Annotated in this window: 33 protein-coding genes (1 of these 33 running past the window's edge); 6 read left to right on the top strand and 27 right to left on the bottom strand. The window is 41.1% G+C overall.

The features are described from left to right. The 3 genes from BLQ87_RS15080 to BLQ87_RS15070 all read left to right on the top strand — a co-directional run. Positions 1-909 (top strand): T9SS type B sorting domain-containing protein (locus tag BLQ87_RS15080; protein ID WP_176832995.1); only part of this gene is annotated, 909 nt, incomplete at its 5' end. Between the two features lie 35 nt (positions 910-944). Beyond that, positions 945-1,835: a PorP/SprF family type IX secretion system membrane protein gene (locus tag BLQ87_RS15075; protein WP_074608234.1), complete on the top strand. Its 891-nt coding sequence runs from the start codon at positions 945-947 to the stop codon at positions 1,833-1,835. 389 nt (positions 1,836-2,224) lie between these two features. After that, positions 2,225-4,000 (top strand): aminopeptidase P family protein, encoded by a 1,776-nt coding sequence (locus tag BLQ87_RS15070; protein WP_074608232.1) that lies wholly within the window; start codon positions 2,225-2,227, stop codon positions 3,998-4,000. A gap of 343 nt (positions 4,001-4,343) precedes the next feature. On the opposite strand, the gene BLQ87_RS15065 is transcribed toward BLQ87_RS15070, so the two are convergent. The 8 genes from BLQ87_RS15065 to BLQ87_RS15030 form a co-directional block, all read right to left on the bottom strand. Beyond that, positions 4,344-5,132, bottom strand: a complete 789-nt coding sequence (locus BLQ87_RS15065) for an SDR family oxidoreductase (RefSeq protein WP_074608229.1) — start codon at positions 5,130-5,132, stop codon at positions 4,344-4,346. A 7-nt stretch (positions 5,133-5,139) separates the two neighbouring features. Further along, positions 5,140-5,973 (bottom strand): amidohydrolase family protein, encoded by an 834-nt coding sequence (locus BLQ87_RS15060; RefSeq protein ID WP_074608227.1) that lies wholly within the window; start codon positions 5,971-5,973, stop codon positions 5,140-5,142. Then, a complete protein-coding gene (locus BLQ87_RS15055; protein WP_074608225.1) occupies positions 5,960-6,817 on the bottom strand; it encodes a fumarylacetoacetate hydrolase family protein in 858 nt (285 codons plus the stop codon). Before BLQ87_RS15055 ends, BLQ87_RS15060 begins: the two co-directional genes overlap by 14 nt. A gap of 10 nt (positions 6,818-6,827) precedes the next feature. After that, entirely contained in the window at positions 6,828-7,592 is a 765-nt protein-coding gene (locus tag BLQ87_RS15050) for an SDR family NAD(P)-dependent oxidoreductase (RefSeq protein ID WP_074608223.1), read from the bottom strand. A 9-nt stretch (positions 7,593-7,601) separates the two neighbouring features. Beyond that, positions 7,602-9,260 (bottom strand): UxaA family hydrolase, encoded by a 1,659-nt coding sequence (locus BLQ87_RS15045; RefSeq protein ID WP_074608221.1) that lies wholly within the window; start codon positions 9,258-9,260, stop codon positions 7,602-7,604. A gap of 6 nt (positions 9,261-9,266) precedes the next feature. Further along, positions 9,267-9,599, bottom strand: coding sequence for an L-rhamnose mutarotase (locus tag BLQ87_RS15040; protein ID WP_074608955.1), 333 nt, complete (start codon positions 9,597-9,599; stop codon positions 9,267-9,269). Continuing rightward, the gene (fucP, locus tag BLQ87_RS15035) at positions 9,592-10,848 is read right to left on the bottom strand and encodes an L-fucose:H+ symporter permease (RefSeq protein WP_074608219.1); all 1,257 of its coding nucleotides are present in this window, start codon (positions 10,846-10,848) and stop codon (positions 9,592-9,594) included. The genes BLQ87_RS15040 and fucP overlap by 8 nt, the downstream gene beginning before the upstream one ends. Positions 10,849-10,932: 84 nt before the next feature. After that, the gene (locus tag BLQ87_RS15030) at positions 10,933-13,077 is read right to left on the bottom strand and encodes an alpha-L-fucosidase (RefSeq protein WP_083361891.1); all 2,145 of its coding nucleotides are present in this window, start codon (positions 13,075-13,077) and stop codon (positions 10,933-10,935) included. Between the two features lie 256 nt (positions 13,078-13,333). On the opposite strand from BLQ87_RS15030, the gene BLQ87_RS15025 reads away from it, so the two are divergent. Together BLQ87_RS15025 and BLQ87_RS15020 are read left to right on the top strand one after the other, a co-directional pair. Further along, positions 13,334-14,353, top strand: a complete 1,020-nt coding sequence (locus tag BLQ87_RS15025; protein WP_074608216.1) for an SDR family NAD(P)-dependent oxidoreductase — start codon at positions 13,334-13,336, stop codon at positions 14,351-14,353. Between the two features lie 106 nt (positions 14,354-14,459). Beyond that, positions 14,460-15,281, top strand: a complete 822-nt coding sequence (locus BLQ87_RS15020) for a helix-turn-helix domain-containing protein (RefSeq protein ID WP_074608214.1) — start codon at positions 14,460-14,462, stop codon at positions 15,279-15,281. 55 nt (positions 15,282-15,336) lie between these two features. Here BLQ87_RS15020 and BLQ87_RS15015 read toward each other — a convergent pair whose 3' ends face one another. The 17 genes from BLQ87_RS15015 to BLQ87_RS14935 form a co-directional block, all read right to left on the bottom strand. Beyond that, positions 15,337-16,281, bottom strand: a complete 945-nt coding sequence (locus BLQ87_RS15015) for a hypothetical protein (RefSeq protein ID WP_143010455.1) — start codon at positions 16,279-16,281, stop codon at positions 15,337-15,339. Between the two features lie 85 nt (positions 16,282-16,366). Further along, positions 16,367-17,227, bottom strand: a complete 861-nt coding sequence (gene rfbA / locus BLQ87_RS15010) for a glucose-1-phosphate thymidylyltransferase RfbA (RefSeq protein ID WP_074608208.1) — start codon at positions 17,225-17,227, stop codon at positions 16,367-16,369. 27 nt (positions 17,228-17,254) lie between these two features. Then, positions 17,255-17,830, bottom strand: a complete 576-nt coding sequence (locus tag BLQ87_RS15005) for a DUF3109 family protein (protein WP_074608206.1) — start codon at positions 17,828-17,830, stop codon at positions 17,255-17,257. Positions 17,831-17,835: 5 nt separating this feature from the next. After that, complete coding sequence (locus BLQ87_RS15000; RefSeq protein WP_074608203.1) at positions 17,836-18,612, bottom strand: DUF3108 domain-containing protein; 777 nt, start codon at positions 18,610-18,612, stop codon at positions 17,836-17,838. A gap of 30 nt (positions 18,613-18,642) precedes the next feature. Beyond that, positions 18,643-19,158, bottom strand: coding sequence for a DUF2480 family protein (locus tag BLQ87_RS14995; protein ID WP_074608201.1), 516 nt, complete (start codon positions 19,156-19,158; stop codon positions 18,643-18,645). 64 nt (positions 19,159-19,222) lie between these two features. Further along, complete coding sequence (locus tag BLQ87_RS14990) at positions 19,223-21,319, bottom strand: peptidylprolyl isomerase (RefSeq protein WP_074608199.1); 2,097 nt, start codon at positions 21,317-21,319, stop codon at positions 19,223-19,225. Between the two features lie 128 nt (positions 21,320-21,447). Next, entirely contained in the window at positions 21,448-22,026 is a 579-nt protein-coding gene (locus BLQ87_RS14985) for a hypothetical protein (RefSeq protein ID WP_074608197.1), read from the bottom strand. A 46-nt stretch (positions 22,027-22,072) separates the two neighbouring features. Beyond that, a complete protein-coding gene (locus BLQ87_RS14980) occupies positions 22,073-23,383 on the bottom strand; it encodes a BamG family beta-barrel-assembly machinery protein (RefSeq protein ID WP_074608194.1) in 1,311 nt (436 codons plus the stop codon). Further along, positions 23,346-24,101: a type III pantothenate kinase gene (locus BLQ87_RS14975; protein ID WP_074608192.1), complete on the bottom strand. Its 756-nt coding sequence runs from the start codon at positions 24,099-24,101 to the stop codon at positions 23,346-23,348. The genes BLQ87_RS14980 and BLQ87_RS14975 overlap by 38 nt, the downstream gene beginning before the upstream one ends. 89 nt (positions 24,102-24,190) lie before the next feature. Next, positions 24,191-25,099: a DUF6427 family protein gene (locus BLQ87_RS14970; RefSeq protein ID WP_245723861.1), complete on the bottom strand. Its 909-nt coding sequence runs from the start codon at positions 25,097-25,099 to the stop codon at positions 24,191-24,193. A 101-nt stretch (positions 25,100-25,200) separates the two neighbouring features. Continuing rightward, positions 25,201-26,187: a glycosyltransferase family protein gene (locus BLQ87_RS14965; RefSeq protein WP_074608187.1), complete on the bottom strand. Its 987-nt coding sequence runs from the start codon at positions 26,185-26,187 to the stop codon at positions 25,201-25,203. A 29-nt stretch (positions 26,188-26,216) separates the two neighbouring features. Next, positions 26,217-27,068 (bottom strand): UDP-2,3-diacylglucosamine diphosphatase, encoded by an 852-nt coding sequence (locus tag BLQ87_RS14960; RefSeq protein WP_074608185.1) that lies wholly within the window; start codon positions 27,066-27,068, stop codon positions 26,217-26,219. Positions 27,069-27,345: 277 nt separating this feature from the next. Further along, positions 27,346-30,987, bottom strand: a complete 3,642-nt coding sequence (locus BLQ87_RS14955) for a hypothetical protein (RefSeq protein WP_074608182.1) — start codon at positions 30,985-30,987, stop codon at positions 27,346-27,348. Positions 30,988-31,027: 40 nt separating this feature from the next. Continuing rightward, positions 31,028-31,663, bottom strand: coding sequence for a hypothetical protein (locus BLQ87_RS14950; protein ID WP_074608180.1), 636 nt, complete (start codon positions 31,661-31,663; stop codon positions 31,028-31,030). Beyond that, complete coding sequence (locus BLQ87_RS14945) at positions 31,648-35,310, bottom strand: DUF6443 domain-containing protein (protein ID WP_074608178.1); 3,663 nt, start codon at positions 35,308-35,310, stop codon at positions 31,648-31,650. Before BLQ87_RS14945 ends, BLQ87_RS14950 begins: the two co-directional genes overlap by 16 nt. 55 nt (positions 35,311-35,365) lie before the next feature. Then, positions 35,366-36,181, bottom strand: a complete 816-nt coding sequence (locus tag BLQ87_RS14940) for a hypothetical protein (RefSeq protein ID WP_074608176.1) — start codon at positions 36,179-36,181, stop codon at positions 35,366-35,368. 222 nt (positions 36,182-36,403) lie between these two features. Continuing rightward, complete coding sequence (locus BLQ87_RS14935; protein WP_074608174.1) at positions 36,404-36,616, bottom strand: hypothetical protein; 213 nt, start codon at positions 36,614-36,616, stop codon at positions 36,404-36,406. A 212-nt stretch (positions 36,617-36,828) separates the two neighbouring features. Here BLQ87_RS14935 and BLQ87_RS14930 point away from each other — a divergent pair, with 212 nt between their 5' ends. Further along, positions 36,829-39,222 carry a TonB-dependent receptor gene (locus BLQ87_RS14930; protein ID WP_074608171.1) on the top strand — a complete coding sequence of 798 codons (2,394 nt, stop codon included), beginning with the start codon at positions 36,829-36,831 and terminating at the stop codon, positions 39,220-39,222. Positions 39,223-39,366: 144 nt separating this feature from the next. On the opposite strand, the gene BLQ87_RS14925 is transcribed toward BLQ87_RS14930, so the two are convergent. Both BLQ87_RS14925 and BLQ87_RS14920 read right to left on the bottom strand, forming a co-directional pair. Next, positions 39,367-40,383: a zinc-binding alcohol dehydrogenase family protein gene (locus BLQ87_RS14925; protein WP_074608169.1), complete on the bottom strand. Its 1,017-nt coding sequence runs from the start codon at positions 40,381-40,383 to the stop codon at positions 39,367-39,369. Next, on the bottom strand, positions 40,380-40,981 hold the 3' portion of the coding sequence (locus tag BLQ87_RS14920; RefSeq protein WP_245723860.1) for an aldo/keto reductase. It continues 430 nt past the right edge of the window; only the last 602 of its 1,032 coding nucleotides appear in the window; its start codon lies off the right edge, out of view — the gene reads right to left on this strand; it ends in the stop codon at positions 40,380-40,382. Before BLQ87_RS14920 ends, BLQ87_RS14925 begins: the two co-directional genes overlap by 4 nt.

Genomic DNA, 40,981 nt, shown 5'->3' with positions numbered 1-40,981 from the left:
ACCCAATATGGTTTCAGTCTGGAAAAAAGCTTTAACATCAGCATCAGCGATGTCAATGAAATCCCAACCCTGGATCCAATCAACAGCCAGACCATCTGTTATACCACGGCTGCCCAGAATGTAGCTTTAACAGGAATCTCTGCCGGTCCGGAAACGGCCCAAACCACCACCATTACCGCAACAAGCAGTAACAATAACCTGTTCCAGAACATCACTGCGACTAAAACCGGCAGCAGCGGAAACATCAGCTACCGTGTAAGAAGCGGCGCTTCAGGAACAGCAACCATTACCGTAACGGTAAAAGATAATGGCGGAACAGACAACACAGGTGTGGATACGTACAGCAGAACTTTTGTCATCACGGTGAACCCTCTACCTGTCATCACCATTGCAGCAAACATAGGAACCAATACCACAGCTTCAGGCACAGAAGTGAGTAAGGGAGAAACCCTGCAACTGACAGCAACAGGTGGCGTATCTTATGTATGGGCTGCCCATAGCAGCATCATCAGCGGACAAAACACGGCCACGCTAACGGTAAGACCAAGGGAAACCACGACTTACACGGTAACGGCAACAAATGGCAGCGGATGTACAGATACCCAAACCTTTACCGTAACGGTAGTGGAGGACTATGCGAAAGTGAAAGCCACCAATATTTTATCCCCTAACGGAGACGGATACAATGACAAATGGATGATTGACAACATCGATTTCTATCCGAACAATGAGGTGAAAATATTTGACAAGTCGGGCAGACCAATCTACAGCAAAAAAGGATATGACAACAGCTGGGATGGTACCCTGAACGGAACCGCACTGTCTGAAGGCACCTACTATTTTGTGCTGGACTTCGGTACAGCCCGTCCGAAATTCAAAGGCTTTATCACTGTAGTCAGAGAGAATTAAGATTAATCCGCTATTTAAAATAAAACATCATTAAGATGAAAACAAAATATAAATTCTTAGCATTAGTACTTATGGGTTTCACCATAAGTACTAAAAGCCAGGCACAGTTAAACCCGCTGGCAGCACAATATTACAGCAACCAGTACCTCATTAACCCGGCCTTTGCCGGCAGCACTGAAGGGATGAAAATCAACGCTGCCTATCGGAAACTATGGAGCAATGTTCCCGGTTCTCCACTTACCCAAAGCATCACCGGCGATTATGGGTTCAACAAAGTCGGAATAGGACTAAACGTTTATCACGAAAGTGCAGGTCTGCAAAGACAGACCAGAGTAGTGGGAAGTTATGCCTATCACCTGAAGCTCAGTGAAAAAAATGACCAGTTGCATTTTGGTGTATCCCTGGGTTTCATGAACCAGCGCCTGGAAACCAGCGATATCTATGGCAATCCAAATGATCCCATGGTAGGTCAGTACAACGACAGAAAGACCTATCTGGATGGCGATTTCGGAATCGCCTATACTTCCGACAAGCTAAGCGTGCAGGCATCCATCCCGAACCTGAAAAGCGTGCTTAAAAAGGATGTGATCAAACTTGCCGATGTGACGACCTTTTATGCCGCAGCAAGTTATAAACTGCACATCAGCGAAGGATTAGACGGACTGGACCTGGAGCCTAAAGTAGCTTACAGAGGTGTTAAAGGCTTTGACAACATCTGGGATGCAGGTGCACAACTGGAAATCGCCAATAAACAGGTGTTCATAATGGGCTTATACCACAGCACCGAAAGTGCCACCTTCGGACTGGGAATGGATTTCAGAAAGAAATACCTGGTTAGCGGAATGTATACCACACAAACATCTGCCTTGAGCGGATATACCAATGGCAGTTTTGAACTCAACCTAAGATTAAGTTTAGGTAAATAATCAATTTCCTTTTTAGGAAAACAACCCATTACCGGGGGAGGATTCAACAGGAATTCCTCCCCCGTTTTATTTAGCCCTAAAGCCATCCCTAATTGTAATTTCCTGTCTACGGGTAAATACTCCCTTTAAATCTCATTCCCCATTTTAGTTTCCTGACCGGCTTTACAAGGACGAGTTACAGGACCGTTATCCACAAAGAAAATATCCCACATTCAAATGACTACCTGCCACTTACATCGCAAACAAACAAAGTTATTCACAATTACTGTGGATAACTTTAACCCCATATCACAATCCTGAATTGTCCGAAAAAAAGATACCTGCCCATTTATACAGGAATTAAATTCCATAGATTTGCGTTAACGCGATTAGCTATTAAAAATTAAACCATGACATATCAGGAAAAATTAAGCGAGATACGTAAACAAATGAAGGCCGACAATGTACAGGCTTATATTATCCCTTCAGCAGATCCACATATCAGTGAATACTTACCCAACCATTACAAGTGTATTCCTTTTGCTTCCGGCTTTACAGGATCAGCAGGAACTTTAGTCATTACTCATGATTTTGCGGGCCTGTGGGCAGACTTCCGTTATTTTGAGCAGGCAACAGAACAATTGGAAAACAGCGGTTTTGAGCTGGTTAAACAAAAAATACAACATGCTCCGGAGTACCTTCAGTGGCTGGTTGAGAAGCTGGATAAAGGCGCTGTTGTTGCGACAAATGAAAAACTCCTTTCCATCCTTTTAGGAGATCTCTTTACGCAGCAATTCTCCATCAAAGATATCCAGCTAAGCGATAAAGATTACCTTAGTCCTATTTGGGAAAACAGACCTGCCCTACCTGCAGAAAAAGCCTTTCTGATTGAAGAACAACACATCGGACAATCTGTAGCATCAAAACTCTCTGAAGTAAGAGCGGAGCTTCAGAGAAAAGGCGCAGCCTATCACCTGATTTCTTCTCTTGACGATATGGCCTGGTTATTCAACATCCGTGGAAAAGATGTGAGCTACAACCCTGTTGTGCTTAGCTTTGCCTTAATAGGCCAGGATAAAGCCACCATCTTCATTAACCCTGATAAACTCAGTGCAGTTGAAAAAGAACAACTTGCGTCCAGTGGTGTTCAGGTGATGCCTTACGAAGACATCGAATCTGCGTTATCCACAATTCCTGAAAACACTTCTATATTCATTGATCCTAAGCGCAACTGCCTGGCCTTTGCAAAACTTCTGCCTGCCTCCGTAAAAGTGATCAAAGACACCAATCCTTCTACCAATCTAAAGGCCATTAAGAATGAAACAGAGCTGGCCAATACCCGTACCGCAATGGCGAAAGATGGAGTTGCCATCACCCGTTTCTTAAAATGGTTGTCAGAAAACATAGGTAAAATCACCATTACCGAACTTTCCGCCGCTGCTGAACTGCGTAAGTTCAGAGCTGCACAGGAAGGGTTTGTGGGCGACAGCTTCAATACCATCAGTGCCTATAAAGCGCATGGTGCCCTACCTCATTACGGCCCATCTGAAGAAAGCGATGTAGAAATAAAAGAAGAAGGTTTATTCCTGCTGGATTCCGGAGGTCAGTATTTTTACGGTACAACGGATATCACCCGCACCATTCCAATGGGAAACAATACTGAAGAAGAAAAAACAGATTATACCCTGGTATTAAAAGGAATGATTGACGGCTGTAAATTGCGTTTCCCTAAAGGAACCTGTGGTTATCAGATTGATGCCATCACCCGCAAGCCATTATGGGATTATGCCATCAATTACGGACATGGAACAGGTCATGGGGTTGGCTATTTCCTGAATGTTCATGAAGGACCTCATACTTTTAACCCAACTGCTGTTCCTGTAGCCATAGAGCTTGGAATGATCACGTCTATCGAACCCGGAGTATACCGACCAGGAAAACACGGTGTCCGCATAGAAAACCTCGTAAACACGATTAAAGACATCAGCAATGAGTTTAACGAATTCTATGCTTTTGAATCTTTAACCATTGCTCCGATCAGTACCGCTATTGTGCAAAAGGATTTATTGGAACAAGGTCAGTTAGATTGGCTGAATAGTTACAATGCGTTGGTATTTGAACGTCTAAGTCCACTTTTAAATACAGAAGAGGTGGCTTGGTTGAAAACATATACTGCCGCAATTTAGTTCCGGAGTATTGCCCGGAGAGATTAAATCATAAAAAGGTGTATATTATTCGAAGGCTGGAATCTTTTGTCCTGAAAAGGACAAAACTTCCTAAGGCCTTCTCACAACATACACCTTTTTATTTTTAATACTTTATAAAGCGTTACTGATTAAAGATAACCATCAATTATTTACCTGATCTGCTTAGCCAAACGCCCTTCCCCTTTCCTTCCCTCCATTACGAGAACCGCAATACAGGTTCTGCGTTTTGCAAAAAAAATCAAATGTGCTTAGACGACATCCAAATGTTTTGCCCTTCAGCGAAACATTTGGATGTCGTCTAAGCACATTTGATTTTTTTAAATTAAAGCGGGCTGATAGAGCGGTCGAGATGCACATACCCACCATCGACGTATACCAATTGCCCTGTCGTATGACTCGACGCCTCAGAAAGCAAAAACACTGTTGTATTTGCAATCTCTTCTGCCGTCGTCATTCTGTTCCCAAAAGGAATCTTAGCTTTTATAGAAGCCAGTTTCTCTTCAGGGTTAGGAATAGAATTGATCCAGGTCTGATACAATGGCGTATAACATTCTGCAACGATCACCGAGTTCACACGAATGCCATAAGGCAGGAGTTCAACCGCCCACTCTCTGGTTAACGCATTTCTACCCCCATTAGATGCCGCATACGCAGAAGTCCCACCTTGCCCGGTATCTGCTACTTTTGAACCGATGTTAACAATCGCTCCTTTAGATTTTTTAAGTGCCGGTAGTGCATGGTGTGCCATCAGGTAATAATGGATTACATTTTTGTGCAGGCTTTCCACAAAACTTTCATAGTTTCCGCTTTCCAGTCCTACACCATCATTGACACCTGCATTATTTACCAATCCATCAATTCGGCCATATTTCTCCAGAACAATTTTAATGGCTTCTTCACTGGCAGATGGATGAGTTAATTCGGCAACCAACTGAAAGACATTTCCACCTTCTGCGATAATATCATCTGCAAGGCGCTGGTTATCCGCTTCATTTCTTCCTACGATTACAGGTGTAGCCCCTTCTTTTGCCAGTAACCTTACAATAGCTTCACCAATACCTTTGGCTCCACCGGTTACGATGACTACTTTATCTTTTAATTGCAGATCCATTGATTGCTTATTTTAAGTTATAAAAGTGAGTTGCGTTTTCTCCCCAGAACAGGTTCTGTTCATTTTCAGAGAGTTTTGCAATATAATTTTCCATGACACTCAGCACCCTTCCATAATCCCCTGCAAGCAGGCAAACCGGCCAATCTGAACCATACATCACCCTTTTGGGACCAAAAGCTTCGAAGACTACGTCCAGATAAGGATTAAAATCCTTCGCTTTCCATCGTTTCCAATCTGCTTCTGTTACCATTCCGGAGACTTTACAGCTTACATTTTCATGTTTCGCCAATCGTTTGAGATCCTCTTTCCAGGGGCTGATGCTGCCCTCTTTGATTCCGGGTTTAGCGATATGGTCCAGCACGAAAGCCTGATCAGGAAATCTGCCTGCCAGTTCTGTTGCATATTTCAATTGGTGTGGATAGATCAGGATATCGTAGGTAAATCCGAATTCTTTCAGTTTACTGATTCCGTTTACAAATTCCGGCTTCAACATTAAGGCAGGATCAGCAGCTCCCTGAAGGATCTCTCTGAAGCCCTTTAGCTTTTCATGCCGGCTTAATACCGCCAGCTGATCAGAAATGTCTTTCGCCTGGAGGTCCACCCAGCCAACTACACCCTTAATAAAAGCATGTTTTGCGGCGTGGTTTAGCTGGAACTCATTTTCCTTCTGACTTTGATCTGATTGCACCACCACACATCCATCAAATTGATAATGGTCCAGGATGGGCTTCAGATGCTGGGGTAAGAAATCATCCCGGAGCACATCCATATCGTCTGTGATCCAGCTGTCTCTTACCTCGTCAAAGTTCCAGAAGTGTTGGTGGGAATCAATTTTTAACATAGTTCTTTACCTGCTGTCTGGAAGTTCCAAGTCCATCAATACCAAGCTCAACCACATCCCCTTCTTTAAGATATATTGGAGGTTTAAAACCTAAGCCTACCCCTGCCGGAGTTCCTGTAGAGATCACATCTCCAGGCAATAAAGTCATAAACTGACTTACATAAGCCACTACGAAAGGAACATTAAAGATAAAGTTGGACGTATTTCCGTCCTGCATTTTCTGACCATTTACCGTCAGCCACAGGCGAAGATTGTTCACATCAGCCAACTCATCAGCTGTGGCCATGAATGGGCCTAAGGGGGCGAAAGTATCACAACCTTTTCCTTTATCCCAGGTTCCGTTTCTTTCAATCTGGAATTCCCTTTCTGATACATCATTGTGTAACACATAACCTGCAACATAATCCAGCGCATCTGCTTCTTCCACATAGGAAGCTTTTTTACCGATGACCACTGCAAGCTCTACTTCCCAATCCGTTTTTACTGAATTTTTAGGAATGATAATGTCATCAAAAGGGCCGGTTAAAGCAGTCGTCGATTTCATGAAGATCACCGGTTCTGGTGGAAGTGGCGCATTCGTTTCCTTCGCATGATCCGCATAATTAAGACCGATACATACAATTTTTGAAGGACGTGCTACCGGAGATCCCAGGCGGGTATCCGCAGGTACTACCGGCAATTCCGTTTCATTCTCTTTCACAAAAGCAGACAATCTTTCCAGTCCGTTATTTTGAAAAAACTGCTCATTATAATCTTCGCCAAAGGCGGAAGTATCGTACCAAATATCGTTTATAATTACACCGGTCTTTTCCTGATCGGCGGCTCCCCATCTGATTAATTTCATTCTTGTGTTTTTAATTATTTAATTTAATAAATCCTCCATCAAGGGGATAATCATTTCCGGTAATAAACCCTGCTTCTTCCGAACACAGGTATAGTGCCAGTGAGGCCACTTCTTCGGGTTTCCCCATGCGTCCTACAGGCTGACTTTTCGATAATTTCTCAAAGATCTCCGCTTCCTGTCCGGCATAATTTTTAGCAATAAAGCCATCTACGAAAGGCGTATGTACCCTTGCCGGAGAAATGCTGTTGCAACGGATGCCATCAGCCATGTAATCCCGCGCCACAGAGAGTGTCATTGCAAAGATCGCCCCTTTACTCATCGAATAGGCAAAACGATCTGTGATCCCTACTACAGCCGCTATCGAAGCCATGTTTAAGATCACTCCTGATCCACTTTTCTTTAAAGCCGGAATTCCGGCATATAAACAGTTATAAGCTCCTTTTACATTCACGTTGAATACTTTTGTGAAGTCTTCCTCGCTCGTCGTATCTGCTTTACCGATATGGGCAATGCCCGCATTATTTACTAAGATATCAATTTCTCCGATCTGACTGAAAGTATTTACTACTGCTTCCTGATTGCTCACATCGCAACCATAAGCAGCAGCAACACCACCCGCGGCTTCGATCTCAGTTACCGTTTGTTGTGCCGCATCGGCATTCAATTCAATGATGTGCACTTTTGCGCCTTGCTTCGCAAAAAGCATAGAAATGGCTTTACCTATTCCACTACCTCCACCTGTAATAATTGCTGATTTTCCTTTTAAACTGAACATATTTTCTTGCTATAATGAAACGCCTCTTTTCCATGGGATAAAATCATCCTGGTTGAGCAATACTGCTTTTGGAGTAATTTCTCCGCTGGCAGCTTTGATACAATATTCCAGAATTTCTATTCCCATCTCTTCAATTGTTTTTTCTCCGCGGATGATGGCACCCGTATCGATATCAATGATGTCACTCATCCTTGTCGCCAGTTGCGTATTGGTAGCCACCTTGATTACCGGACATACCGGGTTTCCTGTTGGGGTTCCCAGACCCGTGGTAAACAAAATAAGGGTTGCACCACTTGCTGCTTTCCCTGTCGTTGCTTCTACATCATTTCCGGGTGTGCATACCAGACTTAATCCTGGTTTTGTTACCGGTTCCGTATAATCCAAAACATCCACTACTGGTGACGTTCCTGCTTTTTTTGCTGCTCCGGTACTTTTGATCGCGTCTGTAATCAGGCCATCCTTAATATTTCCCGGCGAAGGGTTCATATGAAAACCTGAGCCTACTGCATGTGCCTGCGCATCGTATTCCTGCATCAGGCGGATAAATTTATCGGCTGTGGGTTTATCCACACACCTGTCGATGATATTCTGCTCTGCCCCGCACAATTCCGGAAACTCGGCCAGCAAGACCTTAGCACCCAAAGCCACCAGCAGATCGGAAGTATAACCTACCGAAGGGTTGGCAGAGATTCCGCTAAAACCATCACTTCCACCACATTTCACCCCTACACACAATTCGCTCAGTGGCGCCGGGGCACGTTCTATTTTGTTAATTTCTGTTAGCCCTACAAAGGTTCTAAGAATAGCTTCTTTAATCAACTGTTCTTCACTCTGGCTTTGCTGCTGCTCAAAAATTAAGATGTTTTTATCGAATGCAGGATTTCTTTTCTTTACATCATTCAGCAGGTCTTGAGTCTGCAAATGCTGACAACCCAGACTTAATACTGTGATTCCGGCCACATTGGGATGATCTGCATAAGCAGCTAGCAGGTTACTCAGCAAAGCTGAGTCTTGCCTTGTGCCACCACAGCCACCCTGATGGTTCAAAAATTTGATCCCATCCACGTTTTTAAACGCCCTGTTTTTCGCAGGCTGGATTGCAGAAAGGCTATCCAGCTGGAAGGAATCAATGTTTTCTCCCTCATTAAAGGCGGTTAACAACTGATCTGTAAATGACCTGTATTTATCCGTTACCGCATAACCCAGCGTATGGTACAAAGATTCTTTGATCACATCCAGGTTTCTGTTTTCGCAAAATACTGTAGGCACAAACAACCAGTAATTAGCCGTTCCCACCCTGCCGTCTTTGCGATGATAACCATTGAAAGTACGGTTTGTCCAGGCCGAAACATCTGGTTTTTGCCATTGATAATTTACATCCCTGAAACTATAATCCTGCGAAGCATGATAGATGTTCTCGGTGGTCATCAGACCTCCTTTAAGAATCGGCGTAGTGGCTTTTCCAACCAGTACCCCATACATCAATACCTCGTCGTCTACCTTCAGGTCTGTGATAAAGAATTTATGTTTTGCACGGATATCATCCTGTAAGATGATCTGTGAATTGTTCCATTCGATGACCTGTCCTTTAGGTAAATCCTGTAAGGCTACCAGAACATTATCATCCGGATGGATTTGTAAAAAACTACTTTTAGTGCTTGCTGACATTACCCTTTATAATTGAAATATTTTATCCATCATCATCCATTTCTCACCAGGCTTAGCTCCCGGTACTGCCTGTTGATATTTCCACATTAATGTTTCCCATTCCTGTACTTTTTCATTTCCGGCATCCATTGCTGCTTTCTGCTCGAAACTAAAATCATCACTCACCACCATGATCATGAACAGGCGGTTACCTGTTCTGTAGATCTCCATATTCAGGATTCCTGAGGATTTGATGCTGTCTATAATCTCCGGCCAAACCGCCTGATGCATTTCCTCATATTCTGCGATCAGCTGATCATCCGCTTTCAAATCAAGCGTTAAATAATATTGCTTACTCATAACTTTTAATTTCATTCACCTTATGGCCTTTTATGCCAAACAGGAATACCACTACAAAACAGATTAAAGGGACAATATATCCCGCTTGAATATTGTGTGTCAAATCGCTGATATATCCCATTACCGGAGGTAATATGGCGCCACCAACGATAGACATAATGATTAAACTACTTCCAAATTTAGTATCCTTACCAAGGTCTTTAATTCCCAAAGAAAAGATCGTTGGGAACATGATCGACATAAAAAAGGCAATGCCTATTACTGCATACAACGCAATTGTTCCGCTCGATGTTATGGCTACGATACATAAAATGACATTAATAAAAGCATAGACAGACAAGAGCTTTCCTGCGCTGATGAACTTCATCAGGAAGGTTCCGAAAAACCTGCCCACCATGAAAGCCATTCCCATTCCATATCCTGCATATTTTGCCGCCTGCTGCTCATCTATTCCCGCCGCTTTGGTTGCATATAGGATGAAGAAACTGAATACACAAACCTGTGCACCCACATAGAAAAACTGTGCCGCAACAGCCCAGCTCAGGTGACGGTGTGCCAGGGCATGAAAGATCCCCGTTTTCTCTCCTTCTTTTTGTTCTGTTTCTTTAATCTCCGGAAGCTTTAAGAAAGCGAAGATGATCGCAATCACCAAAATGATACTGCCCAGAATCAGATAAGGCATTTTCACGCTAGAAGCTTCAGAAGCCAAAGCCACCTGTTTTGCAGACTCAGTCATCGCACTCAACTCCGTATCCGAATATCCTTTTGTCAGGATGATCTTCGCTCCGATAATTGGCGCAAGCGTTGCCGCCAGCCCGTTAAATGACTGTGCAAAATTCAGACGAAAAGTTGAGGTTTCCGCTGGCCCCAGTAAAGAGGCATATGGGTTTGCTGCAGTTTCCAGAATCGTCAGTCCGCAGGCAATGATAAAAAGTGCAATCAGGAAGAAAAAATATAGTTGTGTATTTGCCGCAGGGATGAATAAAAAAGACCCTATTGCAAATAACAGCAAACCAATGATGATACCTGTTTTGTATCCATACTTTTTCATGATAAATCCTGCAGGTAACGCCATCAGGAAGTAAGCAATAAATACTGCGGAGTCTACCAGTGAAGCCTGCAATGTAGAAAGGCTGAACGACTTCTTCAGGTGAGGAATAAGGATTGGATCAAGATTGTGCACGAAACCCCACATAAAAAATAGGGACGTGATCATGATGAATGGAAAAAGGTATTTATTTTTAGTCATTGGTTTAATTTTTTGGTTATCCAAAGGACGCGAATTATGTTACATTTTATTTTATGATTTTATCATATCATTAAATGATTTTGGCTACTTTCTATGCAATTTAAGGGCAACATTTGACAATCCCAGTGTAGTATGCGGAGATAAAGGACGATGCAGCTGCCAGCTAAAAGGATAATATTTTCCCTTTTCCATATTCAGCTCCGGCAACTCTTTATAGTAAACCTGCTGTTTTAAATTATTGTTGATTCCCAGGGTGATGTCTTTTTTATAGCCATTATAAAATTTAACCAGCAATTGGTTCTTACCCTTTTTCAAAGGCAGCAAGATCACATCATTCAATTTGGCTTCTTTAAAAGGATTGTTATGTTTAGCGAGGATTTCCCCGTTAAGCGTTACAATGACACCATCAGTGCTCGTTATTCCGGCCAGATAAGACTGATCTGCTTCAGAATTGATTTCCTGCATCAGATAGACGGCAGTCTCTGTTTCCGCAGCTAAGGTATACTGCTCATTATTTTTCCATTCCGTTTTCTTTGTCCAGATCTGGTCTGTATTCCGTCCCCACCCTTGCTTAGGATTTACGTTATGGATATCACCAGGAAATCCATCAATACCGGCTCCTGATGGTCCGGAAAGATAGATTGCTCCCCAGCCAATTGCTCCGGACTTTGGCAGCTCTTCTACGCTCCCATCAGAGAAAGAAACTGCAGAAACCTTTCCATTTAGCTCCAGATCGATCGTCTTCCCTTTTTCCTGATCTGAATAATAGATTCCCGGGATATACTTTCCGGTTTCCAGGGCTTGTAAGGTCCAGGATTCTTTAACAGTACTTTGGTATCTGGTATTGTAGTCAATTCCGGAATTGCTGTAATGCTTAAAAGCATTATGGGAATTAAGTACGATTTCCTCCTTGTTTAGTGCTACAATATTTGCAGGCGGAACCTGATATCCATTCACAAAGGTGATGGCAATTACTTTAAATTCTTTATTGATGTCAAGACCTGCCGGAACGGTAATCTTTACTCCCGACTGATCTTGCGAGAAAACAACTTTTTGTTTTGCTTCTCCAAGAACAGTTATACTTTTAATCTTTCCCTGAAGTTCCGGTAAGGTAATCTGTCCATTTTCAGGATTTTCCATTAGATGTAAAAAAATCTTGTTGGTTTTGCTCGTTAAGCTGCCCCATTTAAAGGAGACATGGAAAGGATCGGGATCAGCACCATAGATAGCTTCCCCGTTTTTATTGAGCCATTTTCCTATTTTCAACAGCACATCTTTTTCAAAATCTACCACGCTTCCATCTCCCTTAGGGCCAATATTCAAAAGAAAGTTTCCACCCCTGCTTACTACACGAATCAGGCTGGTTAGCTTTTCTCTTGTTTTCTCTTCTTCGCTTCCGCGATTCTGCCAGGAGCGATAGCTCCAGGTTTCATCAAAGAAAGACGCAGGAGACTGCCATGGCACGCCAATCGTATAATCCGGTTCCTGGTTATCCCCCATCACATTAAAATCGCCCATGTCATTTCCAATCCTGCTGCCGATCATACAGTCGGGCTGAAGGCGGTGAACCAAATCTCTTAATTCTCTACTTTCCGTTGCACTCTGGGAGCCCATATCAAACCAAAGCTCCGATACCGGACCATAATTACTCAACAATTCTGTAATCTGTTTTTTATTGTATTCCACATGCTCCGGAGTAATGTAATCCGAGTTGCTGCTCGAAATCGGTGAAGCCTGGGGATAATGCCAATCGATCAATGAAAAGTACAACCCGAAACGCAATCCCCCAAGTTTGCAAGCCTCAGAAAGCTCCTTTAAGACATCTCTTTTATAGGGCGTCGCATCTACTACATTAAAATCTGTGGTATTCGTTTTAAACATGCAAAAGCCATCATGGTGTTTAGAAGTGATCACAATAGATCGCATCCCTGCTTTTTTTGCCAGAGAGACAATAGAATCCGGATTCCATTTTTCAGGATTAAACCTTTTAGCGACTTTAGCATAAGTATCGCTATAGATCCCTGCATGGGCCTGAATTTGCTCACTTAATCCTTTACTTACCGGTTTTCCTTCCCAGACGCCACCCAATACGGAATAGATACCATAATGGATAAACATTGTATACTTCTGATCCTGCCAGGCTTTTAAAGCTTTAGGATCATGTTGTGAAAAACTAAAACTGCTCCAAAGCAGGAGCATGAACAGCAGGATGCCTGATTTATGTTTCATCGTCAATTCTATTTGGATTTAGGTGGTTCTTTTAAGACGTATTCAATTTAATTAAAAGCGGCTAATTCAAAGAAAGGAAATTGAAGGGTATAAAGTTTTCTGAATTTGTCAAATGATTAAGTGATTTTGGCAGGCATAAGATTGTTACCTCAATAATGCAAAAAGACCGGTCCTTAAAACAAAGCAAAATAGGTCTTTAAAACAAAGTTGAATACTTAAATCCCATCTACTTTTGTGTCAGCAAAATAATACTGACATGAAAAAGAACAACTATCAAGGCGTCTTACAGCAACCAATTGGTTCAGGATTTGACGCCACATCAACAGCGGCTGAGGTGATCAGAGGGATCAATCTCGCCGGAAAAATTGTAATCGTAACCGGTGGAAACGCCGGTATCGGCCTGGAAACAACCAAAATCCTCGCAGCGGCGGGTGCAACGGTGATTGTCCCTGCAAGGGATATGGAAAAAGCAAAGAAAAACCTCCAGGGAATACCCAACGTAGAACTGGAAAGAATGGACCTGATCAATCCGGATTCCATTGATGCCTTTGCAGAAAAGTTCCTGGCGTCAGGCAGGCCGCTTCACTTGCTCATCAATAACGCAGGTATTATGTGGGTGCCATTGCGCAGAGACAGCCGGGGCATAGAATCACAATTAGCCACCAACCATCTCGGACAGTTTCAACTTGCAGCAAAGCTATGGCCTGCGCTCAAAAACGCAAATGGAGCCAGAGTAATCAACGTTTCCTCCTTCGGTCATCAAATGTCCGCGTTCAATTTTGAAGACCCTAACTTTGAGCACCGTGAATATGACACCCTGCTCGGCTATGGCCAATCAAAAACGGCAAGCAACCTATTTGCCCTTGAACTGGACAATCGCGGTCAGGAATTCAACATCCGGGCATACTCTTTACACCCAGGTTCCGTTTATGGCACTGATCTTGGCAGAGAAGAACCCATAGCACTCTTCCAGAAGATGGGGACTTATGATGCCGATGGAATCATTAAAAAGGAAGTGGCCAGTAAATTAAAAACAATTCCACAAGGTGCAGCTACGACAGTTTGGTGTGCTGTAAGTCCTTTGCTCAACACCATTGGTGGAGTATACTGCGAAGACTCGGACATTGCAGCCCTGGACACTGGAGCAATTGAACACAAATACAATGAGCCTTCCACATTACGTGGCGTACAACCCTATGCGCTGGATGAGGATAGTGCTAAAAGGTTGTGGACATTAAGTGAAGAAATGACCGGACTTACCTTCCATACTCAATAACAATTTCCACATCAGCTTACCCGAAAGAAATCCAATTTTGGACAACGAATACAACAAAGGCAATTTTTGTTGTATTTTCAATTTAATAAATCACCACCCAGCGCATATGGAGCACACTTCAAAATACATTACTCCTGATATTAAGCTTTCCTCCTATGAGGACAAGCTTTTCAAGTCGGATGTTATATTTGACCACCATATGTTGATCTGGTTTATCTCCGGCGAAACAAAAATAATTCAGGCAGAAGAAAGTCATCATTTTAAAACAGGAGATATTTTTTTGATCCCAAGGAATCAGCCCGCTACGGTCATCAATTTTCCAAAAGACGGCTTGCCACACAAAACCGTAGTGATGTTATTATCAGCAAAAACACTTCGTAATTTTTATGCAGATATCGACATCACCACCAGCATTACCCCCATTCCAAAAATCCGAAGCTTCAACAGCCATCCCCTGCTCGAAAGTTGTCTTACCTCATTAATACCTTATTTTGAGATGCAGGAACTTCCCGAAAACATAGCCGCTTTAAAAATTAAGGAGGCAATCAGCATCCTGAGGGCTATTGATCCTGAAATTGACAGTGTATTGGGAAACTTTGAAGAACCGGGGAAAGTTGACCTGACCAGCTTTATGGAAAAGAACTATATGTTCAATATGACCATGGAGAAATTTGGATACCTCACGGGCAGAAGTATCACCACCTTTAAGCGGGATTTTAAGAAGAGCTATAACACAACACCCCAAAAATGGCTTACCCAAAGGCGCTTGGAACTCGCACATTACATGATTAGTGAACACCACAAAAAGCCAACCGAAATCATCTTTGAAGTCGGCTTTGAAAACTTATCCCATTTCTCTTTTATTTTTAAAAAGCAATTCGGCTACGCACCAACTGAATTATTGGAAGATAGCCTAAAAAGGATTTAAGCAATAAAAAAGCCCTGGCGATTATAATAAATACCAGAGCTTTTTTTGTTACCGTTTATCTTTTTTGATTCGCCTTCAAAAGGTCTATTTCTTTTTGTTGTCTTATTAAATGTAAAGTCAGCTCTTCAATCTTTTCTAAAAGTTTGCTATTGACTTCCCCCAAATTAACACCATTAGCTTTCACTTGTTCAGCAGAAGGAATTCCAGGCAGGTGCCCATGTTCTTCAATATATTTTTCGGTTTCCTGAAGCGTTGATAATGGATAAGATTTCTTAAATACGTAATCCGGCCAATTTGCATTTTCAACTTTTATCTCTTTTGCCCTGATATTCCCTTTAACTGATAATTTAGAGTCCGGAGTAGTTGTCCCAATACCGACATTACCATTTGCAATATAATGATTTCCATCACCCACAACCGTTAACAAACGGGATGAACTCAGGTCCACATCCAGGTGCTCAGGAACAACAAAAGCTTCAATCGGAGTTCCCGCAGGAGCTACATTTACCTTAATCTGATCCAGGGTAGAAACCTCCTCTACTTTATTCTGAAGATAAGTGATTTTCACTTTATAACCCGAATAAAACTGTACATCCAGATAAACCGGTAATCCTTTATTTACATACCCTCCATGAGAAGTACTAAGATCATATGGTGTACCTATTCCTATCTTAGCCGTATGCTGTACACCGTATCGCTCTACCAATCTCACCTTTGGGCTTCCATGATTAGCTCCCTGGCTATATCCGTTTTCAAGAACATATTTTTCATAGCCTGTTGCAAAGTTTTGATGAAACAATTCGATCATAATCAATCCTCCACTTTGCCAATGGAAGGAGTTGTAACCTACGGTAGCAATTTCATACCGCATCGCCGCTGTCCCATTAGCAAATAAAGTATTCGTAACTGATGTTCGCCATCCATTCTGATCAGCAGAAGACTGGGAAAAACCATAAAAAGAGACAAACACCAGAATACCTATAGCAAGAATTTTTTTCATATATTTATATAACATTTTTACATTAACACAAAATACTGCATTTAATACAAAAAGATAAAATATATTAAAAAATAAGCAATAATAATTACTTCACTATCTTCAACAGATAAGCGCCATATCCACTTTTTACCAACGGCGTTGCCACTGCTTTAAGCTGTTCTTTATCAATAAAGCCCATCCGGTAAGCCACTTCTTCAATACATCCGATTTTCAATCCCTGACGTTCTTCAATTACCTGTACAAACTGACCTGCCTGCATTAACGAAGCAAAAGTTCCGGTATCTAACCAGGCTGTTCCCCTGCTCAACACCCCAACTTTCAATTTCCCTTGCTCCAGGTAAACCTTATTCACATCTGTGATCTCATACTCTCCACGTGGGGAAGGTTTAATGTTTTTAGCAATCTCCACGACACTGTTATCATAAAAATAAAGCCCCGGAACCGCATAATCTGACTTAGGTGCTACCGGTTTTTCTTCGATAGATACCGCTTTGTTATTTTCATCAAATTCTACGACACCATAGCGTTCAGGATCAGAAACACGATAAGCGAAAACAACACCTCCATCCGGATCAGAACTCGCTTGCAACAGCCTCGCCATTCCATCACCATAGAAAATATTATCGCCCAATACCAGCGCGACTTTATCGTCACCAATAAAATCAGCACCAATCACAAAAGCCTGGGCCAGTCCATTCGGAACCGCCTGTTCCGCATAAGAAAACTCACAACCCAAAGCCTTTCCATCTCCTAAGAGTTTCTTAAAATTAGGGAGGTCATGTGGGGTAGAAATGATCAGAATTTCCCTGATTCCTGCCAGCATTAAGGTCGACAGCGGATAATAAATCATCGGCTTGTCGTACACAGGCATCATTTGCTTGCTCATTACTAGGGTTAATGGGTGCAATCTTGTACCGCTTCCCCCTGCTAAAATTATTCCTTTCAATTTATATAAGGTTTGGTTTGTATCGATCTATTGTTCTTCCTTTTTTAAGGACACGCTATTTTCCAGCTCTGCATACCATTCTGCGCCATACTTTCTGATGAGTGGCCCTTTCAGGAACTGATAAACAGGCACTTTTAATTCTCTACCAAAAGTACAGGCATCATGACAGATATGCCATCTGTCGTAATTTAAAACTTCAAACTCCGGATACTGTGTTACTCTGATCGGATACAAATGGCAGGAGATCGGCTTTTGCCATTCTACCAATCCAAGTTCATATCCTTTCTCTATTCCACATTTTGTAATTCCATTTTCAAAGGTCACATAGGCACATTCCTTATTCCCATCCACACAAGGAGTAGTCAGGTCGCCATCTGCATCTACCACAGAAGTCCCCTGCTCTTTGATTGCTTTGATCCCCTTTTCTTCCAGCAGGTGCTGGATTTTTGGATAAATATCTCTCAGGATTGCTGTTTCTGCTACATCCAATGGTGCTCCTGCATCTCCCTCCACACAGCAAATGCCTTTACACTTGTTCAGGTTACACACAAAGCTTTCGCTAATCAGGTCCTCATGTACGAGTGTATTCTGTACTTCTATCATTTTCTTTATTTTACTATTGCCAAAGGATACTTTAACCCATCAGCTGATTTAATTTCCATCGTCACTGCACCTACTAAGATTTCCACCTGGGCCTTTACAGGCACCCTGTTGCCATCATCAGTAATCCAGAGATATAATTTACTGTCTTTCTTAAAAATTCGCCCAGGCTTAATAGAAGGGCTAAATTTCAGACATTTGATTTTTCCTAATTTTGTTTTTACCGTTTCCCGGCCTACAAACTGTATTTCCAACTGATTGATCTCATCTCCAAGGAAGTAATTCACTTTCACCTCATCTCCGATATTCATTTTGGAAATGTCCAGACTTCTGGCAAAATAATAAGTGGATACCAAATCAAAAGTCTGGCTGTTTGGTGTTTTAAACGTGCCTTTTGTCGCCACTACTTTTTGCTCTCCCTGAGAAAACCTTGCTTTGTCTTCTCTTCGGTAACTTCCTTCGCGGATATTCTCCTGATAGAAATAAGGCTTAAGATTCACTTTATCAATATAAGAATCGTAATGATCCCTGATTTTATAAAAAATATCAAATGTTCCGGAAGTCGCCGCATCAACGGATAACCTGAAAGTAGGTTTTCCATCAAATTTAAGGTCAGAATCCATGACCTTCAATGTTCCTTCCGCCGCAGTGATGAAGCCATATCTTAATTTATATTTAAGCACCTCTCCAGCCTGAAAAACGGGTTCTTTAACAAAAGGAAGCTCCTGGGCCAATCCCCTGAAACTTAGTAATGCAATAGTGATGATCAATAATGATTTCTTCATATCAGGGTTAAAACAAAAAACAATCCAAACTTAATCCTTTCGCTTAAAAATCGGGACGGTAGAGCAAGGCTCACCGTACATAATGCTTTTTACGACCGGTGTCAACAGCCCTGTTATTTCCACATAAGCAGAAACCGGTACTTCAATATCTGCACATCCTTTGATCACGACTCTTTCTCCGGCAAATGTATTCAGGTCGATCTTTGCCAATGCTTTAGCAAAAAGCACTGATTCCAGCGTCTCTAAGCTACCAAAAACCACCTCATTTGCATAAGGTTTTAATTTATTGGCCAGCAGCATGTAAGCCCAGGTCGGTACAATCGCATCGGCACTACAGATGATGGCTATATTTTTACCGGTGTAAGCCGCCCAGTCGTGCGCTTTTATAAACTCCCGGAAATCTTTCTCCCGCAGCATCAATCCATGAAAAAGGTTATCCTTGATGTCATACACAACCCTTTCTCCGGTATGATAGTATTCTTCCAGATTTAACGTGATCAAGCCACTTGCAGCTACTTTATTAACGAAGTTCTCCTGAATGTCCATGGTAATTAAAATAAAAAAACCGGAAGCAATACTACTTCCGGTTACAAAATTACGTAAAATAAGATTAATAGAATTTCACCCTATTGTCTTTTATCTTGGCTTTATCCTGTAAAGCCTGGAATGCCGATCCTAAAGAACGCTGAGCAGCTGCCTGCATCATTGATTCTTTTTGTTTGTAAGTATTTGCCAGAGGAGCCGGGTTACCGAATCCATCAACAGTAAATACATACACACCACGCTCGCCATCTACAGGCTTAGAAAGTTTACCTGGCTGAGAACCGAAAACAGTTCCTACCAATTTATTTTCCTGCGCTGCACCCGGGATAATTGGGTTAGCAAATACCATGTTCTGAACTGGTGCTACCGGTTTTCCTAATTTCTGAGCTACCTGATCGATATTTCCTGCGCCTTGTAAAGCAGCATTAATTTTTTCTGTCAGCTGTTTTGCTTTCACTGCATTACGAACCATTGGTTCGATGTCTTTTTTCACTGCTTCCAATGACAATGGACCTTTAGGGTTAATACCAGTTACACGGGCAACTACGAATGAGTTCTCCATTTGATAGATTTCCTTCAGCACATCACCTTTATCTGCTGCATAAGCATCACGGATCAGCTGACGTGGGTTATCCAATCCAGGAGCAAAACCTTGTGATCCCGTTACTTTATCAGCAACACCTACAGTGTATTTATTTTTCTGAGCCAGTTCAGTAAAGTTATTGTCTTTAACCTCGCTTAAGAAGTTGCTTGCTTTTTTGTAAGCAGCATCTTTAGTTTTGCTACTTGCAGCAAGGCTTTTCTCTATGTAAGCCAGTTTAGCTACTTTAGAAGAACCGACTTGTTTTTCGATTTTAATCAGGTGAACACCAAATTGTGAAGTCACTACTTTAAGATCTCCGGCTTTACCGTCGAAAGCAGCAGTTTCAAATTCAGGAACCATTTGTCCACGGCTAAAAGTACCAAGGTCACCACCTTTGTCTTTTGATCCGTCAACGCTATATTGTTTAGCCAATGTTGCGAAGCTCGCACCACCCTGAACCAATGTTCTTAGTGAATCTGCCAGTTTTTTAGCCTTATCAACGCCACCTAATTTGGTAGGGTCAATCAGGATATGACTTGCTTTAACAGAGTCAGGAGAAAAACGGGTATCGATTACTTTAACCAATTTATAAGAGTTACCAGAGAATTTAGGACCGTAATAGCTGCCTGCAGGAAGATTAAAAACTACAGAATCAACAGCCGGATCTAATTTACCCTTGCTCATATACGTGTAAGGAACTTTAACATCAGAGTTTAAAGCAGCAAACAAAGAATCACTAGGTGCAGTTCTGAAGTCAGCAGCCAATTTATCTACCTGAGTTTTCACTGCAGCAGAATCTGCTGCCGTTGGGCTAACGCTGAAAGCTACATATTCGAATGAACGTGTTTCTGCAGGGTTCTCAAAACGTTTTTTGTTGGCATTATAATAATCAGAATAATCCGATTCAGTTGGTTTTACATTTGCATCAGGAATCGAAGCGTAATCAAGGCTTACATATTTGAAGTTTGCCAGTTTGTTACGGTTCTGATATTCGTCATTTGCTTCCAGCGTAGTTACGTATAAAGAGTTACGAACCAGGTTGGCATATTTTTGTTGTAAAGCCTGTTTAGTGATTTCAGTTTCCAATAAAGCCCACTGTTGGTTTAACTGTGGATTTTTTGCCCTTTGTTTCAGGGAAGTAATCACATCAGCGCGGTTCAACTGACCAGTCTGAGGGTTACCAAAATACTGAACGATCAGCGGACTAGGATTCTGACCCTGCATCAGGTCGAACAATTCATCACTGGAAACGTTCAAACCTAAGCGGCTGTATTCTTTACCTAAAAGAACTCCGGCCACTTCACCGTTCCAAACATTGTCTACAGCCATGGCTTGCATCTGGGCATTTCCTGAGCCACCATATTGCTGTTTAAACTGAGCTAAACTCTGGTCTACTTTAGGACCAAAAGTATCAATGCTAATTTCTTCACCATCAATTGATCCGACAACCTTTTGAGATTCGGCCCAGAAAGGCTTACCTACGTTAATTGCATCACCAACCAAAAATGCAACAATTGCAAAACCGATGGCACCGATCAAAATGTACCCTGCGCGATTCCGCAAAAATGTCATTAATCCCATAATATTCTTATTTATAAATCTTTTTTAAGAGGGCGCAAGATACAACTTTTGCGAAAAAAAGAAAATATTAAATTGTTTTTGATTAAGTATTTAAAAATTAAGGAAATATGACCTTTTGAATCCCCGGATTATTCCCCGAATTTTTTGTCCAGATAAGTCTCTCCAAATCCCTGCTCGAACTTAAAAACGCTGAAATCTTCCGTTGCACTGAAATTATTTGCGTTAACCATGGTCCCGTCTGGTTTCGTCACCACTCCGCTTGGAGCAAAAAACATCCGTTTATTCTGGTCCCAGGTCAGCTCTTCTGTATTGAAGGTAAGCCCTTCATTGACCACGATGACATTCCGTTTAAAGATCACCAGTTTTTCCGATTCCCGCTGAATCGCATAGTCGGAAGTTACCGATCCCTTGACCGCTTGTTTTTCATTCAGAAAATTGATTTTTACCCCCTCAGGCATCTCCTGATAAATCGCACCACTTTTAGGTGTAATTTTATCCAGTATCGGGGCCGTAGCTTTTGCTTTTACCAGTGCCGAATCACTATAGATGATCTCGACTCCAATGGTCCGGTCCCTGTTCAGAATGAGCTTATCCTTCGCAGAAAGCGGGGCTGCTTTTTTCAGGTCATCATCTCCACAGGAGCTTAAACAGAGCTGGAATAAGCAAAGTATCGCGATTCCAAATAATGTTGTTGCCCGGGATTTCATGATGATGATATTAAAAAAATGGTTCCGGGTCTAAACCCGGAGCTCATTAATAAAGTTTGTTCTTAATAAACCAGGTATCGTTAAGCGTAAAGCCGATATGGAAATTGATGTAATTCTCTTTAACCAGGCTGTTCGTTAATGTTCCTCTTTGTCCGATCTCCGTGGTGAAGTTCAGTTTGTAAACCGAATACCTGTTGGATGCCAAAGGTAAACCCAGTCCAAAAGTAATTGCCTGTTGTTTGATGTCCTGACCTGCAGTCTGGATATAAGTCTTGTCGTACATGAAACCCAAACGGTAGTCTACACGCTTAAAGTAGCTCCCGATAGAAGTAATGTCCGGAGTATACTGTCCGCCGGCAGAAACACCCCAGCTATCCTGTAATCCCTGATTTACACCATCAATGGCTAATTTTTTCCAGCCACCCATTCTATAATCAGCACCGAACATCCATTTATTGTCCCTTTGAATGGTAAATCCAAAGCTATGTGTCAATGGCAATTTTAATTTCGTTTCTTTACCTGGTATGGAAGAAAGCGTATCTATGACACCACCTTCAGCACCGGATGCGTCCTTAATATACTGACTGGCAAGATAAGTTCTTGTAGAGTTGAGAGAAGAACTGGCCGAGCCTGAATATCCAAGCGTAATTCTCTTCTTAGCTCCCAATGGAATCTCATATTGAGCACCATAAGAGAAACTCACACCACCAATACTATTTTTATCTGTTTCTCTGGAATATTTTGAAGCGATTCTATCCAGCTCGATAGAACTGCTTTTTTGCAGGTTTCCGAAGATGTATTCCACGTTTCCACCGATCCTGAAATGATCACCAATTTGCTGACCAAAACCCAGATAAGCTTTAGACAAACCACCTTCTCCGGTATAAATACTTGTCGAATTGCTCGTATCGACCTTTCCTGTTTTTGTATATTCATACCCGACCTGAGTATACGGCATTAAACCAAAACTAATTCCGGATTTACCATTCTTGATTGGGAAAGCAAGTGCAATATGACTCAATGAAGCATTAAAGCTTTGCTCCGACAGGCTTCCCTGTTTCAGTGTCGTGAAAGATCCCGACATTCCTATATCCACCGTAGTCAGGTTAATTCCAGAATAAGAGGCCGGATTTTGCATGTTGATATTGCTATATCCACTTGGCTTATAAACACCGGTAGAGATGCTTCCCATAGCCTTCAATTGTGGAAGGACCAACGGTTTGACATTTCCAAGTCCAAACTGAGAATATGGAGATTGAGAAGTAACCTGTGCCTGGGCAGTAATGCCGGTAAACAAGGCCAATACGGCTGCTATATAATTAATTTTTTTGTACATATTCAAATGCAATGACTTCATTTAATCCTTTTAATACCAAATACGGATCGTGAGTAATTTGAGGCGCAAAGATGCTGTTTTTTAATTGTTTCAGCAAAAATGTCGCGCTACCCCCTGTTATCAATACCGTCAGGTCGTTATTTTTATTATTTTGTTGGGTGATAAACCCTTCAACTTCATTAATTACTCCTTGTAAAACACCATTTTGAATGGCGGTAATTGTATCTGTCCCCTCGGGGATCTCTCCTTCTTCCCTATCCCAGTCTACCAAAGGCAAACGCCCCGTATAATGATTTAATGCTTTAAAACGCATTTCTATTCCCAAGCTTATGCTTCCTCCAAAATATTCACTTTGGGCATTTAGCAGGTCGTAGACAATGCAGGTTCCGGCATCGACAATAAAACAGTTTTTCGCAGGGTAATAATAATGGGCTGCAATAACTTTCGCCCAGCGGTCTAATCCCAGCGTGGACGGTGTTTTATAGTTGTTTTTTACCCCAATATTGCTCCCGGTTGAAAAAGAAATGTAAGTGGTATTGGCTTTCAAAACACCGATTACTTCTTCTAATTCAGGACCTACACTGGATATTGTGGAGCAGCTGATCTGGTATTGTTTAATTAAATCCAGTATTGCATCCGGTGTAATTTGCTTCAGAACCTGAGCATGAACCATTGTTCTGTCTTTAAAAACAGCAATTTTAGGGTTCGTATTTCCAATATCTATTACCAGATTATGCACTCAGGGCGTGTTCTAATACATAAACAAACTTCATGTCACAAAGCTATTAATCTTTAGCAAAGAATAAGGTTCCAAATTGTTAAAAAAAGTTAAACAAACAAAAAGTACTGAATAGCGAAAACTAAAATCAGGAACAAACTTTCGTAAAACCATCGTTTTCTGGCATTTGAGAAATAATAAGCCAATAAAACCGAGCCAGGAGGCACGCACAAAAGGAAGTGATAAAGGCTGAAATCAGGCTTGGTATACACACTTATAATGGCCACCAGAAACATGATAAACAGCATCTGAAAAGCCTTTCTCGTACTGATAAAACTGCGGAAGAAATTCTCTCTCAGCTGGATCATGGCAAGCACCATCATCACCAGTACCGGAACGAGTACCAGGTAATCGTTATAATTGATTTTAAAGACCGAAGGAAATTTATTCGCCAGTGGCAACCAAATCTTATAAAACATGGAAAGGTTATCATTCCAATAATAAAAAACCCATACAAAAAAGAAGATCGTTAAAAAGCCAACCAGGCCAGCCATCCATTCCCTTCCGTTAAAAGAGCGGTAAAGCAACAGCGTGAACCAGATCATCACGAGCATCACAATAAATGGAAAATAGATCAGGGTACCGATTGCAATGATCATCCCAATATCAAACATGATCATCAATGCATTCGGAGATTTGCCCACCTTCAGGAACTTATCCATGATCCAGATCAGCAGGAAATTACAGATCAGCGTAGGACTTAAGACAAGAAAAGGCATAAATAAACCAGCTGCAGTGACATACAACAGTGCAGGCAGGAACCCGGGCTTATTCAATAAACCGTGATTGTTGACCACCCTATTGAACAAAATCGCCTGAACATAGATGATGATCGCGGCAAAAAAAGCATTCCCAATAGGAGAAAAGGTATTTTGAACCGGAATCTGGATAAAAAACTTGGTATAGGGTTCCAGAAACTCAAAGTTCAGCTGTGCCGGAGGATCTGCAAATATAGCCATGCGCATAAAAAAAGTATATGCGAATAACAGGAGCAGGTTTATAGGGTTTAAATTTCTAAATTGATTGATCATGCCTGTATACTAAGGCAAAGTAAAGCAAATTATCTGGCAAAATCCTTTACTACTTTATCAATTACAGCGGCTGTTTCGTCCGGAAAATGAAACTGATGCTCCTGAGGATTATTTACCCAGTTTTTTATGATTGGCAACCAATTTCTGTTACTTCCCCAGATCACCGGCAAACCGAATTTCTTTAATGCGAAAGCATTACATTGCTGTTCATACTGAAATTTCATCGGCGCAACGAGCAGCTTCTTTCCCAGAAATAAGGCTTCTGCTGGTCCTTCAAAGCCTCCTCCGGTAAACAAACCTTCGCAGGAAGCCAGGCTTTTATTGAAGAGTTCATTATTTACCGGACTCACGGCAACATTTCCATCTGTATAACTGATTTTGGTATGTTTAGAGAAGACTTCCCATCTCACCTGCGGAACCTGTTTCAGGATCGGAACTAAAAACTTATCGTCTATTGCCGGAAGGTATACGGAATAATGGCCCAGATTGCTGACCACCATATTGCGAATCTCCGCACGGATTACCGGGGTATAGATAAAATCATCATAACGTTCAAAATGAAAACCGACATAATGACTTGCCGGAGCATAATATTTCATCACCAGCTGCGCCCAGTCAATACTTTTAGGCTTCGGCACTTTTCGCGACTGAAAAGAGGCCTGATGACTTAATCCAACACTTTCTATGCCTTGTGTTCTACAGGCCCAGGCGGTTACAGGTTCAAAATCATTCAGAATCAAATTGTAATCCCTCAGCGGGATGGTCTTCATGTCTTTCATAAAACGCGGAAGGTTCATCGTCTTCCAGGTCGCATAGTGATCTACACCACCTTTTTTACCGAAGACGAAGCTGAATCCATGGAGTTGATATTTCACTTCCTGAACCAATTTCACATCAGCCTGTGTACCGCTGACCAATAAATCAACTTCTCCATACTGCTGCAATAAGGGAACGATTTCCCTTGCCCGGCTAATATGTCCGTTCCCTGTACCCTGAATAGCGTATAGTATTTTCATTCGCACCGAATATCTACAATTTTTATGCGCTAGACAATTTCTAATTTAATCTTTTGAAGCAAGGCATTGATATCGAGCTTACTGTGAAGGTCTTCACTATCGGAGAGCTCGCCTTCTTCCACTTCATCTTTTTCAAAATCCTTATGATCGTATTTGAAAATCTTCCATGCCTTATCACTGTATTCCAATGCGGTCAGGTTTTCTACCCAATCTCCGCTGTTTAAATACAACACCGAACCTTCTTCTGTTGTTACCGTTCTCATTTCGGGCTGGTGGATATGGCCACAGATCACATATTGATAACCGTTCTCTACTGCCAGTTCTGCGGCCGTAGATTCGAACTTATTGATAAACTTAACCGCGTCTTTAAATGCGGCTTTGATCTTTTTGGAAAAACTCATTTTATCCCTGCCTACCAGCTCCAGGCACCAATTTACCAAGCTGTTGATCAGGATCAGGGTATCATAACCTACGGCACCTAGTTTGGCCAGCCATTTGGAATGTTGCATCGTTACATCAAAGATGTCCCCATGAAAAAACCAGGCTTTCTTACCGTCCAGTTCAATCACCAGCTTATTCTGAAGGTGAAAAGCACCCATGTGCATGTCTGCAAATTTCCGCAGCAATTCATCATGATTCCCCGTCAGGTAATACACCGGCACTCCTTCTACTACAAATTTCATGAGCTTGCGAACCACCTTCATGTGGGTTTCCGGCCAGTACCGTTTGCTGAATTGCCAGATGTCGATGATATCGCCATTGAGCACGAGCATCTTTGGTTTAATGCTCTTCAGGTATTTTAGTAATTCTTTTGCGTGGCAGCCATAAGTTCCAAGATGAACATCTGAAATTACGGCAATATCCACTTCTCTTTTAGACATCATCTTCCTCCATTGTCAGTTCGTAAGGACTGAAAAAGAATGCAACCAATACAATTAAGCATATTATCAAAAACAACTCCTGCATAGGGATAACAGTTTAAGTTTATGATGCAAAGGTGCAACACAAGGATTAACAGGCTGTTAAGTAAATATTATTTGTTAAGCAAGCTACATCAATAACTCCCCAATTAACAAAAGCCCGTTTACCCGGGCTCTGGATATTCCATTTTTAAAATGAATAGATTATAACCCCTGCTGATCAGCAGGGGTTATAAAATTAATATGTTTCTATATGTTCAACCTCAATATAACTACCTGCCTGAACCTGTAAGCTTGTACTTCCCGTAGTCCCAGTGATTGGTATATTAACATATTGCTCAACTTGCTGCCCGTTACTGATCGAATCATATCTTATCTTGAATCTCATTGTTTTGCTTGTATTATCGCTATAAGAACGTTTCGCACTTATGCTAACAGAGGTTAGAGAAGGATCAGTTGAATACACAAAATAGTAAGATGGAGGACAAGCATTTTGGTTAAAATCAGATACAACAAATCTGGTCTTATTGTAAGTAAAACTAAAAGGGTTATTGTCTATTTGTTCTTGTAATTTGTTCCCCGTAGTTCCCAGATAATTATTATATTCCAGATCGTTCACAGTTTCACATATGGTATTCGCGGTATTCTGCCAATTTCCTGCAGTATTTGCATAATTATAATTATAATTCGCTATAATATTCTTCGAGTTATCTTTTATATCTGATAATTGTGCAAGCGAATTAAAAGCATAAAACTTAGTACTTCCTGATGGATTTGTTTCAGAGCTCATACCAATCAAAGGCTTATAAGTATATGATGAAAATAAAGCATCCTTAGGATAAACAGACACGTCATCAATTGGGCCGACTGAACTAATCACCTTATTATCAATTGTATAATCCTCCAACTGATATTTCCATTTAGTTCCAATATATTCCCAATAGGCCAACACATAAGATTTTGTATTTGGTCTTACAAAAGGGACCGTATAACTACCTAAATGCCTCTTTTCGCCTGTATGTGCTTCACCTACAGAACCGGAAAGACGACCTTCAAATCCTTCATAGAAGAATTCATTATATTCAGAGTTCAACACTTTTGCTATTGGATATTGTTGATTGTAACCCCATGCAAAAGAAGTTTTTGAGGAATTGTTGCTGGAGTAAGTAAGGACATTACCTTCGTTGTCATATTTGTGATACTGGGCATCCAAATTATCTAAATTGACACCTGCATATCTTGATTTAAGTATTTCTGGTAAAAAGAGATGATTTCCTCCGAAAGTATGCTTTTTATATATTGTACTTTCTCTTTTTAGAAACGTGGAATTGACATAGGTTTCAACTTCCAAAACAGAAGAGATCATGTTCTTACCGACCATCTCGTCTATCACCAAAAGGTCAGAACTGGAAAATGTATTACTTAAACTTGATTTATCTGAGGGATACTTATAAATTGTTTTTAACTCTTTCCCATCGCTTTTCTCTAAAACTTCATTTTTCAAAAGATTCGTGAGGTCATTATACTCAAACGTTTTTACAGAACTCAAGGAACTATTGTCATTCTGATTATAGTTGGTCACAGTTGTTTTTATAATATATGGTTCAAATAAAAACTTCTTATAAGCATGTATTTGAGCACCTATAGGTTCATTCGCTGAGGTTGCAGTGATATCAACAACTCTGACATGATCGTTAAAACGATCAGGATTTTTATTATACTCATAAGCATTGGTACTCAGCAATTTATTCACAGATGTATAGGATCTTTCAGTTAAAAGTTTGCCCCTTACATAACTCATATCAGTAGTCTTGATATTCGTAAATGATGCCATATGATAATATCCCGAATTAATAATTGCTGTATTTCGATAAAGGATACTATCATGATTAGAATAGTTATAGATTTTATAACTTCCATCGGGGAATTTCTCTTTTATCTCTGAATAGGTTACATGATTTCCATTGGTAAAACTTAAGGGGAATGCAGTTCTGTTACTAAAGAGCCAATAACTTCCTGTAGCACCGGCACACGGCACATTAAGCCCCGCATTACCAACGCACATACTTGATACAGGATAAAGCTGTTCAAAATAAGTGGGCTTTCCTCCCAGTATTCCAGATGATGTGGTTGGAAAAGAAGCTGAAGATTTCACGTAAGAAAATTCTCGGATGTTTGGAATAGCATCTCCAGTCTTGGAGATAATTTTTTTAATACGTAAGCCTCCGGCGATCTTTTTTTGACCAAACCCAAGACTGGTTAAACTAAAATTTGGCGTTGTATCATATGAATTAATAATGGATGAATAATCATTTGGTTCGTAAACGAACTCTGTTTGTCCTCCTGTTGGGTAGAATACATGAGAAAGTGTTCCTTCCAACAAGAATTCGGCATTCGCATCTCTTGAGGTTGTGTAAGCGTTAATGTCAGCCGGACTTATCTTACTGTTGTCGACATGATCAAAATAATTATAGTTATTAAAAAAGCCCCAATGATCGGTTTTCATGGAAGCGTAGCCAGGTAAATCAAAATACTCGCTGTCATAGTAATAAAATTCATATGGATTCTTACTTTTTATGCGGGTAGCATCTTTCTCTTGAACAGAAGTCAACATCAGGCGACTATCTAACTGATCCTTATAAGTAAAATCAAATTGTTTGATCAATTTTTCTGTAAAATTATCCTTTACACTGATATTGATTAACTTATACCATTTCGACCCCTCATTACCGATATCCTGATAGAAAGTAGGTGGCGCTCCGGGATTATTAAAATAGAATGGTGAACTATCCCGATGAGCGAGTTCATTTGTTTGAGACCTTGTAAAAGTAACGGTCTGGCCTGGTGTAACAATTTCTTTCAGATAAACAGGATTCAATAACGTATGTACTATTTTTGGTGAACCTGTTGAAGAAGAATGATTTCCATAATTTGCATAATAATAGCTACTCCAGGAATCGGAACTGATTATAGTGTATCCACCCCTTTCATAATTAAGAATTGTTTCTGTCCCGCTTTGTGGGATAACTTTAGTAAGCATCCAGGAGGTTGCTGTTACAGAATTATATGTCTCGTCTCTACGGCCCTCATTTCTGCTAAACTCGATTGACTCAGCTGTTCCGCCAAAAACATATACAACTCCGTCGGGAGTAGTCAACTCTATTTTATCTATAATTCTGGCAAGAGGTATAGATTGGAATCCTTGACTACCTTCCAAATCAAAGGAATTAGTTGTCATTGAAATCTTCGTTCCTTTTGCATTTGAAGATCTAACCTTCCACTGCCCTTGATGATCAAGAAAAAAACTGCCGGAAAGTCCATTAAAATTAAAAACGAATTCATCAGGCGATGGTGACGCACTTAAATCCGATGGAGGAAATGTAACATAATTCTGGATAATAGGACCTAAAACAGATGCAGTAGACCAATTGTTATCATCACTTAATAAGCCATAATTGAATAAATAAGACTTTGTATTCGGATTCGCTGCATCAGCCGTAGATACGATAATTTCATCAGCGTCCCCATTTGCAATCCGGGTAATCATCCCCCCAGCAGTTAAATTCCAGTTAAGGCCAACCCAACCCGGATGGTTATCAGTTCTTACACCGAGCGCCTGATAAGATAGTTCTATAGGAATAGAAATCCCCTTGTCATCAATAGTATGAATTGGAATAGAAACAGATGCAAGTCCATTAAAATAATTAACAGGAATCTGTCCATATGTTCCCAAACTTGCTGCGTTAGGTGTAGGAAACGAAACGGGAGGCTTTTTTTGAGCTAAAACATTTGGACAAATCAGGATAGAAATCACAGCTAGTGTCTGCATTTTTCTAATTACTTTTACAATAGCTTCGTTTAGGTTACTGGTTTTTATCATTACAATGGTTAAGAATTAAACAGGGAAGTTGATTTGATCATTACTTATGATAAATAGCTAAAATTTTGTCAAGATAATCTTTTGCAAGGTCTCCATTGGTAAAAGTATAAGGGGTATACGCCCTACTATTAGGGTCGTAAGCCCTCAATTGAGAAGACCTTAAAATTAACAAATGCGCAGGCCATGTATCGACTAGACTTCCTTTAAAGAATAAAGATACAACACGTGTTTTTCTATTAACATCCAGAGAATCTATTTTAGAATCATCATTTACTAAATGGGCGTTTTGAACTTCATAACTATAACGAATTGAATATTGGCCAATGCGTTCAGGATTTGATCTATTGGTTTTGAACCACGGCAAAAACATTTCAAGGTCACTTTGACCAACAAAATAGGTGATTTGTATTGAGTCCTTTGTCATTGAACTCACTAGGAAAACACCCATAGGTGCAATAGTGAATTCTTGCAATTGATTCCCTTTTTTATCAAAAAGCTGAACTGAAGGGGCCCCTTCTCCGCTCGTACGTCTAATACGTATGATATCATGTTCACTAGGGCAAACCTGATAGAATACATTGGGCCCTTCAACTTCATTAAAGTCTAGGCGTCCACACCCTACAGCAAACAACCACAAGTATAATAGTAGAAACAGTTTATTTATCTTAGATCCCATATTCTTTTACTATTTTTCATCATACCCTGACTTGTGGTTACATTTTCATAACCTAATCGCTGAAAGAAATTTGAGCCTGGGTGTTCTCCAAATGCAGGTGCCCCGATTTTTCGAGCTTCATTCTGCCAATATGTAGTCCTGAAGACGATCCCAAATTTGCTGTTGCCTGATAAATTGAATCCACCGGCCGTAAGCATAAAATCTAACTTAGATTGACCAGTAATCGCTGCGGCCCTTCCAGCAGCAAAATTGCCTACATCTCGGGCTGATACATATACCCCTTCTGAAATCTGAGATCCGGCATACATTCCCCCTCCATTTTGAGTTTTATAGTCATATGGGTCATTTCCACCACCATTGATTGCATAGTGCATCCTGCCCAGATAATTTCCAAGATTATCAGTTGCACCCTCAATACTATTATTAAAGCGATCTAACCAGCCCCTTGCCTGAAATGAGCCAAAGTCAATCTTTCCAGCTGGATCTTCACTTCCATCAAACTCTGTAAAGGAATTCCACATTAATGTTTCCCCCATTTTCTTCCCACCACGGGAAGTACTTGCTTTTGGCTTTTCTTCTATATCCTTTTTCGTTTTTGCGTCGTCATGTTTATAAACGCCTAAATCTCCATCATTATACACCGCTAGGACATTACCGAACTTATCAGTATGCGTTGACTCTCCCTTCATACCCGAAGGATCAATGAATCTAAGTGGATTATTAAAGACATAGACATAAGAACTAGTCTTTCTATCAAGTTCAGCCAACGGGTCTACGACGTTCCAGCGGCCTATTACCGGATCATAGAACCTTGCCCCATAATCATACATCTTTTCCTGATCCTGCTTCTCTTTCCCATTATACTGATACTTGTTCTCGATCCCTGAAAGTGTTCCTTGTATGCCAAGTCCAAAAGGATAATAATCTGTCTCCTGAATTTTTCTTGCAACCCCAGCATTCATATCAAAGTACAACCGTCCATTTCCAAGGTGATCACTCAGCGCATACTCATAACTGTAATTTGTGGCACTATTGCGAACAACCCTTCCAGCTTCTGTACTCACAAATTTCATTACCCCATCTTCGTATTGGATACCACTAATATACTCATTAAATGAATTTACAGCACCTGTAACCTGTTTCCTTAGTTTGCCGCCATTTGCGTCATAACCATAAGCAATCAAGGCTCCATTGGCATTAACCGTTGCAGGGAGATTCAATATATTATAGGTAATTCCTGCCAAATTATTTCCTGCATAGCTCGCATTACTTCGGGAAATCATGTTCCCATTTAAATCATAAGTATAGGAAGTAGCACCAGGTAGCTGGAAACTAACATCCGTATTGCTAGTATTCTCATCGGTAACCGTATTTAATTTATTCCCAGCGTAACTGTATGTCAACTGATCAATTAGAGTATTTGCGGAATGACGTTGCAGGCTGGTAATATTCCCCATCACATCATATCCGATCTGTTCGTTGTTATTGCCGGTACTAACCCCACTATTCAGACGATTCAACTTGTCGTAAGTGTAAGTATAAGCCTTGGATAGTCCGGTATTTATACCCCATTTCTGCATGCTGATGTTTCCGTTATATTGTGGAATTAGTCCTGCGGAATCCTTTTCATATTTCAATTCAGTTGCAAATAGAGGTGCAGAGGTCCTTTCTATCCAGCCTCTGGGATTATAAACATAGTCCACCTTCTGGGCAAAACTAGCTCCATCATTGGTGCTATGCAGTTCTTTACTAGTTACCTGACCAACTTCATTATAGTTAGTTCTGGACAGGACAATCATTGGATTAGTCGTTGCTGAATTATCTCCGGTCTTTTGTTTAGTATCTGTTTTTCGCCCCTGATGGTCATAGGCAAGTTCATTATAAACATATAGTTTCTCTGCTCCTAAAACAAAATGCTTTCTGGTACTATTAACCAGCTCTCCGGGGAAATTGTAAGTATTGGTTACTTCATCATAATTATCAGGGCTAACTTCTCCTCCCTTATAGTGCTGCTGAAGTGTCTTCACTACCCGGCCTTCATCATCATAATATTGGACATTCCATAACATATGATTAGTACCCAGAACATTGATACGACTTACAGTTGGAAGCCCCTTCAACATCTTACTATAACTACCTGAAAGATTATATGGTGGAATAGTCGGTAATCCTGGAACGGAATAGTCATCATAATAATTAATTGCTAATATGGTCGTAATAAAACTGTTGTGAGGGCTACTCAGTCCATTATAACCATTACCCGACTCAACACGCTCCTCCCAAAGCACAGTATCTCTATCTAAGACAGACTGAAAAACTTCACGCTGAGAAATATTAGCTACACTTCCAGGGGGACTGCAGATCCCTGTTAACACTACCCGTCCCAAAGCATCATATTTAGTAAACATATATTCCTGGGGTGCCTTCGCTCTCTGTGATGCATCCTGGGTAGCCACCACTTGATCCAGTTTATTGTACAATAGAAATTCCCAGCCTTTTCCAGGCAACCTCTTTTCTATTAGTCTCTTTCTGCCATCATAACGATATTGATAACAAAAATTATCGAGCACATCCTGGGTAGGCACGATGATCGCATCCGGATTAGCTCCAGGAGGCAATACAAAGCTTAGATTTCCAAAGTCGTCATAAACATAATAAGTAGACAACACTTGTATCGTTGTTCCTGACTTATTAAACAACCTTTTCAACACCACTCTTCCCTCTTTATCCTTATATTCCTCTACCGTTCCTGCCTTTCCGTCAGCGGTAGTCCAGTTTTCATCTTTACTAATGGTCACATAAAGCTGATTAGCCCCATAATAACCAGTACCAGATAAGGTCCTCTTATAGGCTTCAGCCAAAACAGGTGAGGCGCTATATAACCTAACCGCAAGGCCCGTTGTGGCATAATCGATCAGATCGTTATTACTCCCATAACTGACTGCAACTGTTCTCCCAGTCGTGGTTCTCGTCGCTGCAGGTTGCCATGCAGCTCCCGGAGCTCCCTGTTCCAACACCCTGTTTAAAGGCGAAGCTTCAAAGATCGTTTTAGAAAAGGCCGTATTAGGGATAGCCGTTACCCCTGGGGCAGCCCAGCCAGTCGTTGTTCCCGGAGTGGTATAAAAGGAATTTTGCTCCGTCAACGCGTCAGGTTTATAGCTTCCGTTACTTGTCGCCAATGTTCCTGAGTAAGGCAAATATTTTTTCTCCTCCCGTCCAAAAGCATCATAGGCAACCGGCGTAATCAGGTCGCGAAAGGTTGGACTTCCATGAACATTGATCATTTGAACAGGTCTACCGAGACCATCGAAATACTGGATCACCTGATTTTCTTCGCAGGTTTTGCGTATAACTCCAATATTTTCCGCAGTCACATTTGGAACTTTGAAAGTTCGGGTCAGGATATAATTTTGGTAAGCACTTGGCTGAAAGATTTGATCGACACAATGCTGAAGCCCTCCATCGATGAAGACCCGGAGTGTATCTCCCGCAGGAACATGAAAACCGGGTTTAAGGGTTACACTTCTTGACGCACTAATTGTTTTCTGTTTAGTATAACTGCTAACTTCGATATCTGGCTGTTGTGCATAAATAGGTCCAATCGCGAGTAAAAGTAGCAGCCCCGGGAGCATTAATTTGATCTTCATTTTTTTGTCTGTATTCGAATATGGTATTGGTAATATTGATCTGGGATCAGCTCAACTATTGTTCAGCTGATTTCTCAAGTAATCGTTCAAGTCTTTTTATACGGCTCTCCTGATCTTCAATTTTTAATTGTTGGTTTCTAAGTTGCGATATTTCCTTGTCCTTTTCAATGAGATACAATGTCAATTCCTCTATTTTCTTTAAGAGCATTTTATTCATTTCTCCTAAGGCAATTCCGTCTTTTTTTACTTCGGCAGCAGAGGGGATTTCAGGCAAGTGTTTATGGAGCTTAATATAATCTTCCAGCTCCCGAAGTGATAGAACCTGATGACCAGCATCAAATACATAATCAGGCCATACCGTAGCTTCAACTTTAATTTCTTTTGCACTAATATTCCCATTTACTGCCAGTTTATAACCTTTGGTATCAGTTGTGCCTATAGCCACATTACCCGAAACCGCATTCCTATTGGAAACCAGGATAACATCTCCATTGGATTTAAAACTTAAGGGAGCATAATAACTATTGGTTCGCAACGCATAAAATTCCAGAGAAGATTCTCCGATCGGACTATTGGTAAAATATCCATCTTTCCGATGGCTCATGATCCAGGTGTTTACCTTATGCAAAGCAGGAGCTGGCTTGGTATTCATCGTAAATACGAGATCGTTAAACACACCTGATGTGCCATCACCTTTAATCGTAATCCCTTTTCTTACTGTTCCTGAATTTATTTCCAGCAGATCCGCCGGAGCAGTAACTCCTATTCCTACATTGCCGCTTACTGGAAAACTATTGGTTTGTCCCATTGCACTGAAGCTGAAGAGGGCTACAGAAATGGCTAAAATGTTCTTTTTTAGGTTAATTTTCATACAACTATCAGGATATATTTAATTTTCTAAAAATACAATAGATTCTTCTAAAAAATCATTTCTAATAGCAGTAATTATAATAAGCCGAAACAAATCACTCCTATATATTTAATTATCAACCACATACCACCATAAAACGTAAAAAAATAACATTACTACTATTTCTTTTCATGCAAAAAACAACATCGCATTTATAAAAGTAAATAGTCTATGGTTCAGCATTCACAATTCGATGAGCATCCCGAACGACCTGGCGATAGCCGATATCCCCATTACAACACATAAAATGATAAAAGCCCAGATCGCAACATACTTCCTTGCCACAAAATGTTTCACAGCTGTTCTGTTAGAAAGAGTCAGTCCTTCAATTGCTCTGTACAAAAAATAAGCGACCAGGAACAAGCCCAACCCACCTAGAAAGTATTTCCAATCCATCTGTTGTTTTTATCTTTAAGTTTATCCATTAAACTACAATATCAGACAAACAAACCTTTTTCGCAAATAATATCCATTATTCAGGAACGACTGCAAAAAAAGTCCACGCTTTGCAACACCTTTATTATTTAGAATTATTCAAAATAATTTGGATTACCAAAAAATCATCTGCTACTTTGCGCTTGTTTAGAACTAATCTAAATTAATTGAACATGTATAAACTTCTACTTTCCTTAAATCTGCTGTTTTTCAGCATGACCTTAAGTGCACAGCAATTCTCCACCGTAAAGGGGAAAATCACCACCTCAGATGGACAAGCCGCAGCCTACATCAGCGTAGGCCTAAAAAACAAAGGACAAGGCAACCTTAGCGACCAGAGCGGAAACTATAGCATTCCCCGTGTTAAGCCCGGCAGTTATGTACTCCGCGCCACTGCAGTCGGCTCAAATCCGATAGAAAAAACCATTAAAGTTCTTCCCGGAGAAGACCTGACCGTGGATTTTATCATCACCGAGAATTCCGGTCAGCTAAAAGAGATCAATATTAACAGCAACAAAACCAACAAGTACGCGACAAAAAAGAGTACATATGTATCAAAGATGCCACTCCGGAATTTGGAGAACCCACAGGTTTACAGCTCCATCTCTAAAGAATTAATGGCCGATCAGCTTTCTTTCTCCATAGATGATGCCACCAGAAATGCTCCGGGCCTGCAAAAAATGTGGGAAGCCACCGGGCGTGGCGGAGATGGCGGTTCTTATTATAACCTGAGGGGCTTCATCACACAAAGCAAACTTAGAAACGGCATTGCGGGCAATGTAACCAGCAGGATTGACGCTGCAAACCTTGAACGCATAGAGGTCATCAAAGGTCCTTCAGCAACCCTTTTTGGAAGCACGCTAACCTCGTATGGTGGCCTGATCAACAGGGTCACTAAAAAACCCTACGATCAAATCGGCGGAGAAATAACTTATGCAGCCGGCAGCTATGATTTTAACCGGCTAAGTGTAGATTTCAACACCCCACTCGACACTGCCAAAACTACATTATTCCGGGTAAATGCAGCATACAACTATGAAGGCTCCTTCCAGGACCGGGGCTTTGATAAAAGTTTTGTGCTGGCACCAAGCCTTTCTTATAAAGCCAGCGACCGGTTGTCTTTTCTCTTCGATGCAGAAATCTATAGCGGTAAAAACACAGGCAAACAGATCTTTTTCTTCCCCTGGCAGCAATCTGTAGCTGCACTCGGTGTAGACCGTGCCGATAAGCTGAATGTAGATTATAAAAAATCTTATTTCTCAGATGACCTGACCCAACAATCCAGAAGCACCAATCTTTTTGGTTCCATGGAATACAAATTTTCGGACTCCTGGACTTCACAAACAAACATTACCAATACCAATAGCTATTCAAACGGCTTCTCTCCTTATTTTTATCTGATGCCCGGGAACATCCTTTCGCGAGAGGACCAGTCTACAAGAAACAGTAAAATGAATGTATTGGAGATCCAGCAAAACTTCAATGCCGATTTTAATATCGGAGGACATAGAAACAGGTTTGTAGTCGGACTCGATTTCCTGAGAATCAACTCAGATCAACATTTTCTTAGTAAAAAATATGATGAAATTTCAACAGGAATTACTTCAGGCCCGGTATACGACAGCTTCAACAGGAACAATATGGAAGCGACTTATGCCCTGGGCTTTACCCCTTATCCCGACATCTACAAAACCAACACTTATAGCGCCTACGTTTCTGATGTGTTTAACATCACCGACCAATTTATGGCTTTAGCGGCCATCCGGGTAGATCGTTTTGAGCATAAAGGAAGTTTCAACGACAAGGGCGAAAAAGCAAGTGATCCTTATAAACAAACGCAATTCTCTCCAAAATTCGGACTTGTTTACCAACTATTGAAAGATCAGCTTTCACTTTTTGCAAACTATCAGAATGGTTTCAACAACGTTCCCGGAACCAACTTCGAATCGAAAGCACTCAAGCCCGAAGAGGCAAACCAAATAGAAGGCGGGATAAAGATGGACCTCTTTAACGGAAAACTTAGCGGAACTTTAAGCTATTACGACATCAAAGTAAAAGACATCGTGAGACCTTATAGAGGAGGAACAGACAACGCAAATTTAAAGATCCAGGATGGCACCCAGGAAAACAAAGGGTTTGAACTGGAATTGGTCGCCAGCCCTGCAAAAGGTTTAAACATCATTGCCGGATTCAGCTACAACGACTCCAAACTCACAAAGGCTGGGGATCCGGATGTAGAAGGACTGCGTCCGGGAACTGCAGCTTCGCCATATGCCGCGAACCTATGGATAAACTACCATTTACCTGACAACTTCCTCAAAGGCCTTGGTTTTGGCTTTGGAGGGAATTATGCCAGCGACAACAAAGTCCTGAACAGCAAATCTGCCGGTGCTTTTATCTTGCCTGCTTTTACCGTTCTTAATGCCAGCACCTTTTATGACCATCCAAAATTCAGAATTGGTCTTAAGGTAGACAACATTACAGATAAAAAATACTGGGTGGGTTATACCACCGTTAACCCTCAACGGTTAAGAAGTGTGGTAGGTAGCCTAACCTATAAATTTTAATTATTGATCACAATTCATAAACAGAATTGAATCTTGAACAGTCGTTAAAAAGCATAAAAACGGCAATTTTCCATTTGAAAATTGCCGTTTTTTATTGGCATTATGACCGTCATAAAAAATTATCTGGCGCCTTTTTTCTACTCACTATTCAAAAATAACCACCGCTTTTATCAAGCCTTCTTCCGAAGTCATGAGATCAGCAAAACTATCCTTCACATACTGAAACATCAGCCTGTGGGTAATATAATCCAAAGGCTTTACTGCTCCATCTTTTACACACGAGATCACCTGTCTGAAATCTGCCGGGACTGCATTACGACTGCTCAGCAAGGTTCCCTCTCTTTTATGAAATTCCGGATGACTGAAGCTGATTTCCCCTTTTTGCAAACCAATCAATACGAAACGTGCCCCATGGGCCATATATTGAAATGCATTATTTATAGCGCTCAGGTTTCCGGTACAATCCACCACAACAGTAGGCATATCCCCGCCTGTGACCTGTTCTAACACAGCCATTACATCATCAGTGATTGCATTGATGATGTACTTTACTCCTAATTTCTCCTTACAAAAATCCAGTCTTTTCGCGTTGGTATCTAATGCGATCACCTCAGCGCCCGCGATTCTTGCAAAATCCATCGTCCCTAATCCGATTGGACCAGCACCAATGACCAGTACAAACTCACCCGGTTTAACATTTGCCCTGCTGATGCCATGCGCACCGATCGCCAGGGGTTCAACCAATACCAGTTCCTCCTCAGTCAAGCCCTGCCCTGGTATGATCGCCTCATCAGGCATGACGATATATTCGCGCATTGCACCGTCAATATGGACACCATACACCTGCATTTGCGCACAGCAATTTGTTTTTCCGTTGCGGCAGGCTACACAGTCCTTACAGTAAAAATATGGGCTTATGGTTACTTTCTCTCCAATGGTCAACTTACTTCCCGAGCTCGTCCTGATCACTTCGGCGGCAATTTCATGCCCTAATATTCTTGGATAATTAAAAAAGGGCTGTGTCCCCTGATACGCATGGTAATCTGTACCACAAATCCCTACCATTTTAACCTTTAGCAAGGTATGGCCATCTTTCAAAACCGGCATATCCAGTTCCTTATATTCAAATTCTCCGGGTGTATTACAAATCAGTGCTTTCATGTAGCAGGAGATATCGTGATCAATTCTTCTTCTTTCATCGCGTTCCAGAATTCCGCTGGAATTTTATGATTTACCATCGTTATATTTTCTTTTATCTTTTCCGGTCTCGTGGTATTCAAAGCCAGACTGTCTATTCCCCGGACATTGAAACTAAAATAAACACATGCTTCTGCAGGCTTAACACCAAATCTATCGCAGAGTTTAAAAAATTTCGCTCTCCATTCATAAAGCGCCTGATCTGCCTCATTGTCTCTTTCCACTTTCCGATAATTATAGAAATCGCTTCCCGTTAAAAAACCACCATTAAATACGGCGGAATTAATGACCAAAACGCCCTTCATCTTCAATTCAGACACGAACTGTATTAAGTCTGCCGGATGTAACTTTAGCGTTAAACTGTTGGCGATCATCACCCAATCCAGCGATACATCCTGAGTGATGCGTTCAATCACCCTCCAGTTTTTGGCACCAATGCCGATGGAAGAAACCAGTCCCTGGCTCTTTAAATCCCTCAATGCACGATAGGCCTCAAGAATATCCCCATACCTTTTCTCGTATTCCAGACCAGCTCCTGCCATTTCCAAATACTCGTCAGGAT

It is taken from the genome of Pedobacter steynii (genome assembly GCF_900103665.1).
In the GTDB taxonomy this organism is placed as follows: Bacteria; Bacteroidota; Bacteroidia; order Sphingobacteriales; family Sphingobacteriaceae; genus Pedobacter; species Pedobacter steynii.
Note: the sequence above shows the minus strand (reverse complement) of the source record. Positions and strands in the feature narration are given on the sequence as shown.

What these genes read in the sequence shown, in the direction of transcription:
- BLQ87_RS15075 (WP_074608234.1), top strand. Translation starts at nt 945, where the DNA reads ATGAAAACAAAATATAAATTCTTAGCATTAGTACTTATGGGTTTCACC.
- BLQ87_RS15070 (WP_074608232.1), top strand. Translation starts at nt 2,225, where the DNA reads ATGACATATCAGGAAAAATTAAGCGAGATACGTAAACAAATGAAGGCC.
- BLQ87_RS15065 (WP_074608229.1), bottom strand. Translation starts at nt 5,132, where the DNA reads ATGGATCTGCAATTAAAAGATAAAGTAGTCATCGTAACCGGTGGAGCC.
- BLQ87_RS15060 (WP_074608227.1), bottom strand. Translation starts at nt 5,973, where the DNA reads ATGTTAAAAATTGATTCCCACCAACACTTCTGGAACTTTGACGAGGTA.
- BLQ87_RS15055 (WP_074608225.1), bottom strand. Translation starts at nt 6,817, where the DNA reads ATGAAATTAATCAGATGGGGAGCCGCCGATCAGGAAAAGACCGGTGTA.
- BLQ87_RS15050 (WP_074608223.1), bottom strand. Translation starts at nt 7,592, where the DNA reads ATGTTCAGTTTAAAAGGAAAATCAGCAATTATTACAGGTGGAGGTAGT.
- BLQ87_RS15045 (WP_074608221.1), bottom strand. Translation starts at nt 9,260, where the DNA reads ATGTCAGCAAGCACTAAAAGTAGTTTTTTACAAATCCATCCGGATGAT.
- BLQ87_RS15040 (WP_074608955.1), bottom strand. Translation starts at nt 9,599, where the DNA reads ATGAGTAAGCAATATTATTTAACGCTTGATTTGAAAGCGGATGATCAG.
- fucP (WP_074608219.1), bottom strand. Translation starts at nt 10,848, where the DNA reads ATGACTAAAAATAAATACCTTTTTCCATTCATCATGATCACGTCCCTA.
- BLQ87_RS15030 (WP_083361891.1), bottom strand. Translation starts at nt 13,077, where the DNA reads ATGAAACATAAATCAGGCATCCTGCTGTTCATGCTCCTGCTTTGGAGC.
- BLQ87_RS15025 (WP_074608216.1), top strand. Translation starts at nt 13,334, where the DNA reads ATGAAAAAGAACAACTATCAAGGCGTCTTACAGCAACCAATTGGTTCA.
- BLQ87_RS15020 (WP_074608214.1), top strand. Translation starts at nt 14,460, where the DNA reads ATGGAGCACACTTCAAAATACATTACTCCTGATATTAAGCTTTCCTCC.
- BLQ87_RS15015 (WP_143010455.1), bottom strand. Translation starts at nt 16,281, where the DNA reads ATGAAAAAAATTCTTGCTATAGGTATTCTGGTGTTTGTCTCTTTTTAT.
- BLQ87_RS15005 (WP_074608206.1), bottom strand. Translation starts at nt 17,830, where the DNA reads ATGATAGAAGTACAGAATACACTCGTACATGAGGACCTGATTAGCGAA.
- BLQ87_RS15000 (WP_074608203.1), bottom strand. Translation starts at nt 18,612, where the DNA reads ATGAAGAAATCATTATTGATCATCACTATTGCATTACTAAGTTTCAGG.
- BLQ87_RS14995 (WP_074608201.1), bottom strand. Translation starts at nt 19,158, where the DNA reads ATGGACATTCAGGAGAACTTCGTTAATAAAGTAGCTGCAAGTGGCTTG.
- BLQ87_RS14990 (WP_074608199.1), bottom strand. Translation starts at nt 21,319, where the DNA reads ATGGGATTAATGACATTTTTGCGGAATCGCGCAGGGTACATTTTGATC.
- BLQ87_RS14985 (WP_074608197.1), bottom strand. Translation starts at nt 22,026, where the DNA reads ATGAAATCCCGGGCAACAACATTATTTGGAATCGCGATACTTTGCTTA.
- BLQ87_RS14980 (WP_074608194.1), bottom strand. Translation starts at nt 23,383, where the DNA reads ATGAAGTCATTGCATTTGAATATGTACAAAAAAATTAATTATATAGCA.
- BLQ87_RS14970 (WP_245723861.1), bottom strand. Translation starts at nt 25,099, where the DNA reads ATGGCTATATTTGCAGATCCTCCGGCACAGCTGAACTTTGAGTTTCTG.
- BLQ87_RS14965 (WP_074608187.1), bottom strand. Translation starts at nt 26,187, where the DNA reads ATGAAAATACTATACGCTATTCAGGGTACAGGGAACGGACATATTAGC.
- BLQ87_RS14960 (WP_074608185.1), bottom strand. Translation starts at nt 27,068, where the DNA reads ATGTCTAAAAGAGAAGTGGATATTGCCGTAATTTCAGATGTTCATCTT.
- BLQ87_RS14955 (WP_074608182.1), bottom strand. Translation starts at nt 30,987, where the DNA reads ATGATAAAAACCAGTAACCTAAACGAAGCTATTGTAAAAGTAATTAGA.
- BLQ87_RS14950 (WP_074608180.1), bottom strand. Translation starts at nt 31,663, where the DNA reads ATGGGATCTAAGATAAATAAACTGTTTCTACTATTATACTTGTGGTTG.
- BLQ87_RS14945 (WP_074608178.1), bottom strand. Translation starts at nt 35,310, where the DNA reads ATGAAGATCAAATTAATGCTCCCGGGGCTGCTACTTTTACTCGCGATT.
- BLQ87_RS14940 (WP_074608176.1), bottom strand. Translation starts at nt 36,181, where the DNA reads ATGAAAATTAACCTAAAAAAGAACATTTTAGCCATTTCTGTAGCCCTC.
- BLQ87_RS14935 (WP_074608174.1), bottom strand. Translation starts at nt 36,616, where the DNA reads ATGGATTGGAAATACTTTCTAGGTGGGTTGGGCTTGTTCCTGGTCGCT.
- BLQ87_RS14930 (WP_074608171.1), top strand. Translation starts at nt 36,829, where the DNA reads ATGTATAAACTTCTACTTTCCTTAAATCTGCTGTTTTTCAGCATGACC.
- BLQ87_RS14925 (WP_074608169.1), bottom strand. Translation starts at nt 40,383, where the DNA reads ATGAAAGCACTGATTTGTAATACACCCGGAGAATTTGAATATAAGGAA.